Source organism: Superficieibacter sp. BNK-5 (genome assembly GCF_047456055.1).
Taxonomy (GTDB): domain Bacteria; phylum Pseudomonadota; class Gammaproteobacteria; order Enterobacterales; family Enterobacteriaceae; genus Superficieibacter.
The window spans coordinates 4,362,086-4,419,756 of the sequence record NZ_CP179893.1 but is presented as its reverse complement, the minus strand read 5'-3'; the positions used below and the strand labels follow the sequence as shown (position 1 = coordinate 4,419,756).

At 55.3% G+C, this 57,671-nt stretch carries 42 protein-coding genes (2 of these 42 running past the window's edge); 22 read left to right on the top strand and 20 right to left on the bottom strand.

Annotated elements, in window-relative coordinates:
* Positions 1 to 733, bottom strand: the 5' portion of a protein-coding gene (locus tag ACMGGS_RS21215) for a nucleoside permease (protein WP_414164258.1). The gene continues 551 nt to the left of window position 1, outside the view; only the first 733 of its 1,284 coding nucleotides appear in the window; it begins with the start codon at positions 731 to 733; its stop codon lies beyond the left edge, outside the window.
* Between the two features lie 253 nt (positions 734 to 986).
* Between ACMGGS_RS21215 and fbaB the strand changes: the two genes are divergently transcribed.
* Entirely contained in the window at positions 987 to 2,039 is a 1,053-nt protein-coding gene (gene fbaB / locus ACMGGS_RS21210) for a class I fructose-bisphosphate aldolase (RefSeq protein ID WP_414164257.1), read from the top strand.
* A 202-nt stretch (positions 2,040 to 2,241) separates the two neighbouring features.
* Here fbaB and ACMGGS_RS21205 read toward each other — a convergent pair whose 3' ends face one another.
* On the bottom strand, positions 2,242 to 3,852 hold the full coding sequence (locus tag ACMGGS_RS21205; RefSeq protein WP_414164256.1) for an FGGY-family carbohydrate kinase: 1,611 nt from the start codon (positions 3,850 to 3,852) through the stop codon (positions 2,242 to 2,244).
* 19 nt (positions 3,853 to 3,871) lie between these two features.
* Positions 3,872 to 4,621 (bottom strand): SDR family NAD(P)-dependent oxidoreductase, encoded by a 750-nt coding sequence (locus ACMGGS_RS21200; protein WP_176919102.1) that lies wholly within the window; start codon positions 4,619 to 4,621, stop codon positions 3,872 to 3,874.
* A 237-nt stretch (positions 4,622 to 4,858) separates the two neighbouring features.
* On the opposite strand from ACMGGS_RS21200, the gene ACMGGS_RS21195 reads away from it, so the two are divergent.
* Complete coding sequence (locus ACMGGS_RS21195; protein WP_414164255.1) at positions 4,859 to 5,872, top strand: LacI family DNA-binding transcriptional regulator; 1,014 nt, start codon at positions 4,859 to 4,861, stop codon at positions 5,870 to 5,872.
* Positions 5,873 to 5,881: 9 nt separating this feature from the next.
* On the opposite strand, the gene ACMGGS_RS21190 is transcribed toward ACMGGS_RS21195, so the two are convergent.
* Entirely contained in the window at positions 5,882 to 6,823 is a 942-nt protein-coding gene (locus ACMGGS_RS21190) for a sugar-binding transcriptional regulator (protein WP_414166332.1), read from the bottom strand.
* A gap of 212 nt (positions 6,824 to 7,035) precedes the next feature.
* On the opposite strand from ACMGGS_RS21190, the gene dalD reads away from it, so the two are divergent.
* The 4 genes from dalD to ACMGGS_RS21170 all read left to right on the top strand — a co-directional run bounded on the left by dalD (position 7,036) and on the right by ACMGGS_RS21170 (position 11,950).
* The gene (dalD, locus tag ACMGGS_RS21185) at positions 7,036 to 8,403 is read left to right on the top strand and encodes a D-arabinitol 4-dehydrogenase (protein ID WP_176919104.1); all 1,368 of its coding nucleotides are present in this window, start codon (positions 7,036 to 7,038) and stop codon (positions 8,401 to 8,403) included.
* Between the two features lie 9 nt (positions 8,404 to 8,412).
* On the top strand, positions 8,413 to 9,876 hold the full coding sequence (xylB, locus tag ACMGGS_RS21180) for a xylulokinase (RefSeq protein ID WP_414164254.1): 1,464 nt from the start codon (positions 8,413 to 8,415) through the stop codon (positions 9,874 to 9,876).
* A gap of 65 nt (positions 9,877 to 9,941) precedes the next feature.
* Complete coding sequence (locus ACMGGS_RS21175; RefSeq protein WP_414164253.1) at positions 9,942 to 11,222, top strand: MFS transporter; 1,281 nt, start codon at positions 9,942 to 9,944, stop codon at positions 11,220 to 11,222.
* A gap of 56 nt (positions 11,223 to 11,278) precedes the next feature.
* On the top strand, positions 11,279 to 11,950 hold the full coding sequence (locus ACMGGS_RS21170) for an HAD family hydrolase (protein ID WP_414166331.1): 672 nt from the start codon (positions 11,279 to 11,281) through the stop codon (positions 11,948 to 11,950).
* A gap of 299 nt (positions 11,951 to 12,249) precedes the next feature.
* On the opposite strand, the gene yegS is transcribed toward ACMGGS_RS21170, so the two are convergent.
* Positions 12,250 to 13,149, bottom strand: coding sequence for a lipid kinase YegS (gene yegS / locus ACMGGS_RS21165; RefSeq protein WP_194206428.1), 900 nt, complete (start codon positions 13,147 to 13,149; stop codon positions 12,250 to 12,252).
* A gap of 313 nt (positions 13,150 to 13,462) precedes the next feature.
* Positions 13,463 to 14,824 (bottom strand): tRNA 5-hydroxyuridine modification protein YegQ, encoded by a 1,362-nt coding sequence (gene yegQ, locus ACMGGS_RS21160; RefSeq protein ID WP_414164252.1) that lies wholly within the window; start codon positions 14,822 to 14,824, stop codon positions 13,463 to 13,465.
* A 283-nt stretch (positions 14,825 to 15,107) separates the two neighbouring features.
* Here yegQ and ACMGGS_RS21155 point away from each other — a divergent pair, with 283 nt between their 5' ends.
* Positions 15,108 to 17,777 (top strand): DUF2339 domain-containing protein, encoded by a 2,670-nt coding sequence (locus ACMGGS_RS21155; protein ID WP_414164251.1) that lies wholly within the window; start codon positions 15,108 to 15,110, stop codon positions 17,775 to 17,777.
* Positions 17,774 to 19,129 carry a DUF3999 family protein gene (locus ACMGGS_RS21150; RefSeq protein ID WP_414164250.1) on the top strand — a complete coding sequence of 452 codons (1,356 nt, stop codon included), beginning with the start codon at positions 17,774 to 17,776 and terminating at the stop codon, positions 19,127 to 19,129. The genes ACMGGS_RS21155 and ACMGGS_RS21150 overlap by 4 nt, the downstream gene beginning before the upstream one ends.
* A 30-nt stretch (positions 19,130 to 19,159) precedes the next feature.
* Here the strand turns inward: ACMGGS_RS21150 and ACMGGS_RS21145 are convergent, their stop codons facing one another.
* From ACMGGS_RS21145 to ACMGGS_RS21090, 12 genes are all read right to left on the bottom strand, one after another.
* Positions 19,160 to 19,873, bottom strand: a complete 714-nt coding sequence (locus tag ACMGGS_RS21145) for a tetratricopeptide repeat protein (protein WP_414164249.1) — start codon at positions 19,871 to 19,873, stop codon at positions 19,160 to 19,162.
* Between the two features lie 65 nt (positions 19,874 to 19,938).
* Positions 19,939 to 20,661, bottom strand: coding sequence for a two-component system response regulator BaeR (baeR, locus tag ACMGGS_RS21140; RefSeq protein WP_414164248.1), 723 nt, complete (start codon positions 20,659 to 20,661; stop codon positions 19,939 to 19,941).
* Complete coding sequence (gene baeS / locus ACMGGS_RS21135) at positions 20,658 to 22,091, bottom strand: two-component system sensor histidine kinase BaeS (RefSeq protein WP_414164247.1); 1,434 nt, start codon at positions 22,089 to 22,091, stop codon at positions 20,658 to 20,660. Before baeS ends, baeR begins: the two co-directional genes overlap by 4 nt.
* Positions 22,088 to 23,503: an MFS transporter gene (locus tag ACMGGS_RS21130; RefSeq protein ID WP_414164246.1), complete on the bottom strand. Its 1,416-nt coding sequence runs from the start codon at positions 23,501 to 23,503 to the stop codon at positions 22,088 to 22,090. Before ACMGGS_RS21130 ends, baeS begins: the two co-directional genes overlap by 4 nt.
* 1 nt (position 23,504) lies before the next feature.
* Entirely contained in the window at positions 23,505 to 26,582 is a 3,078-nt protein-coding gene (gene mdtC, locus ACMGGS_RS21125) for a multidrug efflux RND transporter permease subunit MdtC (RefSeq protein WP_414164245.1), read from the bottom strand.
* On the bottom strand, positions 26,583 to 29,705 hold the full coding sequence (locus ACMGGS_RS21120) for an MdtB/MuxB family multidrug efflux RND transporter permease subunit (RefSeq protein WP_414164244.1): 3,123 nt from the start codon (positions 29,703 to 29,705) through the stop codon (positions 26,583 to 26,585). It lies immediately after the preceding gene.
* Positions 29,705 to 30,943: an MdtA/MuxA family multidrug efflux RND transporter periplasmic adaptor subunit gene (locus tag ACMGGS_RS21115; RefSeq protein WP_414164243.1), complete on the bottom strand. Its 1,239-nt coding sequence runs from the start codon at positions 30,941 to 30,943 to the stop codon at positions 29,705 to 29,707. The genes ACMGGS_RS21120 and ACMGGS_RS21115 overlap by 1 nt, the downstream gene beginning before the upstream one ends.
* A gap of 572 nt (positions 30,944 to 31,515) precedes the next feature.
* Complete coding sequence (locus ACMGGS_RS21110; protein WP_414164242.1) at positions 31,516 to 31,977, bottom strand: YegJ family protein; 462 nt, start codon at positions 31,975 to 31,977, stop codon at positions 31,516 to 31,518.
* A 273-nt stretch (positions 31,978 to 32,250) separates the two neighbouring features.
* Complete coding sequence (gene yegD, locus ACMGGS_RS21105; protein WP_414164241.1) at positions 32,251 to 33,603, bottom strand: molecular chaperone; 1,353 nt, start codon at positions 33,601 to 33,603, stop codon at positions 32,251 to 32,253.
* An 87-nt stretch (positions 33,604 to 33,690) separates the two neighbouring features.
* Positions 33,691 to 34,908, bottom strand: a complete 1,218-nt coding sequence (locus ACMGGS_RS21100) for an SGNH/GDSL hydrolase family protein (RefSeq protein WP_414164240.1) — start codon at positions 34,906 to 34,908, stop codon at positions 33,691 to 33,693.
* Positions 34,895 to 35,923, bottom strand: a complete 1,029-nt coding sequence (locus ACMGGS_RS21095) for a DUF459 domain-containing protein (protein ID WP_414164239.1) — start codon at positions 35,921 to 35,923, stop codon at positions 34,895 to 34,897. Before ACMGGS_RS21095 ends, ACMGGS_RS21100 begins: the two co-directional genes overlap by 14 nt.
* Positions 35,910 to 37,082 (bottom strand): MBOAT family O-acyltransferase, encoded by a 1,173-nt coding sequence (locus tag ACMGGS_RS21090; RefSeq protein WP_414164238.1) that lies wholly within the window; start codon positions 37,080 to 37,082, stop codon positions 35,910 to 35,912. Before ACMGGS_RS21090 ends, ACMGGS_RS21095 begins: the two co-directional genes overlap by 14 nt.
* 402 nt (positions 37,083 to 37,484) lie before the next feature.
* Between ACMGGS_RS21090 and alkA the strand changes: the two genes are divergently transcribed.
* Complete coding sequence (alkA, locus tag ACMGGS_RS21085; protein WP_414164237.1) at positions 37,485 to 38,330, top strand: DNA-3-methyladenine glycosylase 2; 846 nt, start codon at positions 37,485 to 37,487, stop codon at positions 38,328 to 38,330.
* Here alkA and ACMGGS_RS21080 read toward each other — a convergent pair.
* A complete protein-coding gene (locus tag ACMGGS_RS21080) occupies positions 38,323 to 41,652 on the bottom strand; it encodes a diguanylate cyclase (RefSeq protein WP_414164236.1) in 3,330 nt (1,109 codons plus the stop codon). The two genes, alkA and ACMGGS_RS21080, sit on opposite strands and share 8 nt — an antisense overlap.
* A 339-nt stretch (positions 41,653 to 41,991) precedes the next feature.
* On the opposite strand from ACMGGS_RS21080, the gene udk reads away from it, so the two are divergent.
* The 3 genes from udk (at position 41,992) to asmA (ending at position 45,176) form a co-directional block, all read left to right on the top strand.
* Positions 41,992 to 42,633 (top strand): uridine kinase, encoded by a 642-nt coding sequence (gene udk, locus ACMGGS_RS21075; protein ID WP_194206444.1) that lies wholly within the window; start codon positions 41,992 to 41,994, stop codon positions 42,631 to 42,633.
* 90 nt (positions 42,634 to 42,723) lie between these two features.
* The gene (gene dcd, locus ACMGGS_RS21070) at positions 42,724 to 43,305 is read left to right on the top strand and encodes a dCTP deaminase (protein ID WP_176919127.1); all 582 of its coding nucleotides are present in this window, start codon (positions 42,724 to 42,726) and stop codon (positions 43,303 to 43,305) included.
* A 23-nt stretch (positions 43,306 to 43,328) separates the two neighbouring features.
* The gene (gene asmA, locus ACMGGS_RS21065; RefSeq protein WP_414164235.1) at positions 43,329 to 45,176 is read left to right on the top strand and encodes an outer membrane assembly protein AsmA; all 1,848 of its coding nucleotides are present in this window, start codon (positions 43,329 to 43,331) and stop codon (positions 45,174 to 45,176) included.
* A gap of 256 nt (positions 45,177 to 45,432) precedes the next feature.
* Here the strand turns inward: asmA and ACMGGS_RS21060 are convergent, their stop codons facing one another.
* Complete coding sequence (locus ACMGGS_RS21060) at positions 45,433 to 47,016, bottom strand: TerC family protein (protein ID WP_414164234.1); 1,584 nt, start codon at positions 47,014 to 47,016, stop codon at positions 45,433 to 45,435.
* A gap of 676 nt (positions 47,017 to 47,692) precedes the next feature.
* Between ACMGGS_RS21060 and ACMGGS_RS21055 the strand changes: the two genes are divergently transcribed.
* The 10 genes from ACMGGS_RS21055 to gmd form a co-directional block, all read left to right on the top strand.
* Positions 47,693 to 48,832 carry a polysaccharide export protein gene (locus ACMGGS_RS21055; RefSeq protein WP_103674195.1) on the top strand — a complete coding sequence of 380 codons (1,140 nt, stop codon included), beginning with the start codon at positions 47,693 to 47,695 and terminating at the stop codon, positions 48,830 to 48,832.
* 6 nt (positions 48,833 to 48,838) lie between these two features.
* A complete protein-coding gene (gene wzb / locus ACMGGS_RS21050; protein WP_414164233.1) occupies positions 48,839 to 49,282 on the top strand; it encodes a low molecular weight protein-tyrosine-phosphatase Wzb in 444 nt (147 codons plus the stop codon).
* Between the two features lie 2 nt (positions 49,283 to 49,284).
* Complete coding sequence (wzc, locus tag ACMGGS_RS21045) at positions 49,285 to 51,447, top strand: tyrosine-protein kinase Wzc (protein ID WP_414164232.1); 2,163 nt, start codon at positions 49,285 to 49,287, stop codon at positions 51,445 to 51,447.
* A gap of 57 nt (positions 51,448 to 51,504) precedes the next feature.
* Positions 51,505 to 52,350, top strand: a complete 846-nt coding sequence (wcaA, locus tag ACMGGS_RS21040; RefSeq protein ID WP_414164231.1) for a colanic acid biosynthesis glycosyltransferase WcaA — start codon at positions 51,505 to 51,507, stop codon at positions 52,348 to 52,350.
* Positions 52,351 to 52,352: 2 nt separating this feature from the next.
* Positions 52,353 to 52,841, top strand: a complete 489-nt coding sequence (wcaB, locus tag ACMGGS_RS21035; protein WP_414166330.1) for a colanic acid biosynthesis acetyltransferase WcaB — start codon at positions 52,353 to 52,355, stop codon at positions 52,839 to 52,841.
* Positions 52,838 to 54,052, top strand: a complete 1,215-nt coding sequence (gene wcaC / locus ACMGGS_RS21030) for a colanic acid biosynthesis glycosyltransferase WcaC (RefSeq protein ID WP_414164230.1) — start codon at positions 52,838 to 52,840, stop codon at positions 54,050 to 54,052. The genes wcaB and wcaC overlap by 4 nt, the downstream gene beginning before the upstream one ends.
* The gene (gene wcaD, locus ACMGGS_RS21025) at positions 54,027 to 55,250 is read left to right on the top strand and encodes a colanic acid polymerase WcaD (protein ID WP_414164229.1); all 1,224 of its coding nucleotides are present in this window, start codon (positions 54,027 to 54,029) and stop codon (positions 55,248 to 55,250) included. Before wcaC ends, wcaD begins: the two co-directional genes overlap by 26 nt.
* Before the next feature lie 10 nt (positions 55,251 to 55,260).
* On the top strand, positions 55,261 to 56,007 hold the full coding sequence (wcaE, locus tag ACMGGS_RS21020; protein WP_414164228.1) for a colanic acid biosynthesis glycosyltransferase WcaE: 747 nt from the start codon (positions 55,261 to 55,263) through the stop codon (positions 56,005 to 56,007).
* A gap of 16 nt (positions 56,008 to 56,023) precedes the next feature.
* On the top strand, positions 56,024 to 56,560 hold the full coding sequence (wcaF, locus tag ACMGGS_RS21015; protein WP_414164227.1) for a colanic acid biosynthesis acetyltransferase WcaF: 537 nt from the start codon (positions 56,024 to 56,026) through the stop codon (positions 56,558 to 56,560).
* 65 nt (positions 56,561 to 56,625) lie between these two features.
* Positions 56,626 to 57,671: the 5' portion of a GDP-mannose 4,6-dehydratase gene (gene gmd / locus ACMGGS_RS21010; RefSeq protein ID WP_176919136.1), read on the top strand. The gene runs 76 nt beyond the window's last position; the window shows 1,046 of its 1,122 coding nt (coding positions 1-1,046); the start codon lies at positions 56,626 to 56,628; the stop codon falls past the right edge of the window.

Here is a 57,671-nt window from a genome sequence, read left to right as displayed (position 1 = left end):
TCGCATTCTTCATGCCGACTTCGGTAAGGTAGCCGTTGGCAAAGATATAATAAAAGGCCAGCGGCATAGCGAACAGGAACGAGCAGACAAAGAATACGAGGAAGTTTCTGTCGCGCAGCAGGATCAGCGCGTCCAGCCCCAGCATCACCCGCAGGCTGAGTTTTCCGGTACTTTTCGGCGGTGTATTCGGCAGGAAAAACGCAAAAACGCCCAGCAGTGCTGAACTGGCGGCGGTGATCAACAGCGGAATATTGGTCGGTGAAATATCGCTGTAACCCATCATCTGCGGCAGGAATCCACATACCAGACCGGAGGCGATCCAGCCGATAGTGCCCATCACCCGGATGCGCGGGAAATCGCCCTCAACGTCCGCCACGTTAGCAAAGGCAATGCTGTTAGTTAGCGCAATGGTCGGCATATAGGTCAGCGAGTAGGCCAGCAGCAGCGGGAAGAAACCGGCGAAGGTGGTTTGCTGCGCGGCAAAGTAAATCAGCACCGCTCCGGCAAACATGAGCACCGCCAGCACTTTTTGTGCCGGGAAGAAACGATCGGTAAGCGAACCGACCAGGATTGGCGACAGGATAGCGGCGATAGCGGTGCAGGCGTAGGACCAGCCAATCTCCCCGGCGCTGAAGCCGCTTTTGCTCAGCCACAGCCACAGAGGAACAAACCATGCGCCCCAGATAAACCACTCAATGAACATCATGAACGACAGCTTAACTGTAGTTTTCATCTTTAAATCCTTCATGACAGGTAAGGTACATAATGAAGATACCATTCAATAATACCTTTTAAATACCTTTAAGATGAAAGTTTGACCGACTTAACACTTTTACTCTCTTTAAGATGTGCCAGATGATACGGGCAAAAATGGCCTTAAAGATGGAAAAATAGTCAACCCGGTACCAGACTTATTGCTGCCCGCATAAAGCGGGGCAGGAAAAATCAACATCCGACGCGATGTCGGAACAAACGGGAGCATAGCTATGACTGATATTGCGCAGTTGCTTGGCAAAGACGCCGACAGCCTGTTACAGCATCGTTGTATGACCATTCCATCCGACCAACTTCATCTACCGGGACACGATTATGTTGATCGCGTCATGGTGGATAATAACCGTCCGCCAGCGGTGCTGCGAAATATGCAGACGCTCTATAATACCGGACGTCTGGCAGGGACCGGGTATCTCTCTATTTTACCGGTCGATCAGGGCGTGGAGCACTCCGCCGGTGCCTCTTTTGCGGCGAATCCGCTGTATTTCGATCCAAAGAACATCGTTGAGCTGGCGCTGGAGGCAGGCTGTAACTGTGTGGCTTCGACCTATGGCGTACTGGCCTCAGTGTCGCGTCGCTACGCGCACCGCATCCCTTTTCTGGTAAAACTGAATCATAACGAAACGCTTAGCTATCCGACTGAATACGATCAGACGCTGTATGCCAGCGTTGAGCAGGCGTTCAATATGGGGGCTGTGGCAGTAGGGGTGACGATCTATTTTGGCTCTGAGCAGTCGCGCCGGCAGATAGAAGAGATCTCCGCCGCCTTTGAACGCGCGCATGAGCTGGGGCTGGTGACGGTGCTGTGGGCCTATCTGCGTAACTCTGCCTTTAAGAAAGACGGTGTGGATTATCACGTTTCCGCCGATCTGACCGGGCAGGCCAACCATCTGGCGGCGACCATTGGCGCGGATATTGTTAAGCAGAAAATGGCCGAGAATAATGGCGGCTATAAAGCAGTGAAGTTCGGCTATACCGACGATCGCGTTTACAGCAAGTTGACCAGCGATAATCCCATCGATCTGGTGCGCTACCAGCTGGCGAACTGCTATATGGGCCGCGCCGGGTTGATCAACTCCGGAGGCGCTGATGGCGGTGAAACCGACCTGACTGACGCCGTGCGTACCGCGGTGATTAATAAGCGCGCCGGGGGAATGGGGCTGATCCTTGGGCGTAAAGCGTTTAAGAAATCAATGGCGGACGGGGTGAAGTTGATTAATGCGGTGCAGGATGTGTATCTGGACAGCAAGGTCAGTATCGCCTGATGATATGGTCATAACTGACCCTGACCGCTTTTGACTTCCTGCCCGGTGGCGCTGCGCTTACCGGGCCTACGGAGGGATACCAGGCTGGATAAGAGGTAGGCCGGGTAAGGCGCAGCCGCCACCCGGCATTATCACGTACAAAGCCTGAGTTATGTATCTTATTACCCGGCAAACGCATGCGCCGCCGGGCACTCTTCACCGCTTAAAACTCCCGCAGCTTGCGTGCAGTTTGCTGCAGCAGCTTATAGGCTTCATAACGCTGCTGGTGGACGGCATCCTGTCCGGCATCGGGATCGTACTGCTTGTCGAGCACCGTGAAGCGCGCCATCGCATCGCGTACCGACGGCGACATTTTGCCTGCCACGGCCCCGAGGATCGCTGACCCCAACAGCACTGGCTCGCTGGACACGGTGGTTAAGATCGGCAGGCCGCAGGCATCAGCCAGTAGTTGACGCACCAGCGGATGTTGCCCGGCGCCGCCGCTAATGGCGATTTTCTCGGTCTTGATCCCGTTCTCACGCTGCGTTTCGAGGATCTGGCGTAAGCCGTAGCCGATCCCGCACAGTCCCGCGACGTACAGTGCGACCAGATTATCAAGATCGCGCTCCATGCCTAATCCGGCAATGGCCGCCCGCGCATGCGGATCGGCAAACGGTGCCCGGTTGCCTAAAAACTCAGGGACAACATGCAGCCCCTGGGCCAGCGTCACCGCTGCTGAAGGCGAACTGACGCTTTTCAGCGCCCGGTCGGCGAGGAAAACCGGCAGCGGCACGCCCGCGGCTTTAGCCAGCTCGCGGGCTTCCGTCGCCGCAGGGTGGAAGGCGACCAGTTGATCAATCGCCGCGCCCGCCGCGCTCTGGCCACCTTCATTCAGCCACAGACCCGGCACCATTGCCGAGTAATAGGGACCCCAGACGCCGGGAACAAATACCGGTTTTTCCGTCGACATCATGGTGCAGGCTGAGGTGCCGAACACCCAGGCCATATTATGTAGCGCGCCGCGATCGACGCCAGCAGTACCAATCCCGCCCGCATGGGCATCGATCATACCAATAGCGACTGGCGTGCCGACCTGCAAACCCATTTCGTCCGCCGCTTCCAGCGTCAGACCGTGACCGCACGGCGTACCCGGCTCCACAATACGCTGACCAATGCGTACAAAGTCCTCATCCGCCAGATCGCCTAAGCCGATAGTGCGAAAATAATCCGGATCCCAGCGTTTTTCATGCGCCAGATAGGTCCATTTACAGGTGACGGTACAGGTTGAACGTCCCGCATCGCCGGTGGCGCGCCATGTCAGGAAATCTGCCAGATCAAAAAATTGTCCGGCGCGATCGTAGATTTTGCGACGATGTTCTTTCAGCCACAGTAGCTTTGGTGTTTCCATCTCGGGGGAGATCTTACCGCCAACGTACTGCAACACCGGGTGCCCGGTCTGGTTAATACGCTCCGCTTGCTCCGTGGCGCGATGATCCATCCACACAATCACGTTGCGGTCCGGATCGTCAGACGGCCCTACTGGCAACGGCTTGCCTTCACCGTCAAGTACCACCAGTGAACAGGTGGCGTCGAAACCAATACCCGCTACGCTTGCCGGCGCAACGCCGGAACGGGCGACGGATTCTTTAATGCACTGGCAGACCGCCTGCCAGATTTCGCGGCTGGACTGCTCGACGATGTGTCCCGTTTCGCGCCACAGGGTGATAGGGCGGGTGGCGTGTGCGAGCAGGGTGCCGTTGAGATCGAAAATCCCCGCGCGCACGCTTCCCGAACCGACGTCAACGCCAATAATGGTTCTGCTATCGTGATTCATACAGGCTCCCGGTATGCCATCAGAGGTCGACGCTGTTAGGTAGGATCACCAGATCCCTGACGGTGACGTTCTTCGAGCGTGTCACCATAAACAGAATGGCTTCCGCCACTTCAATCGGCTGCATCAGGCTACCGTTTGCCAGCGCTTCATCCATTTTGGCTTTCGGCCAGTCGTCCAGCAGGGCAGTCACTACCGGCCCCGGTAAGACCGCGCCGACGCGCACGCCGTGCTGTGCGACCTGGCGGCGAGTGGTGTGAACAAATGCCTGTACCGCAAATTTCGACGCGGTGTAGATAGGCTCCCAGATCACCGGCACCACGCCTGCAATGGAACTGGTAAACAGAATGTCGCCGGACTTCTGGGCAATCATATGCGGCAGCACGGCGTGAACGCAGCGGAAAGCGGCGTTAATGTTAAGGTTCAGCACTCGATCCCAGACGTCAGGATCGCCTTCGGCCACCGGCCCGCCAATGTAAGCCCCGGCGTTAGCGTGGAAAATGTCCAGCCCGCCCGCCAGCTTAAGAATGCCGTCCAGCATGCCGGAAACTTCAGCGGGTTTGAGCAGATCGACCTGTAAGGCAAACGCATTCTCGCCAATTTCCGCAACCAGCTTCTTCAGCTTTTCACCATCGCGGTCAACCAGAACCACTTTTGCCCCTGCACGATGCAGCGTTTTTGCACACTCCAGACCAATACCGGAAGCAGCACCTGTAACGGCGGCGACTTTACCCGCCAGTGGACTATTCATAGAAACTACAGACGAATTCATTTTATAATCCTTCATAAATCTGATGAAAATTTCGGCCGCACGTAGGGTACAGTCGTGAGGGGTTTTTATCTTTCATTTAACTGAAAAATATAGCTTTTTAAGCAGGGTAAGGCTGGTTTTTCTTCGCCTCTGCCTGCATAATCCCAACGATTTGCGCAATCTGCTCAATCGATGAAGCTGATTTAGCACCTTTCAAAAAACAAGCGCAAGTTTCGCGATAAACGGAGAGAAATATTTGTGACCGGGATCGGAAAAAGCAGGAAAACGACTATCTACGATCTGGCCGAACTGTCGGGCGTTTCCGCCAGCGCGGTGAGTGCGATCCTTAATGGCAACTGGAAAAAACGGCGCATCAGCGCAAAGCTGGCGGAAAAGGTCACACGTATCGCGCAGGAGCAGGGCTACGCGGTCAATCGACAGGCCAGCCTGCTACGCAGCAACCGGTCGAAGATTATCGGCATGATCGTGCCGAAGTACGATAACCGCTACTTTGGCTCGATTGTCGAAACCTTTGAGGCGATGGCGCGTGAGCGCGGCCTGTTTCCGATTATTACCTGTACGCGCCGTGAACCGGTGCTGGAGCTGGAAGCGGCGCGCACGATGCTCTCCTGGCAGGTGGACTGGCTGATTGCCACCGGGGCGACCGATCCAGATAAAATCACCGAACTGTGCGCGCCGTCCGGCGTGCCGACGCTGAATCTCGATCTGCCGGGAACGCTTGCCCCCTCGGTGATTTCGGATAACTACGCGGGCGCGAAGGAACTGACCCGGCGCATCCTGGTGAACAGTGAAAAACGCTACGGCGAAAAACGGCCGCTGGTGTTCGTGGGGGGGCGCGGCTCCGATCACAACACCCGCGAGCGTTTGCGCGGCTTTCGCGACGCCCATCAGGATGTGGGGCTCGCCTTGCCGGAAGAGAATATGCTGGCCTGCGGCTATGCCCCGCATAAAGCAGAGCTGGCGCTACGCACGTTTTTCAGCGCGGGAGAGAAACACACCGGCGGTCTGTTTGTTAACTCCACTATTTCGCTGGAAGGCGTCGTAAGCTGGCTGACGCAGGCGGGATATCGCGGTCACGAGCAGCCGCCGATGGGCTGTTTTGACTGGGACCCGTTCGTCACCCTGCTGGGGCACGACATCGAAATGGTCAGACAGGATGTGCCCGCCATGCTGGAAGCGGTGTTTGAGATCATCGATGCGGGAGACGTGCAGAAACAGCAGCGGGAGATCCCGCCGATTTTCGTTTCCTGAATGCCAGCCTTAGTGGGTCAACAGCCAGCGGGCAGTGCCTTCATCCGTCACCAGGCCGTTGATCCAGCCGCCTTTTAACGCAGCCAGAATCACCGGACGCTTATCCTCACCACAGGCGACCGCAATGCGCGGATGGCTGTTACGGCGGATGTCATAACTGGTAATCAGCTGGTTACTTTCAGACTCCGCCACCTGACCTTCCGCATCAATAAAGCGCCCAAGGATCTCGCCGATAGCTCCGCGCTGGCGCAGATCGTCCAGTTGCTCAAGATTAATAAAGCCATCCTTAAAAATCGGACTTTGTGTGCCCAGCGCACCGATACCGACAAAAATGACATCTGCATGATCGGCCACCGACGTGACGTTTTCAAACAGGCGGTTCGAGGACCACATTTTGTGCTCCGGAATGGATTTCGCATAGCGCGGCGCGGGCCACTGAAAATAGTTCGCCTGGATCTTCCGCGCCAGCAGCAACGGCACGTCGTCGTAGTAATTACACTGACCGTTTTCATCCATCGCGCTAATCAGCGCCACGCATTTGCTATTTTTACTTTCGAAATCAATGCGTTTAATGGTTTTCTTTAGCGTCAAACCTGAGCCGATACCGATGACTTTGGCGCTGGTGTCTTTCAGATATTGTGACATCAACTGATAGCAGCCGTAAGAAACGCTATCCAGCGTGGATTCGCTGGCAAACGTGGGCACGATATTACAGTCGTGAAGTTTATATTTCTCTTTTAAGAGCAAGGCGTAGTTGAGGCAGGCGGCCACCGGATGATGAAGCCCGATCGAAACAATACCTTCTTCTTTGGCGGCGGCAATCAGACGCTGCACCACTGGCCGCGACGTGCCGAGCAGCGCCGCAATCTCACTCTGGTTTTGACCCGCAACATAATACATCCATGCGGCTCTGACTTTTTGGTCAAATCGGATGTCATCTTCTTTCATTATGATTTTCAGGTCCTTACCTTAACAATGTAGCAACATTTTCGGATGAAACTCTGTTTCGCATTGTGGCGTTTGCGCACAATACAGGCAATGTTTTGTTGGTGATTGGTCAAAAGTAATTTTGACGGTCATTTGCTCTTTTGTGATCTACGGCTCTATTTTCAATCTTTTGCTCATGTACATTCAGCTGCATAAACTCAATGGAGAGCAAAGCAATGAACAATCAATACACATGGTTACACATCGGTCTGGGTTCTTTTCATCGTGCACATCAAGCCTGGTATATGCACAAGCTCATTGAGTCCGGCGACAAAACCTGGCATATCGCCGCCGGCAATATTCGTAATGATGCTGAACATGTCGTGTCGGCATTAACCGCGCAAAACGGGCGCTATGTTCTGGAAACCGTCAGCCCGGAAGGCGAGCGTAAGTACGAAGAAATTACCTCTATTCAGAAGTTGCTGCCGTGGCAGGAAAACCTGCAACCGCTGATTAACGAAGGTGCTAACGCGGCGACCAAAGTCATCGCCTTTACCGTGACGGAAAGCGGTTATTACCTGAATACCAGTCATAAACTGGAGGTGAATAACCCGGATATCGTTAGCGACCTGAACGGCGGCAACAAAACTATTTACGGCACTATCACGAAAATCCTCGAAAAACGTATCGCCGATAATGCAGGTCCGCTGACCCTGCTGAACTGCGATAACGTGCGTCACAACGGCGAGCGTTTCCACGACGGCCTGGTTGAATTCCTCACCCTGACCGGCAAAACGGCGGTGATTGAGTGGCTGCATAACAACGCCACCTGCCCGAATACCATGGTAGACCGCATCACCCCGCGTCCGGCGGCAGACCTGCCAGCACGTATCAAAGCGCAAACCGGTATTGACGATAAAGCGCCGGTGATGGGCGAAACCTTTATCCAGTGGGTCATCGAAGATAATTTTAAAGCCGAACGCCCGGCCTTTGAGAAAGTGGGCGCAGAGCTGGTGGATTCCGTTATTCCTTACGAAGAAGCCAAAATTCGTATCCTGAACTCTTCCCATAGCTGCATCGCGTGGGCCGGTACGCTGATGGGCCAGCAGTACATTCATGAAAGCACGCTAACCGACGCCATCTACGCGATTGCCGATCGTTATGTGACTGAAGATGTGATCCCTTGCCTTGGCGATAACGGTATTGATTTGCCGAAATATCGCGATGTGGTATTGCAGCGCTTCACTAACCCGCATATTCAGGATACCAACCAGCGCGTTGCGGCTGACGGCTTCTCTAAAATCCCGGCGATGATCGCCCCGACGCTACAGGAATGCTATCAGCGCGGCGTGCGTCCGGCGGCCACCGCCATGCTGCCAGCATTGTTCTTCGTCTACATGGAGCAGTGGCATAAAGGCCAACTGCCGTATGAATATCAGGACGGCATTCTGGATGCGCAGGCCGTTCACGCGATGTTTAACGCCGCTGACCCGATCGGCGTCTACGCCAAAGATCGCGCGCTGTTTGGCGACCTGGCTAATAACGCCGATTTTGCCGCGCTGCTGCGTGAAAAAATCAACGCCGTCTACTCCCTGATCCATTGAGAGGTCGCTATGTACTTAGGCATCGATCTGGGCACCTCCGAAGTCAAAGGGCTGGTGATTGACGAGAATCATGACATCGTCGCCACCCATAGCGCGCCGCTGACCATTCAGCGGCCCCACCCGCACTGGTCGGAACAGGATCCGCAGGCGTGGTGGGACGCGACCAACTACGTCATTGCCACGCTGCGCGAGAAGTGCGCGCCGCACTGGAACGCGATTAAAGCGATTGGCCTTTCCGGGCAAATGCACGGCGCGGTACTGCTTGACGGCGACAACGCCGTCATCCGTCCGGCGATCCTGTGGAATGACACCCGCAGCGCGGCGGAGTGCGTCGAGCTGGAAGAAAGCGCGTCCGAGCTGCACGCCATTGCCGGTAATCTCGCCATGCCGGGCTTTACCGCACCAAAACTGCTGTGGGTACGCAAGCACGAGCCGGAAAACTTCCAGCGACTGCAAACCGTCCTGCTGCCGAAAGATTACCTGCGCTTCAAAATGACCGGCAAAAAAATTGCCGATATGTCGGACGCGGCAGGGACGCTGTGGCTGGATGTCGCCCGCCGCGACTGGTCAGATTATCTGCTGGAAAAATGCGGACTGGCGCGTTGCAACATGCCGAGCCTGGTAGAAGGCTGTGACGCTTCCGCCACGCTGGACCCGCACGTTGCCGAAAGCTGGGGCTTAAACCCTTCCGTGGTGGTGGCGGGCGGCGGTGGCGATAACGCGGTCAGCGCGATTGGCGTCGGCGCGGTTGCCCCTGGCGATGCCTTTATTTCTCTTGGCACCTCCGGCGTGATGTTTGTGGTAAACGAGGCTTATCGCCCCGCACCGCAGTCGGCTGTTCACGCCTTCTGCCACGTTCTGCCGAATCGCTGGCACCAAATGAGCGTGATGTTAAGCGCGGCCAGCTGTCTGCAATGGTTCTGCCGCCTGGTGGGGATCACCGAGGCGGAACTGCTGGAGGAAGTCGCTCAGCTTAGTGATGAGCAACGAGCCAGCGCACCGCAGTTCCTGCCATATCTGTCCGGCGAACGCACACCGCATAACGATCCGGATGCGAAAGGGATGTTCCACGGCATGACCCATTCCACCAACCGCGCGCTGCTGGGCTACGCGGTGATTGAAGGCGTGAGCTTCGGGATTGCCGATGGTTTACGGGTATTGCAGGAGAGCGGTACCCACATCGAACAATGTTCGCTGGTGGGCGGCGGGGCGCGGAGTCCTTACTGGGCGCAACTGCTGGCCGATATTCTCAACATGCCAATCGTCACCCATAAAGGCGGCGAAACGGGTGGGGCGCTGGGGGCTGCACGTCTGGCTTGTCTGGCGACCGGACAGCCTGTGGAAGCGGTCTGCAAAAAACCGGAAATATATAAAATCTATCAGGCAACGCCTGCACGTCAGGACATTCTGCAACAGCGCTATCAGGCGTTTAACGCGCTCTACCAGAACGATCTCAGGTTACGGAATAAATAATTTTTAAAAAGGCACCCCGTGTAAGCGTGGGTGCCAGAACCTTATACCCTACAAATGAGGCACTTATGACGAATACCAATAAACAGTGGCTGGGATTGCCGCTAAATCTGTTATGGGGCTATATCGCAATCGCGGTGTTTATGACCGGCGACGGATTTGAACTGGCCTTCCTCTCTCACTACATCACCGGTCTGGGCTTTACCCCGGCGGAAGCCTCGTTTGCCTTTACGCTCTATGGCCTGGCGGCGGCGCTCTCCGCGTGGATTTCCGGCGTGGTCGCCGAAATTATTACCCCGCAAAAAACCATGTTTATCGGTTTTGTGATGTGGGCCGTGTTCCACGTCCTGTTCCTGGTGTTTGGCCTGGGTCACGCTAACTACGCGCTGATCCTGCTGTTTTATGGCATCCGTGGCTTTGCTTATCCGCTGTTCCTCTATTCTTTTATCGTGATTATTATTCACAACGTGAAAAGTGACAGTTCCAGTTCTGCGCTGGGCTGGTACTGGGCGGTTTACTCTATCGGTATCGGCGTAGCGGGGAGCTATATTCCCAGCTTCACCATTCCGCTGATGGGCGAACTGGGCACACTGTGGACCGCGCTGGCCTTCTGCGTTGCTGGTGGGTTAATTGCGATGGTGTCTCTGCGTAACGTCAATACCCCAACCCGGATGCATAACCTCACTACGCGTGAAAAATTCAGCGAGCTGAGCCGTGCGGTTACGCTGCTGTACACCAACAAAAACATTCTCTGCTCCAGTATTGTCCGCATTATCAACACGCTGTCGCTGTTCGGCTTCGCGGTCATTATGCCGATGATGTTTGTCGATAAGCTCGGTTTCACTACCTCAGAATGGTTGCAGGTGTGGGCGGTGTTCTTTTTTACCACCATCTTCTCCAATATTTTCTGGGGCATTGTGTCAGAAAAAATGGGCTGGATGAAAGTGGTGCGCTGGTTTGGCTGCATCGGCATGGCGTTGTCCAGCCTGGCGTTTTACTACATCCCGCTGTGGGCGGGCCATAACTTTGCCATGGCGTTGATTCCGGCTATTTCTCTGGGTATTTTCGTCGCCGCATTCGTGCCGATGGCCGCCGTATTCCCGGCGCTGGAACCCCATCACACCGGGGCAGCGATTTCGGTTTATAACCTCTCTGCTGGCCTGTCTAACTTCCTTGCGCCAGCTATCGCGGTCGTGCTGCTGCCGTGGTTCGATACGCTTGGCGTGGTCATTGCCTATACCGCGCTGTATCTGATTGCCTTTGTGATTTGCCATTTCATTGATGTTGAACAACCGGGTTTTGAACGTAAAACGCGTTATGCCGAAGATGGTGCACTGAAGGTTTCCTGATTTAACGAAGCTGGCACGACCGGACGTTGTGCCAGCGTATTATGGATGTTGCTATGATGAACGCTAAAGCCGCAGTTTTTGATATGGATGGAGTGATTATTGACTCCGAGGCACTATGGCAGAGCGCTCAAATTACGTCGCTGGCTGAGTTTGGTATTGCCATCACCAATGAACAGTGTGAGCAGTTAACTACCGGCAGACGTTCAGATGAAATTGCCTGTATCTGGCAGGAAAAATTTAATCTCGATATTAATCCCTCTTTGCTCGAGGCCGATATTTTGACGCGGGTGGTCAGCCTGATCGAGCATTCCGGTGAGGCGATGGAAGGGCTGTATGATGCGCTTCACTATTTCCGTCGCGAAGGCTACAAAATCGCGCTGGCTACCTCGTCCAGCCATCGGGTGATTCAGGTTGTCTTTGATAAGCTCGGTTTGTGGAAATATTTCGATGTGATCAGCAGCGCGGCTGACGTCGAACGCGGTAAACCCGATCCAGCGGTCTATCTGGCAACGGCAAAGAAATTAGCCCTGACGCCTGCGCAATGCCTGGTGATCGAAGACAGCGGCAATGGCTTCCTCGCTGCACAACGCGCCGGAATGCACACATGGGTCGTCACGCCACAGTGCCATCATGAAAAGTTCAGTCATGCCGCCGGAAATTGCCGCACGCTCAGTGAACTGGTGGCGGCGCTTTCTTCGCAGAAAGTCGTGTCCTGCGAGAGCATGTAACGAATAAGTAAGCGTTGAGACACATTTCCTGGATGTAAACGGTCTCATTTTGGAGGTCTCAGCGCTTACTTCCCCCGATGCAGGTGGGATGAATGTTCTGGCGTGACACGAGCGTAGCCTGCCATGGTAGCGCTGCAATGCCGGGTGGCGGCTTCGCCTTACCCGGCCTACATCAGGCTGTACCGTCAGACTCCATATCGTAGGCCCGGTAAGCGCAGCGCCACCGGGCAAAACGAGCACCACTGATCATCACTGTAGGCCCGGTAAGCGCGGCGCCACCGGGCAAAACGGTGCAACCGTTAGCGTAGCAGCGGGCAATCGGGTGGCAGACGACAACGCAGTGCGTTGGGCAGGATCTCAATACGGAAGGACTCCCCGCGCAGCGGCTCGCCGTCGAGGTTAAAGGTGATTTCATGCGGGGCGCTGACTTCAAACCATGACGATGCCCCGTCGATAATATTTGGGCTGTCTTGTGGCTGGGTGAGGGTGGTAAAAATTGCCGGGAGCAGGCCGTCGCCGGTGAACACGCGCAGATGCAGCAAACCGTCATTAATCAGCGCATCCGGACAAAGCTGCTGCCCGCCGCCTGCCTGCCGACCATTGCCGATGCCAATGACCAGCGCGTCGCCGTGCCAGTGAAAATTCTCCCCGCGGATGTCACAGCGATCCGGCGTTAAGGTATCCATACGCATCAGACCGTGAATAAGATACGATACGCCGCCTAACGCGGCTTTCAGCTTTTCCGGCGTTTCGCTGGTGATCCGGGGACCAAAGCCGCCGGTCGCCATATTAATAAAACAGGTTTTATGGTTCACTCTGGCGATATCCACCGCCACGGCATTACCGGCAATGGCCAGCTTTAACGCTTTATCCAGCGTATCCGGTACGCCTGCGCTGGTGGCAAAATCATTCGCGGTCCCCAGCGGCAGAATGCCCATTGCCGGAACGTTTTCACCAGCAAGCTGAATCAGCGCCGTAGAAACCTCATTAATCGTGCCATCTCCGCCGCCAGCAATAACGGTTTCCACCCCCAGACGCCAGGCTTCCTCGACATATCGCTCCGCATCGCCTTTTTCCCAGGTGACGCGAACGTGGATCGTCACGCCTTCATTGCGCAGCATATAAACCGCTTCGCGTAACAGTTCGTCGCCAGCGTTTTTACCATTCAGAATGAGTAAACTGGCGGGAAAATTTGTCATCCTTTTTGCCTCTTGTCGCAACACGCTGACATACCGCTCATTTTTCAGGCGGGGACGAGTTAATCGTAACCCGAATTACAGGATATAAGTGTATCTCAGGAAAGGGCGGAACGTGTAAGAACACGCTGAATTATAAGAGGCTAAAAAAATGCGCCTGCGTAAGGGAGATTACGCAGGCTAAGGAGGTGGTTCCTGGTACAACTAGCATTTATGAGTTATGTTTTTCAGCGAGACGAATAATATCTCTATTAAACACAACGGTGTGTGATCGGATTCTAAGATTCCTTCACTGAGTAAAAATAACGTTAATAAACTAGTTTGCGTGCGGATTTCGGGTACTCTGCCCGTTAAAATTGCGCATTAACAGGGCGTAATCCAGCACCATCTCCTGCGGAACCGGCAACCATACAGTATAACCATCCCCCGGCGCGACCGGCATCGCTTCACCTTTCGCGTTTTCCATATGTTCCAGCGTAAAGTTAACGTTGCCCTGCGGTGTCATTAATTCCAGGCTATCGCCCACCGAAAACTTGTTTTTAACCGCCACCGCGACAAGGTCGCCTTTCCGCTCGCCGGTAAATTCGCCGACAAATTGCTGACGCTCGGAAACGGAATAGCCGTACTCGTAGTTCTGATAATCGTCGTGGGTATGACGACGCAGGAATCCTTCGGTATAACCCCGGTGAGCCAGACCTTCCAGCGTTTCCAGCAGGCTGGTATCAAACGGCCGGCCTGCAGCGGCATCATCAATCGCTTTACGGTAGACCTGGGCGGTACGCGCACAGTAGTAATACGATTTGGTGCGGCCCTCGATTTTCAGCGAATGCACGCCCATTTGAGTCAGACGCTCAACGTGGGCAATGGCACGCAGATCTTTGGAGTTCATAATATAGGTGCCGTGCTCGTCTTCGAAGGCGGTCATGTACTCGCCCGGACGTTTGGCTTCCTCAATCATAAACACCTGGTCGGTTGGTGCGCCGAGGCCCAGCGTCGGCTCAACGTTTTGTACCGGGATCGGCTCGTATTTATGAACAATATTCCCCACATCGTCCTCTTTGCCTTCCTGCACATTATATTCCCAGCGGCAGGCGTTGGTGCAGGTGCCCTGATTGGGATCGCGTTTGTTGATATAGCCGGAGAGCAGGCAGCGGCCGGAATAGGCCATGCACAGCGCGCCATGAACAAAGATTTCGATCTCCATTTCCGGCACCTGTTCACGGATTTCAGCAATCTCGTCCAGCGACAGTTCGCGAGAGAGGATGACGCGGGTCAGCCCCATTTGCTTCCAGAATTTCACCGTCGCCCAGTTAACGGCATTAGCCTGCACGGAGAGGTGAATTGCCATATGGGGAAAATGCTCGCGCACCAGCATGATCAGCCCCGGATCGGACATAATCAGCGCATCCGGTCCCATCTCCACTACCGGTTTTAAATCGCGGATGAAGGTTTTCAGCTTGGCGTTATGCGGCGCAATATTCACGACCACGTAGAATTTTTTACCGAGCGCGTGGGCTTCATTAATGCCGAGCTGCAAATTCTCGTGATTGAATTCGTTATTGCGCACGCGCAGCGAGTAACGCGGCTGGCCCGCATATACAGCATCCGCGCCATAGGCGAAGGCGTAACGCATATTTTTCAGCGTTCCCGCCGGGGAGAGGAGTTCCGGTTTAAACATGATGTTCTCGTTCTGATGACAGGTCAGATCCGCCTTACCTGATAAGGCGGTAGGGGAGTGCCCCCACATTAAGGGCGGGCATTGTAACGCTTTCGTGGGCAGGGAGTAAATATTTCGGGCGTCATCAACGCACCGCGCGGGCAAAACGCGAAAACCGATTTTTATAATAATTTCGCGCCGCTCACGGGATGGAAACACAGCGATATCACGTCCCGGCGCTTTTCAGCTATAGTGAAAATGATTCTTCATCAGCGAAGCGGACTGCGGGTTAAGGAAAAAAGACATGGATGAGATCGTCATTTTTGGCATTATTGTCGCGCTTTTTTACCTGCTAGTAGTGCCCGCGCTGGCGTTAAACGCGCTGGCAAAAGGGCGGCGTAACCAGTATCAAATCGACCGTCTGACGGCGCAGGTGGCAGAACTGCAAAACCAGCTCGCCCGCCATGAACCGCCGCTGACTGAAACGCCGACGATAGCGGAAAGCGCTGCGGCTATGGTGTCGCCCGAGATTCCGCTATCCAGGCCGCCTGAGCCTGCCGCGCCACCCGACATCCCCATTACCGAACCTGCGCCAGCGGTCGATATCTGGAAGGATTCCCCCGCACCGCCAGCGAAGGAGAAATATACTCTTCCGCAGCCGGTGCTGGGGCTGCTGAGCTGGTTTACCCAGGGCAACCCGCTGGCTAAAGTGGGCATCATACTGCTGTTTTTTGGCCTGGCATTTCTCGTCAAGTACAGCGTCGAACGCGATCTTTTTCCTGTCGAACTACGGCTGTCGGGCGCGGCGCTGGCGAGCATCGCGCTGCTCGTCGTCGGCTGGCGCTTGCGACATAAAAATTCTCGCTATGCGTTGATTCTTCAGGGCGGTGCGGTCGGTGCGCTGTATATCACTCTCTTCGGCGCCTTCCGGCTATATCATCTGCTACCGCATTTTATGGCCTTTGGCCTGATGCTGGTGGTCTGTGCCGCCAGTGTCGGTCTGGCTGTCATGCAACGCGCGTTGAGCCTTGCGATGCTCGCCAGCATTGGCGGCTATTTGTCGCCAGTCCTGCTCTCTACCGGCGGCGGTAGTCACGTCGCGCTGTTTTCCTATTATCTGCTGCTGTCGCTGGGTATTCTGGCCATTAGCCTCTGGCAACCCTGGCGGCCGCTAAATCTGCTTGGTTTTATCTTTACTTTCGGCGTCGGTGGGCTGTGGGGAGTTCAAGGCTACCAGCCTGAGTTCTGGTTTAGTTGTCAGCTCTTTCTGTTAGCCAATATGATCATTTTTGGCGTATTGAGCGTGGCGCTGGCATTACGTTCACGGCGACCAGGAGAGAAAATCGTCGACGGTGTACTGCTATTTGGTACGCCGCTGGTTGGCTTCGGCATGCAGTACGCAATAACCCGTCACTGGACGTTTGGTCCGGCATTCTCTGCGCTGTGCTTTGCCGCAGGCTATTTGCTGCTGGCGTGGGTGGCGCTGAAACGTTATCCGTCGCTCGGCAAACCACTCGTTATCGCGGCGTTGGCGCTGGGCGGCGTCTTTATCACCCTGGCGATCCCGCTGGCGCTGTCGGCACAATGGACGTCAATGGCCTGGGCGCTTGAAGGGGTAGGCGTGCTGTGGCTTGGGCATACGCAAAAACAGATCCGCATGAGCTACAGCGGAACGGCGCTACAGCTGCTGGCGCTGGGATCGGCGGTGTGGGCGTGGCAAAACGACATGGGTGCGCTGACATTTAGTCTTACGTTCGCTATTCTGGCGCTGAGCTGGTTGATCGCAGGTTATATCTGGCGCGCCGTGCGTATTCATGCTCTCTGGCGATTAATAAGTTTAGGGCTGCTCAGCGGTGGTATCGCGCTGTGGATGGCCTGCCTGATGGGAACGCTCTGGCTGCTGACATTCCCGTTGCCGCGGGAGATATTCCTTTTGCTGGCGCTGGTTGCCGCTTCCAGCCTGCTATGGCGCTGGGCGGGGATGCGTCTGCACTGGCGAGCGTTGCGCTATGCGGTCTGGCTGCTGTGGCCGGTAATGGCAGGCGTCGTCCTCTGGCAGGTATTGATTGATACCTCGCCGCTGCATGCGGGCTGGCTAAACCTTCTCTGGCTGCCCGTTCTGGCTATCGCTATCTTCCTGCTGCGTCGCGAAGTGGTGCCGCCGGTTAAATTCCCGCTCAAGCAGGGGCTGCATCTGGCGCTGTTCTGGACGATCCTGTTTGCGCTCGGCGGTGAAATCGTCTGGCAAACCGCACGGTTTGCATGGGGTATGGAGGAGTGGCGGGACGCAGCAAGAGTGACCGCCATCGCGCTGACGATCAAAATCGTGCTGATTGCGCTACGCCGGGGTATCTGGCCGGTGGCGCGTTACCGGCAACTGTACGCATTTTGGGGTGTACTGCCGCTGATCCCGCTGGCGGTGCTGTTCCTGCTGTTCGGGAATCTGATGGATGGCGTCATGCCGGACTGGCATTACCTTCCTCTGCTTAACCCGCTCGAAGAAAGCGCCATGCTTACTCTGCTGACGTTGATCCTCTGGTGGTGCAGAATAGGCCGCGTGCCGTATCCTGAGTCGGGACGAGCGGTCGCGATATTCAGCGCCGCGGTGATTTTCTGGTGGGGCAACGGCATCCTGCTGCGCGTGCTGGCGTACTACTCCGATACCGCATGGCGCATCGAAACGCTCTGGGATTCGCGCCTTATCCAGACAACGTTTGCTCTGTTGTGGGGGCTGACTGCATTAAGCGTCATGGCTATCGCCACGCGTCGCAATCACCGCATCGGCTGGTTTACCGGCGCAACGCTGTTAGCCGTAGTAGTGATTAAACTCTTCCTGGTCGACAGCGCGGGCGAGGGAGGGCTACTGCGTGCGGTGGCATTCATTGGCGTAGCGGTACTGATATTGATCATTGGTTATTTCTCACCATTGCCTCCGGGACGGGGAAAAATGACCCGCGAGAGGACAGATAAATGAGACGGATCGTATTGAACGCTATTCTGCTGGGCGGGATCGCGCTGACCGGCACGGCAATGGGTTTTGCAGCGGACAAGCCAGAGGATTTTGCCTATGGCACGTCGCTGACCTTTGATGGCAGCGAGCCGTATTATCAGATTGCGCTGCCTGACGACGTATACGCGCAAAGCGTCTGGCCAGATCTGCGTGACGTGCGCGTTTTCAACGGGCAGGGGCAGAATCTGCCGTTCGCCTGGGTCCCACCGCCCGCCCGCGCCGCGATGGAGAAAAATAGCCTTTTGCGGGTCTCCCGGATGAACCGGACGGTGTCGGTACCCGGCTCGCCGGGCGAGGTTTCTCTGCGTTCAGCGTCGGGACTGGAAGTGACCCTGCGATCGGACGATCGTCAAACCACGCAGCGAGGCTGGCTTCTTGAACTGGGCGACAAAATGCTTAACCAGCCTCGGGTCGATCAACTCCGGCTGGAGTGGGAGCGCTTGCCTGAGAACTGGCAAACCAGCGTGGACGTGCTTTCCAGTCACGATCTTAAAACGTGGTATTCGGTTGCTGAAGCCGTACCGCTGATGGATCTGACCTCCGGCAACGACCGTCTGCTGCTTAACTCGCTGGATATTGACGGAGCGAATAAATACTGGCTGGTGCTGGCGCGCGATCCGCAGGCGGTGCCAAAGCTGAACATCGTGGCGGCACAGGCGGTGATCCACGACCTGCCAACGACCCAGGAGATGCTGGCGCTTTCACCGCGCGCTCAAGCGATTTCTCCTGTGGAGGCGCACTATTTCTGGCAGCAGCCGCAGCCGTTAAATGCCGTGCGGATCGTGCCGTCGGTTAAAAACAGCGTGCTGCCACTGGAAATTGAATACCGCAGTTCTACGTCCGATCGCTGGCATCCGCTGGCGAAGCAAGTGGCTTATGCGGTCAACGGTTACGATCCTTTGCCGCTGGCACTGGATGGCAAGGTCATTCAGGGGATCCGCCTGAAAGGAATCAATCAACAATGGGGCAAAGATTTGCCGGGAGTGACGGGGCTGCGTGAAAAACGCACGCTGGCGTTTAATGCCCAGGGCAATCCGCCCTACCTGCTGGCGTGGGGGAATAAAGCTGCCGAACCGCAGGCGCTCAGTGCCGCCACGCTGCTCCCGCCTGACATGCACGATATTTCTGGCTTACCCTGGGCCTACGTCGGGGATCCGGTGACGCTGGGCGGCGAAGCGCGGCTGACCGCTACCGATCCGGCGGAGCAGGCGAGTCTGTTGAATAAAATCCTGCTCTGGGGCGTGCTACTGCTTGGCGTTGCCGGGCTGGTCATACTGATGCTGCGAGTGTGGCGGGAGTTTAAACGCCAGGGGTAACGCCCTCTTTGCACAAGAGGGCGGTGCGGCTCAATCTACCCGCACGAATTCACCGTTAGCATCGACGTTATGCCCGAAGCCGCACTCCTGCGGTTCATCAGTCTTTAACTCCGCCGTGTCAGGCGTCACGGTAAGGGCGATGTCGCAATGGGCTATATTGCCATCACGCACGGCAATCATGCCCTTGCCCTGTTTTAACCGCACCGGTGCGGAGAATTCGCCGGTGTTCGGCCCCATCCACGCGCCCATGATGCCGAAGTAATAGCCCATATAATCGGCCTGATATTCGTCCGCTGATTTACCCGCTTTTAGCGTCAGCGTATTCCAGGCGGAACCGCCGGCATACTGCCAGTATTCGCCAGCGGGAGACGTGGGTGTCGGCAGCGCTGCCAGCTTATCTTTAATCAGACTCAGGTTATAAACCGACTTCGGATCGTGGGGCTTTAGCATTAACCATGCCTGCGCTTTACGATACTCTTTTTGCCGAATGTAGGTCAGGGCGACATTGTTATAGGCCGTAGCAATGGCGCTGTCTCCCAGGTCGCAGCTTTCGCTCCAGATAACTTGTTCAGCGAAAGCATCATAGGCTTTGGCATAATTTTTCGCTTTATAAGCCTGTTCGCCGTTGCGAGCATGCTCAGGTACTTTCGCACAGGCTTCCTTGACTTCCTGATCGCTAATTTCAGCCTGCGCAGCGAATGACAGCATGACCAGCGCGCAAATCCCGGCACGTACTGCAAACATGGTTAAATCCTTACTGTAGTTTCATGATTTTTTAACCTTATACAGCAAGAATAATAACGAGGTAACTACCCTAATCTGCACGCATCGGCTTCCCAGCGATACCCAACGCCGTAAACGGCGCGAATAAATGACTGTTCGGCATCCAGCGCTTCCAGCTTGCGGCGCAGGTTTTTAATATGGCTGTCGATAGTGCGGTCGGTCACTACCCGGTAGTCATCATACAAATGGTTCAGCAATTGTTCGCGGGAGAACACTTTTCCCGGCTCCTGCGACAGCGTTTTTAGCAAACGGAATTCGGCAGGCGTCAGGTCTAAAAGCTTATCGTGCCACGAAGCCTGAAAGCGGCTTTCATCAACGATTAACGGGCTTTCAGCATCCAGCGCCAGCAATTCGCGCTGCGGTTTACAGCGACGGAGAATGGTTTTCACCCGCGCGACGACTTCTCGTGGGCTGTAGGGTTTACAGATATAGTCGTCAGCGCCAATTTCCAGCCCCAGCAGGCGGTCGATCTCCTCGATTTTCGCCGTCACCATCACAATGGGGACCTCGGAAAAACGGCGGATTTCGCGGCACAGCGTCAGGCCGTCGGTGCCGGGAAGCATCAGATCCAGCAGGATCAAATCTGGCGGCGTCTGACGAACATAAGGAAGCACTTTGTCGCCGTGGCTGATAAGCGTCGGCGCATAGTTCGCCGCCAGCAAATAATCGACCAGCAACTGCCCCAGTTTAGGCTCATCTTCCACGATTAAAATGCGTGGGGTTTTATCATTGATAGGTAATTCAGTCATACGTCTCTCTGTACGTCGCGATCCAGCGGTAATTCTACTTTAATACTAACGCCGCCATACGGCGAGTGCGTTGCGCGCAGCGTGCCACCGTGGGCAGCGACAATATTCTGACAAATAGCCAGCCCCAGCCCGGAACCGCCGCTGGCGCGGTTGCGTGAACCTTCCGCCCGGTAGAAACGCTCAAGCAATCTGGCAAGCTGCTCGTCGGTCACGCCCGGCGCGCTGTCGGCAAAATCCAGCGTCACGCTGGTGGGGCTGAGCGCCGCGGTGATTAACAGGTGGCCGCCGCTATCGGTATAGCGCAGGCTGTTTTCCAGCAGGTTATTGAATAGCTGCATCAGGCGGTCGCCGTCGCCAAAGACCGTCGCGCTTTCCGGCAGCATGACCCGAAGCGTAAGACCCCGGCTGGCAAAACGCTCGCGGAACGCGCCAGCGGCCATATCGACCAGCGGAATAAGATTGAGAGGCGCTTTCTGGTAGGCCAGCGCCCCTTCGTCTGACATCGAAAGCTGATGCAAATCGTCAACCAGCTTGGTCAGCGTGCCAACCTCCGCCTGGAGCGAGATCACCGACTCGGGGGTAAATTGGCGAACGCCGTCCTGAATCGCTTCCAGTTCACCGCGCAACACTGCCAGCGGCGTGCGCAGTTCGTGTGAAATATCGGCCATCAGGTCGCGACGCATCTGCTGGTTACGCTCCAGCGTGCTGGCGAGCTGGTTAAAATCCTGCGCCAGCTTGCCCAGTTCATCCTGGCTGCTGGCCGCCACGCGGGTGGAGAAATCGCCCGCGGCCAGTTTATGTGTGCCTTCAACCAGCCGTTTTACCGGTGCCAGCAGGCCGCGCGCCAGCGGGAAGGTGGCGAGAGCGGCAAGCAGCGTGGCGAGGGCAACGATCATCCAGCTGGTACGCCGCTGCTGGCGGTCAAAGTTGATATCGGTATTCCGCGTCAGTCGCTCTACCGGAGAGGCGATGACTTCCCCGACGCGCTGCCCGTTCACCATGATCGCCCGGCGCGTACCGTCCGGCGGCACGGGCGCGCGTGGGCCAACCAGCACCTGCTGTTGTTGATCCACTACCCAGAACTGCGTTCGCCAGCCGTGTGGCGGCATTCCTGGTCCCGGATCTGCTCCAGGACCCGGACCGCCAGGGTGCGGATGATCTTCATCGTCACGCTCAAAGGAGCGCAGGATCTGGAAAATAAACCGGTCGTTATTACGCAAAAAGCGCCAGTTGCCGTGCTGTTCGTACTGGTCGCTCAGCGCGTCGCTGAGCATTTGCAGGCGCTGCTCATTGCCGCGCTTAATGTAGTCAATAAAACCGTGTTCGAAGCTGATGCGCACGGCCCAGTGCATCGTGACCAGCAGCAAAATGCAGGTGGCGAAAATGGCCAGGAACAGTTTACCGGTAATGCCGGGTCGCCATAATTTCACGAATGTCTCCTTTTGCGCCGGGCGATCACCGCGTTTTTGCTGGTGTCATCCGGGACGCGGACAAAAATCAGCGCGGGCAGGGCAATAATCACCGCCATGCTGAAATAGGTGTACATAAAGACGCTGTGTGATGTACCGCTATCCACGGCGACGTGCTGATGGCCATACATTCCCAGCAGCAGGCCAGCGACGGTGACGCCGATACTCATTGAAAGCTGCATAATCATCGACAGCAGGCTGTTGCCGCCGCTGGCGAGGTCGTCCGGCAGATCTTTAAGCGTCAGGGTATTCATCGACGAGAAGCGGGTGGAGTTCACCATCCCCTGTAAAAACAGCACCACCGGCAGCAGCCAGTACCAGCCGAGCAGGGCAACGCTCATAAACAGCAGGCTGACCAGCGCCAGGCCAATGGTGGTGGCGACCAGGACGCGGCGGTAGCCAAAGCGGTTTACCACCTGTACCACGATACGTTTCATCCCCATGCTGCCAAGCACCATCGGGATCATCATCAGCCCGGCGTGGAAGGGGGAGAAGCCGAGGCCGATTTGCAGGAACACCGGCGTCATAAAGGGCAGCATCCCGCTCCCCAGCCGTCCGGCGAAGCTGCCCGCCAGCCCGAGGGAGAAGGTTGATGTCTTAAACAGGTTGAGATTAAACAGCGCGGCGTCGTTGCCTTTCGCATGGCGCAAATAAAGCAGGATCGCCACGATGCCGGTTGCCACCAGCCCCAGCAGTGCCAGCGTCGAAATGCCCAGCCCTTTCTGCCCGTCAAGCGCCAGCGTCAGGGTTGCCATCCCCAGCGCCAGCAGAATAAACCCGGACATATCAAAGCGCCGGGTCTGCATTTTATAGTTGGGCATCAGCATCAGGGTGGCGATAGCGCCGATAATGCCGACCGGAATGTTAATCAAAAAGATCCAGTGCCAGGAGGCGTACTCCACCAGCACACCGCCCAGCGCCGGGCCGAGCAGCGGGCCGACCTGTCCCGGCAGGGTGACAAAGGTCATCGCCGCCATATACTGCTCGCGCGGGACAATCTTCATCACCGTCAGCCGCCCGACCGGCACCATCATCGCGCCGCCCACGCCCTGAAGCACGCGGGCCATCACCAGCTCATTGAGATTTCCCGCCTGGGCGCAGAAGAACGAGCCGAGGGTAAAAAGCACGATGGCGGTACAGAAAATATTGCGCACGCCGACCCGGTCCGCCAGCCAGCCGCTGGCAGGTAGCATCACCGCCACCGTCAGCACATAGGAAACGATCACCATATGCATATGCAGCGGACTCTCCCCGAGGCTTTGCGCCATCGAGGGAAGGGCAGTATTCACAATGGTGGTATCCAGCGCCTGCATAAAAAAGCCAAACGCCACAATCCATAGTTGCCAGCGCACGCTGGCGGGCAGTTCTGTCATATCACTCGCTTACCGGTTGTCTGGTTTTTCGCGAAAAACGCAGCCGCAGGCGGTCAAAGAACAGATACACCACCGGGGTGGTATACAGCGTCAATAGCTGACTCATCGCCAGACCGCCGACAATCGTAATGCCCAGCGGCTGACGCAGTTCTGAACCATCTCCGCCGGACAATACCAGCGGAAGCGCGCCAAACAGCGCCGCCAGCGTGGTCATCATGATGGGACGGAAACGCAGCAGGCAGGCCTGGAATATTGCCTCTTCCGGCGATAAATTCCCGTTGCGCTGCGCCTCAAGGGCAAAGTCCACCATCATGATGGCGTTTTTCTTCACAATGCCAATTAATAGCATAATCCCTATCAGGGCGATTAGGCTGAACGGGGCATCGAATGCTTCCAGCGCCAGCAGCGCACCCACGCCTGCCGAGGGCAGGGTGGAAAGAATGGTCAGCGGATGGACGTAGCTCTCGTACAAAATCCCCAGCACGATATAGACCGTGGCGATGGCCGCCAGAATCAGGATCACCTGCGAATTCATCGTTTCCTGAAACACCTGGGCGGTGCCGGCAAAGCTGCCACGCACGGTGGAAGGGACGCCGAGCTGGGTCATGGCGCGATCGATAGCCGCGCTGGCTTCTGAAAGCGATTTCCCGGTCGGCAGGTTAAAAGAGACGGTAGAGGCCGCCGACAGCCCCTGATGGTTCACCGACAGCGGCGCGTTAGCGGGCTGCCATTTCGCAAAGAAGGAGAGCGGGATCGCTTTACCGTCGCTATTGATCACATACATCTTATCCAGCGCACTGATGTCCTGGGTGTACACCTGATCGACTTCCATCACCACCTTGTACTGGTTTAGCGGCTGATAAATGGTGGAAATCTGCCGCTGACCGAAGGCGTTATTCAGCAGACTGTTGGCTGCCTGCACGCTGATGCCGAGTCGTGACATACTTTCACGGTCGTAGATGAGGTTCATCTCCGCGCCGTTATCCTGCTGGTCAGAGTTCACGTCGGCCAGTTCCGGCAGGGCGGCAAGCGCTTTGCGGATTTTCGGTTCCCATTCACGCAGCGCGCTGAGATCGTCCGACAGGAGCGTGTACTGATAGCTGGCGTTGGCCTGTCGTCCGCCGACGCGAATATCCTGCACCGCCATCAAAAACAGGTTAGCCCCCGGCTCGTTGGCCAGTTTTTTGCGCAGACGGTCAATGATTTGCTGCGCCGTCTCCGTACGTTCGCTGCGATCTTTAAGGGCAATAAACATCATCCCGCTGTTGACCCGCGAACCGCCGGTAAAGCCGGTGACGTTATCCACGGCCGGATCGTCGCGGATAATCTTCATAAAGTCCTGAAGCTTGCCGCGCATTGCCTGGAAGGAGATGCTCTGATCCGCCTGAATCCCGCCCATCAACGCCCCGGTATCCTGCTCCGGGAAGAAGGTTTTCGGGATCGCAATATACAGCCAGACGTTAAGCACAATGGTGGCGAGCAGCACCAGACCGGTGAGACGGGCGTGATTAAGCACCCATTTCAGCGATTTGCCGTAGCCCTGCTGGAGAGAGACCAGCAGCCGGCCAAACCCTTTCGCGCGCGTCGGCTGATGGGCCTTACTGCGTTTGAGCATCAGACCGCACATCATCGGCGTCAGGGTCAGGGAGATCACCAGTGAAATACCGATAGCCACCGACAGCGTGACCGCAAATTCCCGCAGCAGCCGTCCGGGCAGACCGCTCATCAGCAGCAAGGGGAGGAATACCGCCACCAGCGACAGGCTCATCGATAAGACGGTAAAGCCCACTTCTCGGGTGCCCTGAAGTGCAGCCTGCAACGGTTTCATTCCCGCTTCAAGGTGACGGGAAATGTTCTCCAGCACCACAATGGCGTCATCGACCACAAACCCGGTGGCGATGGTCAGTGCCATCAGCGACAGATTATTGAGGCTAAAACCGCACAGATACATGGCGGCAAAGGTGCCGATCAGCGACACCGGTACCGCGACCGCCGGGATCAGCGTCGCGCGCCCGGATCGCAGGAACAGGAACACCACCAGGATCACCAGCGCCACCGAAATCACCAGCGTTTGCTCCACTTCTTCCAGCGAAGCGCGGATAGTCGGAGAGCGGTCCTGGGCGATTTGCAGGTCAATCGCCGCCGGAATGGTTTGCTGTAGCTCCGGCAGGCGGGCGCGAATGCTGTCCACGGTCTGAATGATGTTGGCTTCCGGCAGCTTGCGGATCATCAGCAGGATCGCCGGTTTGGCGTTGGTCATCCCGGCGTTGCGCACGTCCTGCACGGAGTCCGTGACCGTAGCGACATCGCCGAGGCGTACCGCCGCGCCGTTGTTGTAGTGGACGATCAGCGGCTGATACTCAGCGGCGGTTTTCAGTTCGTCATTGGTCTGGATCTGCCAGCGATGCGTGCCGTCCTCCACCGCACCCTGCGGCTTGCGCACGTTGGCGCTGCTAATCGCGCTACTGACGTCATCCAGCGAGACGCCCTGATTAAACAGCGCCTGCGGATTTAACCCTACCCGCACCGCGGGCAGGGAGCTGCCGCCGACGTCCACGTCGCCGACGCCTTCTATCTGCGCGATGGTCTGCGCCAGCTGGGTGGACGCGAAATCGTACAGTTCGCCCTGCGAATAGGTATCCGAGGTCAGCGTCAGGATCATAATCGGCGCGTCGGACGGGTTGGCTTTACGATAGGTCGGACGGCTCGGCATGCCGCTCGGCAGCAAGCTTTGCGCGGCGTTGATTGCCGCCTGCACGTCCCGCGCCGCGCCGTTGATATCGCGGTCGAAATTAAATTCCAGAATGATGCGCGTACTGCCGAGCGAGCTGCTGGAGGTCATTTCGCTGACGCCGGCAATCCGCCCGAGCGAGCGCTCCAGCGGCGTCGCCACCGAGGACGCCATGGTCTCCGGCGACGCGCCCGGCAGCGAGGCGCTGATCATAATGACCGGGAAATCCACCTGCGGCAGGGGGGCGACCGGCAGTAGACGAAAGCCCAGTATGCCGCACAACGTTATCGCCAGCGAAATTAAAAACGTCGCCACCGGACGGTGAATGAAGAGCGCGAAAAACTTCACTTACGCCTCCTCGTTATGCTGCGGAAAACGGCTACGCAGCCAGAGCGAGAGACGGTCGAACAACAAATAGATAACCGGTGTAGTAAATAGCGTCAGCACCTGGCTGACCAGCAGGCCGCCAACCATGCCGATACCCAGCGGACGGCGCAATTCCGCGCCGACACCGGTACTCAGCATCAGCGGCAGCGCGCCGAGCAGCGCCGCCAGCGTGGTCATCAGAATCGGCCGGAAACGCAGCAGGCACGCCTGATAAATCGCCTCGCGCGGCGGCATGCCCTGTTCGCGTTCGGCGGCCAGCGCAAAGTCGATCATCATGATGGCGTTTTTCTTCACGATGCCGATCAGCAGGATAATGCCGATTATCGCAATCACATCCAGTTCACTTCCCGCCAGCCACAGCGCCAGTAGTGCGCCAACCCCCGCGGTGGGTAACGTCGAAAGGATGGTGATCGGATGGATAAAGCTTTCATACAGCACGCCGAGCACGATATACATCGCCACCACCGCCGCGACAATCAGCCAGACCGTACTGCCGAGCGCCGACTGGAAGGCGAGGGTGCTGCCCTGGAACTGGGTGGTGATATCGGTGGGCAGGCTCAGATCTTTCTCGGCAGTGGTGATGGCCTCCACTGCGTCGCCCAGCGAATGACCGGATGCGACGTTGAACGAAATGGTGGTTACCGGGAACTGATCGAGATGGTTAATCGACAGCGGCGCAAACCGCTGCTCCACTTTGGCAATGGCGTTCAGCGGCACCACGCCGCCGTCGCTGCTGGTGAGGCGCACGGTATCCAGCGACGCCAGACCTGGCGTGTTCCCGGTATCATGCTCCAGCACCACCCGGTACTGGTTTGCCTGGGTATAAATGGTCGAAATCAGCCGCTGGCCGAAGGCGTTGTACAGCGCGTTATCCACGTCGGACATACTAATCCCGAGGCGGCTGGCGCTGTCACGATCGACGTTGACATATGCCACCAGACCCTTGTCCTGCCAGTCGCTGCTGACATCCGCCAGCGCCGTTTGCGACTGAAGGCGTGTCATGAGCAGCGGCACCCAGTGGCTCAGCGCGTCCAGCGAAGTGGCCTGGAGGGTGAACTGATATTGAGTGCGGCTGACGGTGGTATCAATGGTTAAATCCTGCGTTGGCTGAAGGTACAGCTCTGCGCCTGGCACCCTGCTCGCCGCCTGTTGCAACCGGCTAATCACCGTTTGCACGCGATCGTCACGGTCATCCAGCGGCTTGAGGTTAATTTGCAGGCGCGCGCTGTTGAGCGACGGATTGGTGCCGTCCACGCCAACAAACGCCGTCAGGCTTTCCACCGCCGGATCTTTCAAAATTTGATCGGCGACCTGTCGCTGTCGCTGCGCCATGCTGGCGAACGAGGCCGACTGTGGAGCCTGAAGCGTCCCTTGAATAATGCCGTTATCCTGGATCGGGAAGAAGCCTTTCGGGATGAAGATCCACAGCATCACCGACAGGATCAGCGTCGCCAGCGCCACGCTGAGCGTCAGCCACGGATGATTGAGCACTTTCGCCAGTCCGCGTCCGTAGGCGGCAATCACCCGTTCAAAAAAGCGCTCGCTGGCGCGGGAGAAGCGGTTTTGCTTGCGCAGGGACTCAACGCTGAGCATGCGCGCGCACATCATTGGGGTCAGGGTCAGCGACACCACCGCGGAGATGAGGATTGCCACCGCGAGGGTGACGGCAAACTCGCGGAACAGGCGGCCAACAATATCGCCCATAAACAGCAGCGGGATCAACACCGCAATCAGCGAGAAGGTCAGGGAGATAATCGTAAAGCCGATCTCGCCCGCGCCTTTCAGCGCCGCGGCCATGGGCTTCTCACCCTTCTCGATATAGCGGGAGATGTTTTCAATCACCACGATAGCGTCATCGACCACAAAGCCGGTGGCGATGGTCAGCGCCATTAGCGTCAGGTTATTAATGGAGAAGTCGAGGAACACCATCACCGCAAAAGTGCCGACCAGCGACAGCGGTACCGCGACGCCGGGAATAATGGTCGCCGGGACGTTGCGCAGGAACAGATAGATAATCATTACCACCAGCGCAATCGCCAGCATCAGCTCAAACTGGGTATCGCTGACCGAGGCGCTGATATTGGTGGTGCGATCCGACAGCACTTTCACCTGCACCGACTTCGGCAAGCTTTCCGTCAGCTGCGGCAGCAACTGGCGAATGCTCTCGGCGGTATCAATGATATTGGCCCCCGGCTGACGCTGGACGTTCATCACAATCGCCTGCTCTTTATTCGCCCATGCGCCGAGCCAGCTATTTTCCGCGCCCTGCTCAATGGTGGCCACATCGCCGAGGCGGATCGCCGCGCCGTTCTGATAAGCAATGATTAAGCGGCGATAATCTTCTGCCGTCTGCATCTGATCGTTGGCGGAAAGGGTAATCGCGCGCGTTGGGCCGTCGAGGCTACCTTTCGCCGAGTTAACGTTGGCGCTGGTGATCGCGGTGCGCACGGTTTCGCTGGTCAGCCCCAGCGCGGCAATAGCCTGCGCATTAAGTTTGACGCGCACCGCCGGACGCTGACCGCCCGCCAGCGTGACCAGCCCGACACCGGAGACCTGGGAGATTTTTTGCGCCACCCGCGTCTCGACCATATCTTCGACCTGAGTCATCGGCAGGGCGGAAGAGGTGACGGCGAGGGTCATGATCGGCGGGTCCGCCGGGTTGACTTTGCTGTAGACCGGCGGGTTAGGCAGATCGTCAGGCAGCAGGTTAGTGGCGGCGTTGATCGCGGCCTGCACCTCCTGCTCGGCGACGTCCAGCGGTAGCGTAAGCTGGAACTGGAGGGTGACCACCGACGCGCCGCCGGAGCTTTGCGACGACATCTGCTTCAGGCCCGACATCTGCCCGAACTGACGTTCAAGCGGCGCGGTGATGGCGGAGGTGGTTACGTCCGGGCTGGCACCGGGATACAGCGTCACCACCTGAATGGTGGGATAATCCACTTCCGGCAGCGCCGAAATCGGCAAAAAACGATAGCCGATAATCCCGGCTATCATGATCGCCACCATTAACAGCGTGGTAGCGACCGGGCGCATAATAAACAGGCGGGACGGGCCGCCGGTAGCGCGGGGAGGTAACACCTGCATCAGGAGCGTGCTCCTTTTTTACCGTATTCGCGGTTGGTGGGCGTTTCTGCGGCGGTGGCAGAGGCGCTTTGTGCTTCTACCACTTCGACTTTCGCCCCTTCGGTCAGGCGATCGATACCGTCAGTCACCACGCGGTCACCCGCGGAAAGCCCATCGGTAATCACTACTTTCAGGCTATCCTGTATGCCGGGTACAACGGTATGCTTGCTGACTTTGTTTTCCGCGTTAACCACCCAGACGAAATTACCTTCATTACCCATTTGCAGCGCGGCGGTAGGGATCACGACTGCATTTTGTTGGGTATCGACCAGCAGACGGGCGTTAACGAACTGGTTAGGAAACAGCAAATCATCCTGATTATCAAAGCGCGCCTTGAGTTTGATGGTGCCGGTGGTAGCGTCAATCTGGTTATCGAGACTCAGCAGCGTACCGGCGCTGAGCTTCTGTTTATTGGTCCGATCCCAGGCTTCTACCGGCAGCGTTTTTCCGGCTTTCTGCGCCTGTACGATAGTCGCGATATCCCCTTCCGGCAGAGTAAACACCAGATCGATAGGATGCGTCTGCGTCAGCACCACAATGCCGGTGGTATCGCCGCTGGAGATTTGATTGCCAATATCCACCTGTTTTAAGCCAATGCGGCCGTCAACCGGCGCGGTGATGCGGCTCCAGTCGAGCTGCAACTGCGCGCTGGCGACGCTGGCCTCATCGGCCTTAATCGTGCCCTGCGTCTCGCTGACCAGCGCCTGCTGGGCGTCCAGCTCCTGACGAGAGACCAGATTGGTTTTAACCAGTTGCTGATAGCGCGCCAGATCGCGCTGGGCATTCGCCAGCGTCGCCCGGTCTTTCGCCAGCTGTCCCTGCGCCTGGGCCAACGCTACCTTAAACTCGCTGGGATCGATTTCCGCCAGTACATCGCCCGCTTTCACCTGCTGCCCTTCCTGAAAATGGATCGCCATCAGCTGACCATCCACCCGGCTGCGCACCGTGACGGTATTCGCCGCCGTAATGGTACCCAGCCCGGAAAGGTAGCGCGGCACCGATTCGCTGCTGGCCGTCGCCGCCTGCACCGGCGCCAGTTGTGCATTACGCTGCGCGTGGCGTCCACCGCCGGATGGTGCTGCGGTCGTCGCCGAAGGACTTTCTGAGGCGCTGCGGCTGTGCCAGAACCAGAGGGCGGCAAGGGCCGCAATAATCACTATCAGCGCTGTTGCCCAGCGGGCTTTGTTACTGCCTTTCATTGTTTTACGTGTCTCTTCCTGAAGCCGGTCGCGGAATAATACTAGTTTAGTCAGCTAACTCATTACAAAAATGAAGGAAGTATGGAAGATGAGGGGAGAATAGTCTGAATACGGGGCGTAGCACGGCGGGCAGCGTCAGAAGCAGGTTTGCGAGACGTCTCGTAGAACGCGCGTCACATTCAGGGCGTCAGCGAAACGGGAAAGTTCCTTCCGAAGAAGGGGCCTGAACCAGGAGAGGGTTGTAACACACCAGGAGCGGTTGCTTTGCTGACAGGTATGGACCCCTGTTTCCTTCATGGGTAAGTCCTGACCTAGACAATACAGAATGTAGCATCATGGAGTTAGCTATTAGCCTCAGATTTTGCAGCCCTCAAATTATATTGAGACTTTATTTACCCACCATTCATTAATATTACATAGAATAATTTACAGGGCCGGAGAAAAACTTCCCAGGCCCTTATTTATAGAAGCGATTTACACCGTTTATAATAGTAAACTCTCGCCTTGATAGATCCAAAACGGCTTTTTCTTGATCGCAGTAAAACCCCCGTTAAAGCAAATACTCATTCAACTCAGCGAACCAGTCGCGCTCTCATTGCCGATGCCTCTTCTTCGGGGTAAGTGCTTAGCAAAGGATCGATAGTATAGCCACCGTAGATTTTTTCCCCACGGGTATACATCCAGTCAGAGATATCCGCTTTCTTGATTTTCCATTCCTGACCGTACTGCACATTTTGAACGATGCCGGGTTCATTGCCGATTTTGCCGGTGAAAACGCCGTCAGCATAGGTGATATCCGTTAGCCAGAAATGTTCGGTATCGCCGTGATCGGTAATCGGTGCTTTTACCGCGTATGAATCGGCATCATGTTTATTCAGCATTTCAATGAATTTGTCGGTCTCCCGGCGTGCATGTGCGATTGCTGCCGACATCTCTTGCTGATCATAACCTTCTGTCACCAGGGTATCGGGTTTTTCGCAATAACCTGCGGTGGTAAAAAATAACAAACTTAACGCCAGCATTATAAATTTCATATCTTCTCCACAATCCGTGTATTATAAAAACATCAATATAACCTGATGATTATCGTCAGGTCGTCGATTCAGTATAGGTTATTATGATTTTAACGGGAATTAGAATTTCACAGGGGGCACCCCCGTGAATAATAGTTTTTAAAAGGACAGGGAATACTATTACGGGAAGTTAATAACAAAACGGGGTTACATATTGTATGCGCCGTTTTGCCGGGTGGCGGCTTCGCCTTACCCGGCCTAAAATATTACTAATATCAATGCCTTACTCTTAAATCAACCAAACATCACCTGCGCCCAGCGTGCCAGCCCCGCCGTTACCGAGCCGAAATCATCGCCGCCAGCGATCGGGATGCCCGGCAGACGTTCGGCGAGGGCTTTTTTAATCAGCGGGGAGCGGGCGCTGCCGCCGGTCAGATAGATAACGTCCGGCGTTTCCTGAGCATTTTCCAGCGCCAGCTGTACCTGTTCCAGAATACGCGTCAGCGGCTGGCTCAATGCCGCGTCCAGGCCCTGCTGAGTGAACGCCGCCGCCAGTTCGTCGCTGATAAACGGCAGGGCAGTAACCACTTCCGGACGATCGGAAAGGGCGATTTTACTTTCTTCGGTGCTGCGTACCAGGCGATAGCTCAGGCGCTGCTTCCAGACCTTCAGCAGCAGGGCCACCGTATCGCCATCGCGGGCGTCGCGCACCAAATCGTTTAACAGGCGTCCGTTGGCGCTGCTGTAAAAATCGCTCTGGGCCGGGACGTCATTGATGGCGACCGCGTTCCACCAGGGCAAAATCGGCAGGGCGATGCCTTTTTCCGTTTCGCCGCCCAGTCCCAGAAGCGGCATCAGACTTTTAAATGCCAGCGCGATATCCAGATCGTTACCGCCGATGCGACAGCCGCTGTGGCCCAGCAGGCTGGCGTCACGATCGCGACGATGACGCCACTGTGGACCCATCAGCAGCAGGGAGCAGTCGGTGGTCCCGCCGCCGATATCCACTACCAGTACGCGTTTCTCATCCTGCAAGGTGGCTTCAAAATCCAGACCTGCCGCCACCGGCTCATACTGGAATATCACATCCTGAAAACCGGCACGTCGGGCAGCACGCTCAAGAATGCCCTGCGCCTGCGCGTTGGCCTCGTCACCGCCTAATCCCTGAAAGTTAATGGGGCGGCCAATCACCGCCTGGGTGATGCTTTCCGGGAGCTGACTTTCCGCCTGCTGGCGAATATGCAGCATCATGGAGCAGACCAGATCTTCAAACAGCGCGATTTGTTGCGGCTTCAGGCCGCTGGCACCGAGAAAGGATTTCGGCGATTTAACGAAGTAGACTTCCTCGGGATCGTCAACATACTGCTGGAGCGACGCAAGACCAAACTGGACGCTGCCTGGCAGAACGTCAATATCTTCATCACGGTTATAGTTAATAGCACGACGCAATAGCGCCTGTGTTTCCCCCGGCGTCGCCGGAACATCGTGGTGGCGGTACAGCCATTCGCTGACCGCTTCGCGCGTCGGCGCGCTCAGCATGGAGGGTAAAAGTGTGCTGCCGTTTTCCATCGTCAACAGCTGTGGCGCACCATCGCGCATCACAGCAACCGAACAGTTTGCCGTGCCGTAGTCAAATCCGATAAACACTGGTGAATCCCCATGCCGGTGAAGAAGGGGGGCGACTTTAGCGAAATGTCTGCATTGCTGCAAGCCCGGTAGCGCCGGGCCTGGATTTTAATGCCCTTGTGCCATCAGGGCCATAAGTTGATCGAAAAGGGCATCGGCGCTTTTTTTATAGCCATCAGCGGAGAGGTGTACCAGATCGGGACGCGCATCGCCGGCCGCGGACCAGCGTTCCATCGAGCAGGCTCCGCCCATAAAGGCGCGCCAGTCCCAGAACAGGAGCTGCTGCGCTTCGGCGACCTGTTTTTGCACCTGCATGACTTTTGCCAGGCTCACGGGTTCACGGGCGCTGCAGCTGGCTTGCCCTTTGTTTTTAATACTGTCTGGCGGTCCGATCAGCAGGATCGCCGCATCGGGCAGAGCTTCCCGGATCTGCACGATACGCGCTTCAAGCTGACGACGATAAAGCGCGGGGTCGAGATCGTCGTTAAACGCTTCGTTGGTGCCGTACTCGAGGATCACCATATCGGGTTTCAGCGCGGCCAGGGGCGCTAACCCGTCGGACTGCCATTTTTTCCAGGCAGAGAGCGTCGCACCGTTGATGCCCACGGCAGAGAGAATGACGCCCGAACGCGGCGCAGAGATAAACCAGCCGCCCAGTTGAATATGCTCCTGGCCGCTCAGGGTGGCGTTTAACGGAAACGTCGCCTGTTGAGCGTCGGAGAGTTGCCAGTGATTCTGGCTATCGGGCAGCGTCTGCCTGCCGGCGCTGCCCATGGTGAGCGTCGCGTCTGTGGAAGACTTATACAACGCGCTGACCTGATAACGGCCACGGTTGCCGTTGGTCAGCGTTAATGTCACATTCGCGTTAGCCTGCAACGGCTGGGCAATCAGCCCGGTAAAAGGAAAGTCCTCATGCGGATCTTTGCGCGTTGACCAGAGCTGCCAGCTCTGGCCGGGCTTACTGAAATTCACCACGGCGCTACGCTGCCCGGAAACCTGTACCGGGCTGACCATGCCGGGGCCGCCGTCGCCAAAGCGTTGCTGAAAACGCATCCGTAGCTGGCCAGTAAAAAGGTCCGCTGCGGTGTGGGAATCCCCCAGTTGCAGGATATGCACGCGCTGATTGCCCGCCTGTAGCTTTGCCGCCAGCCGGTCCAGTCCGGCATCACCGAAGCGGGTCAGTTGATTGTGGCTGACCGTCTCCTGCGGTTGGTTCGCCGATAAGGTCGGTGCTTTTTGCTCCTCGTCGTGACATGAGATCATCAGCAGCAGACTGAGCAGCAGCGCCAGCGGCTTACAGACGGGTAAGCGTTTATTGTAATTCATCAGGTTTCTCCTGTTGTGCGCCTTCAACGACGATCATTGAAAGCACCCTGTTCGCAATCAGTTTTTGCGCATAGGGAGTAAAGTGAATACCGTCACCGCTGCGAAGTTTAAATTTTCGGCCCTCTTTTTCCTGATAGTCAGAATAGGTATCGCCCTGGAAACCCAGGATATCATTCGCGGAGAGGTAATATTGACCCGCCCCGGTGACGGCAGAAGAATAGAGGGTATCAAGCCAGGCAACGCCTTCGGAGAGCGCTTTTTTGCGCATATTCGGTGGGCCTATCCATACCACCGGAATGTGCTTTTGCTGCGCGCTTTGCAAAATGCTGTCGATGCGGCTGCGGTAAAGCTGTTCCCATTCCGGGCTTTTAAATTTCAGATACTGACCGCCGCCGTCAGGCTTCATTGACCACGGATCGTTAGGCCCAAGGAATACCACCATCATTTCGATATCTGGCTCGCTCTGTAGCGTTTCGCTGATGGTGCGCGGCCAGTCAAAAAAAACTGGCGACGTCAGGCCGGTACTCTGCTTACTTTTGTTGATACTTTGAATGCCGTAGCGCTTATTCAGTGCCAGCATGATATGCGGTGCGATGCCCTGCATCATTGAATCTCCGGCAAAAAAGACTTTGCCGTGCGCCGTTAATGTAATGTGGTCTTTATCATGCTGGACTGCGTGCAGTACGGGGGCTGTTGGTTGCTGCGACACGGACGCAGGAACAGGCTGTAACAGCGCGATCAGGGGAGCAGGCGGCGTGATGGTTGCACAGGGCGTGTCATCCAGCGCTTCAGTAAATGCCTCTCTACTGGCATAAAAGGCGGCTAAAATTTTGCCCCCTTCCAGCCACAGCGGTTGTCTGACTACGCTCCAGGGAGAATCCTGGTGAAATTCCTGCTGCCAGTAAAACGTCAGCGAGCGCTGGTTGAGCCAGAACACGAACAACGTGCTGAGCAACAGGATATAGAGAAATTTATAGACTCTGCCAAACAGTGAGACGTTATCAAAAGTTTGCATAAATAAACCCCGGCAGGCCAGCAGGCGAAAAGAAAAAGACCACGGTTAAAAAAAGCGCCAGCGGAACCGGAAACAGGAACCATGGAATGCGACAGGCCAGCGCGCCGAGTTTTATTCTCAACGAATCCAACTGGGGATAAATAATAAAGAAGATCAAAAAAACAATGAGGCTCGGTGTTTCCGCTGCCGTCAGCAGGGAGGATGCGGAAAGTTGGCTGATGCTGGTGATAATCGCCCAGGCCGTTGATAAATCGGTCGCGCGGAAAAATATCCACGCGAAACAAATAAAGTGAAAGGTCAACAGGCGAGACAATAACGTGATTATCGGCCCGCAATGGCGCACCGGGAAAAGATGATTTTTATAATTTAACAGCACCAGTCCGGCACCGTGAATGGCTCCCCAGATAAGGAAGTTGAACCCGGTTCCATGCCAGATGCCGGAGAGGATCATCGCGATCAGCAAATTAACATTTTTGCGCAAAAATCCCCGCCGGTTACCGCCCAGCGGGATGTAAATATAATCACGAATAAACAGGGATAAGCTGATATGCCAGCGTCCCCAGAACGCCTGTAAATTCTGCGCCCGATACGGCGCGTTAAAGTTCACCGGCAGCGTAAAACCGAGCAGCGCGGCCAGCGCGGTGACCAGATTGGTATAGCCGGAGAAGTTAAAGTAAATTTGCCAGGCGTAAGCGTACACCGCCACCAGCAGTTGCAGCGGGGTGGCGTTTTCGGGTGTGTCAAACACCGGATTAACGAACTGATCGGCAAGCCAGGTACTGCACAGGAATAATTTGGCGATAGCCAGTGCCAGCAGGCAGAGCGGCTTCTGTACATTGCCCAGCGTGCGGGGAACTGACGTAGCGATTTGCGGCAGAAAATGGCTTGCGCGGTTGATCGGTCCTGAGACCACACTGGGAAAGAAGCTGATGTACAGCAACGCATTCAGCGCCGTCGCGGGCGGTAATTCTTTTTTGGCAATCGAAACGATATAGCTGACAGAATGAAAAATGTAAAAAGAAAGCCCGAGAGGAACAATGATATCCATCAACGGCAAATTAATCGCCATGTTAGCCTGGCTCAGGCTTAGCTGAAGACTTTCCCGGCTGGCAGGGTAGTATTTAAAGGCAATAAAAAAGGTCAGAATGAGCAGAATCAATACCGCATAGCCAGTTCTGGTATGATTCGTTCTGTGAATGAATACACCTAAAATATATATCAATAAACTATACGTTAATAAAATGATGGCAGAGCTGATTGAAAAGCTGGCAATAAATGCATAGCTGGCCAGTAATAAAACCCCATTCTGGATATTAACCCACGGATTCAACAGCCAGTAGAGTAAGAAAAAAAGCAAGAAAAAATAACTGAAGGTGAGCGACAACATATTCATTATTTAGCCATCCCTGCTAAATCATCCCGAGAAGGCAGGAATATACGCTGACAGGCTGGCAAGGTGCAACGGCTGACAAGGTTAAATTTTATGATATTTGTATTGGGAATATTTCTTATAAAAATATATATTTTAATGATGAGTAATGGGCGTTATTGAGGAGAAAAAATGTTCACGCTGCACTGGCAACCCCCCTACGACTGGCCGTGGATGCTGGCTTTTTTACGCGCCCGTGCCGTTGAAGGCATTGAGACCTTTAACGGGGATATTTATACCCGCAGCGTGTTGCTGGACGGACATCGCGGTTTGATGACGTTAACGCCGGAGCGGGAAACGCATACGCTGAGGGTTCATCTGACCGAAGGGCTGCTGCCGGTGGCGGAGCCGTGTTTACAGCGCATTGAGCGGCTACTGGATTTGCGCTGCGATCCGCGGGTGATCGCCGCCGCGCTGGGCGATCTCGCCAGTGCCAGGCCGGGCCTGCGTCTGCCAGGGTCGATTGATGCTTTCGAGCAGGGCGTGCGCGCGATTCTCGGGCAACTGGTCAGCGTCGCCATGGCTGCGAAACTGACCGGCAAAGTGGTGGCGGCCTGCGGTGAACCGCTGGCCGATGCGCCGGGTTATTATACCTTTCCGACGCCTGAAGCGCTGGCGGCGACAGATCCACTGTTGTTGAAATCGCTGGGAATGCCGTTAAAACGCGCGCTGGCGCTTATCCATCTGGCGCAGGCGACGCATGACGGTCGCTTTCCGCTCCATGCACCGGAAGATGTGGAGGAGGGCGTAAAACGGCTGCAAACCTTTCCCGGTATCGGTCGCTGGACGGCTAACTACTTTGCCCTGCGCGGCTGGCAGGCGCAGGATATTTTTTTACCGGATGATTATGCCATCAAGCAGCGTTTCAACGGCATGACCCCTGCGCAAATCCGGCGTTACGCCGAACGCTGGCAGCCGTGGCGTTCTTACGCGCTACTGCATATCTGGTTTACCGCAGACTGGCAGCCGGTTAATTGATGGCAAAGTAGCTGGTCTTCAGTAGCAGATCCAGCGGCTGATTTTGGGCAATGGTATCGCCATAAATCAGGTCGATACCGATGCCAGAGAGCGCATCCATCATCAGCGGCGTATTGGTCGGCCCGGCGATACTCTTCATTCCCAGGCGATGGGTATGGCCCTGAATAATGGTCACCATCATTTCATCCAACAGGTTAGTCTGGACGTTGGCGACCAGTTCAGGATCGAGCAAAATATAATCTGCCATCTGTGGCGTCAGGCGATTAAACAGTTCCAGGTCCTGATTAATATGGTTGAGGATTATTTTGCAGCCGGCCTGGCGCAGTTTTCTCATCCCGTTTTCAATCTGATGGCCGTTGCGCATAATCGCTTCCGAGTCGATCACCAGGTGCAGCAGGCGTGGCGGCAGGGCGCTATGGCTGAGTTTTGTCAGCAATTCATCGACCAGCGTCATGCTGGTTAATCCGGCGGTTGACAGTGGCAGAGTAATGCTCAGTCCTTTCGCGGCGACGGCCTGCGCGTGATGGGCGAAAAATTCAGTGAAGATCCGGCGGTCCAGTGCGTGCAGTAATTCCGGGTCGGACAGCCCGGCGCGGAACGCCTGTTCTTCAATTACTTCGCCTTCGCTGGTCCATAAACGCAGCGAAAGCAGCCAGAAATAGCTGGTTTCCGGAATGCGCGGGGAGGCGACGCCGCGTGCCATCATCAACAGCGCGTTGTCTTTGATCATTTGCCACTGTTCTTCCAGCGGCATCATGCTGCGCGAACCGTGTATCTGTTCCTGCTGTGGTTCGTAAACGGTGACGATACCGCGGCCATTATTCTTCGAGGCGTAACAGGCAATATCGGCTTGCGACATCACTTCTGAGGCCTGATGATTGGTCTCATCAATTAACGTTATGCCCGCGCTGGCTCCGATGCGGTGCAGACGACCTTCCCACATAAAATGATAGTCATTGATGGCTTCGATAATGCGCCCGGCAATATAGCGGGCGCTTTCAATATTGCAGTCGGGCAAAAGCAGGCCAAACTCATCGCCGCCCAGACGAGCGAGGATATCGCTGGTGCGCAGCATACTGAGCATCAGGGAGGACAGTTCGCGCAGTAGCGCATCCCCGGCGGCGTGTCCGGCGGTGTCATTAACCGCTTTAAAGCGGTCGAGGTCGACAAACACCAGTACGTGACGCTGGTGCGTTTCCTGTACCGTTTGCAGCAGGCGTTTCAGATGGCTTTCAAAACTGGCCCGATTTCCCAGATGGGTCAGCGCATCGTGCGAGGCGCTGTAGCTGAGCTGGCGCAGCATTTTTCGCGATTCCGTTACGTCCTGGATGACCAGCACCGAGCCAATAGTATGTCCGTCAAGTGTGCTGAGAGGGGTAATACTGTAGTGAATATCATAACTGCCGCCGTTACGGCATTTTAAAACCAGATCCTGCTCAATGGCCGAGCGTGACATATCGCCGCTGTGAATATTCTCCATCAGCGGACCGTCCTCACCAAAGGTGATCTGCAGCACCTGAAGCAGCAACTGGCCTATCGCCTGTTGCTGTGTCCAGCCGCTCATCTTCTCGGCGACCGGGTTCATAAACGTCACCCGCATATTATCATCTGTACACACCACCGCTTCACCGATGGAATCCAGGGTGATATGCAGACGTTCTTTCTCCTGAAACAGTGCTTCATTGAGCTGTTTGACTTCGGTCATGTCCATATTGACCCCCAGCAGCCGTTCCACTTCGCCCTGTTTATTCAGCACCCGGCTTGCCAGAGAGCGGATATGGCGCACGCCTTCTTTCACCTGAATACGGAATTCGAGTTTAAACGGTGCGCGGTTATGAAGTGCGTCACGAACCGTTGTAGAGGCACTGTCGCGATCCTCGGGAAGTAAGCTCTGATACCACAGTTGCCAGGTCGGTTTGGTATTGGGTGGGATCTCATACAGTTCAAACATCCGCTGATCCCAGCTAATGACATCAGCCTTCAGCTCCCACTCCCAGATGCCGATGCCACCCGCTTCGTTGGCGAGGGTAATGCGTTCCATCAGCCGCTTGTTGACCCATTCGGTATTTTTAAGGTCGGTGATATCTTCGATCTGCGAAATAAAATAAAGCGGCGTACCGTCAGCGTGGCGCACCAGCGAGACGGCCAGCAGTGCCCAGACTACGTCGCCTTTGCGGGTGTAATAACGTTTTTCCAGCGAGTAACTGTTAATTTCACCGCGTACCAGCATATTGAGCTGGTCGAGGTCAGAATGAAGATCTTCCGGCCAGGTCAGTTGCTGAAAGGTGAGGCTGCGCAGTTCCTCCTGGCTATAGCCGAGGAAATGGCATAGCGCTTTATTGACCTGTAACCACTGTCCCTCCGTTCCCACCAGCGCCATGCCGATGGCGGAATATTCCATCGCATTACGAAAACGCTCTTCGCTTTCGGTAATGTGCTTACGCTCGGCGCGAAACGCATACATCACCATCGTCATGATATTGGCGGGCAGGATCATCATCAGGAAGGGGAGCCAGGGGGCGTTGGTCATGGCAGCGATGTGCGTGGCGGTCAAATCACGTGGATTGGTGGCCAGCATCAATGAAACCAGCATCACCGTCAGCAGGAAAATAAGAAATGCTTCCATGCGTGGTAAGCGTACCGCGCTCCACATCAGCAGCACGATGATACAGGTAAAGGGCCACGGCAGATACAGCATGGCGCCCGCGCTGAGCGCCAGCGTTACGGCGAGGGTGATTAGCGTCTCAATCAACAGGCGCGGTTCCCGATGGCGCAACAAATAATGCGGCTTATACAGCAGTCCCAGCGGCACCAGCGCCAGCGCGGCGATGGTTTCGGACAGCACCCAGACGAGGAAAATTTGCAGCGTATCACCGCCGTTCGCCAGTGGCAGGATCAGCAGACCGCCTACCAGTGGTGGGATAATCGCGCTGCCAATCGCCAGCCGAACCCAGTCGGCGAGGCCCTTTAGCGGGTTATATTGCGGCAACAGTTTGCGCAGCAGCAACGCGCCGACAACGGCTTCAATAATATTAATGCAGGTATACCACAGGTTGATTGCATGTAGCGGGTTGACGATAAGCGAGGCGCTAATACTGCCAAGCGAACAGGCTACTGCAATCCCCGGCCAGACTTTACCGGCGTGGCGGTAAAAGGCGACCATCATAATCGCCGTCGGGAACCACAGCGGGGCGATAAGCGTGCCAAAACGGGTCAGTTCAAGCGAAAAGAGGGTAAAGATGAAGGTCAACAGCCCCAGGCTGATAAAACGCATGAGTGGATGCGTGGGTGTGATCAATACTCGCTGGTACGGTTTCTTCATTACCATTCTATCCGCCAGGCTCTGCGCCAGGAGCAAGCCCGGACGTTAAGATGTCAAATTGGGATTATGCTAGTACAAACAATTTACAATTCCTATGGTGACTGGTCATAATTTGACATCATAAAGATATTAATTAATGAGTCTGGTTAAAAAAAGACGAAACTGCATCAAAATTAAGCATAAAAATTTTACTAAAGGGACGTTATCCGTCCTTGAGTAGAGTCTGAAACCATTACGCGCATTCGACTGGTATCATCACGCACAAATCCCTATAATTGCCGCGTTTGGCGCTTCGGCGTCGCCCTCCCTTACATCCAGGTTAATCAGGTCGCTAAATTTATGACTGATAAGTCTCATCAGTGCGTCATCATAGGCATCGCAGGCGCATCGGCTTCAGGTAAAAGTCTTATCGCCAGCACGCTGTACCGCGAGTTACGTGAACAGGTTGGTGATGAGCATATCGGCGTTATTCCGGAAGACAGCTACTACAAAGACCAAAGCCATCTGCTGATGGAAGAGCGCGTAAAAACCAACTACGACCATCCCAGCGCGATGGATCACAGTTTACTGTTTCAGCATTTACAATCCTTAAAACGCGGCATTCCGATTGAGCTGCCGGTATATAGCTACGTTGAACATACCCGCACCCCGGAAACGATCCGCGTCGAGCCGAAGAAAGTGATCATTCTGGAGGGCATTCTGTTATTAACCGACGCCCGCCTGCGCGAAGCGATGAACTTCTCGATTTTTGTCGACACGCCGCTGGATATCTGTCTGATGCGCCGCATTAAGCGCGACGTTAACGAACGTGGCCGTTCTATGGATTCAGTCATGGCGCAGTATCAGAAAACCGTGCGTCCGATGTTTCTGCAATTTATCGAACCGTCGAAACAGTACGCTGACATTATTGTGCCGCGTGGCGGCAAAAACCGGATTGCTATTGATATCCTGAAAGCCAAAATTAGTCAGTTTTTTGAATAAATCACGCGAATTGTGTAACGTGCAGAGAGAATCTGTTAACCCTTTATGCCCGCTGGCATAAAGGGCACGCGCCACGAAAGGAGAAAGCGCATGCGTCTGTGTGACCGAGATATTGAAGCCTGGCTGGATGAAGGCCGCCTGTCGATTAATCCTCGTCCTCCTGTGGAGCGAATTAACGGCGCGACGGTGGACGTTCGCCTCGGCAATAAATTCCGTACCTTTAGCGGGCACACTGCCGCATTTATCGACCTCAGCGGCCCAAAAGCGGAAGTGAGCGCGGCTCTCGATCGCGTCATGAGCGATGAAATCGTGCTGGCTGAAGGCGATGCGTTTTATTTGCATCCAGGCGAGCTGGCGCTGGCAGTCACGCTGGAATCCGTCACGTTGCCCGCCGATCTGGTGGGCTGGCTGGACGGGCGTTCTTCGTTGGCGCGCCTCGGGCTGATGGTCCACGTGACCGCACATCGCATCGATCCGGGCTGGTCGGGCTGTATCGTGCTGGAGTTCTATAATTCCGGTAAGCTGCCGCTGGCGCTGCGTCCTGGTATGTTGATCGGCGCCCTGAGCTTTGAGCCGCTTTCCGGCCCGGCAGCACGTCCTTACAACCGCCGTGAAGATGCGAAATATCGCGATCAGCAGGGCGCTGTCGCCAGCCGTATTGATAAAGACTGAGTTGCGTTGTTACTGAGGAAGCCATGAGACGAATTCTGACGACGCTGATGATCCTGCTGGTGGTGCTGGTCGCCGGCCTTTCCGCGTTGGTGATGTTGGTTAATCCGAACGACTTCCGCGCCTATATGGTGCGTCAGGTTGCTGAGCGTAGCGGCTATCAGCTTAAGCTGGACGGCCCGTTACGCTGGCACGTCTGGCCGCAACTGAGCATTATCTCCGGAAGAATGACCCTGACCGCGCCGGGGGCAAGCCAGCCGCTGATCGTTGCTGATAACATGCGCCTCGACGTCTCGCTGCTGCCGTTGCTTTCTCATCAGTTGCAGGTGAAGCAGGTGATGCTGAAAGGCTCGGTGATCCAGCTCACGCCGCAAACCGAGGCGGTGCGCGAAAATGACGCCCCCGTAGCGCCGAAAGAGAATACCCTGCCACAGGTGGCGGAAGATCGCGGCTGGTCATTTGACATCGCTGGTCTGCAGGTTGCAGATAGCGTGCTGGTGTTCCAGCACGATAGCGATGAGCAGGTCACCGTGCGTAATATCCGCCTGAAGATGCAGCAGAATAAACAACATCAGGCCGATGTGGATTTCTCTGGCAACATCACGCGTAACCAGCGTGAGTTGGCGCTGTCGCTGAAAGCGCAGGTGGATGCGGGGGATTATCCCCATTTGTTAACCGCGACCATCAATCAACTGGACTGGCAGCTTCAGGGGGCGGATCTGCCTGCTCAGGGCATCGGTGGGCAAGCGAGCCTGCGCGCGCAGTGGCAGGAAGAGCAGAAAAAAATCGCCTTTAGCCAGCTTAACCTTACGGCCAGCGATAGCGTGCTGAAAGGGGAAGGGAGCGTGGTACTGGCCGACCGGCCACAATGGTCGCTTAATCTCCAGTTCGACAAACTCAACCTTGATAACCTGCTGCTCCGCGACGACTCCGCCGCCGGGACTTCCGTGAGCCAGCAGGGACAAAGTCAGAAGAGTCAGCCGCGTCCGGTGATTGCTGCTGATGGCGATGTCGCTGATTATCGCGATCTGGCCGGGTTTGATGCTCAACTGGTGCTCAAAGCCAAACAGCTTCAGTGGCGCGGTATGCCGTTTTCTCAGGTAAGTACCCAGGTGACAAATCAGGGCGGGCTGCTTAAGTTCAATGAATTGCAGGGGAATCTGGGTAGCGGCCATATTTCGCTTCCCGGCTCGCTGGACGCGCGAACGGCCAACCCGGTCGCCATGTTCAGGCCGCAGCTTGAGAATATTGAAATTGGCACCATTCTGAAAGCGTTCGATTACCCTATTGCGCTGACCGGGAAAACGAATCTTAGCGGCGAGTTCTCCGGCCATAAAGTTGACGCTCAGGCGTTCCGTGAAGACTGGCAGGGCGAGGCGCAAATCCGCATCGCCGACGTGCGCTCTGAAGGGCTTAACTTCCAGCAGCTTGTGCAGCAGGCGGTGGAACGCAGTACCAACGTCAGGGCGCAGGAAAGTTATGAAAATGCCACGCGGCTGGATTTGCTGACCAGTAATATGTCACTTAAGAATGGTAAGGTGACCCTGGAAAATATCTCCGGCAGTTCGCCGTTGCTGGCGCTTGACGGTAAAGGCGCACTGGATCTGGCCCGCCAGCAGGGGGATATGCTGTTTAATGTGCGCGTCCTTGACGGCTGGAAGGGCGATGCTGAGCTGATCGCCATGCTGAAAAATACCGCCATTCCGCTACGCGTCTACGGCAAATGGCAGGCGCTTAATTACAGCCTGCAACTGGATCAGACGTTGCGTAAATATCTTCAGGATGAAGCCAAACGGCGGATTAACGACTGGGTTGAGCGTAACAAAGACAGCCGCGACGCGCAGGACGTGAAAAAGCTGATGGACAAGAAGTAGGGCCGGGCGCGGCGCTTTACCGGTAATGCCCGGTGGCGCTGCGCTTACCGGGCCTACAGGGATGGGGCTGTGGTGTAATGCCCGGTGGCGCTGCGCTTACCGGGCCTACGATGTGGCTGGTTGGAGGGATACGGCTTGCTTTGGTGGTTTGCCGATTTGTAGGCCGGATAAGGCGAAGCCGCCATCCGGCATTGGAGGCAGAGCGCTTCTCCCGACACCAGCCGCAGCGCCATTACCCCCACGTTATCCCAACGTCTCACACCTCGTAATCTGATAAATCCTCATCCACTGGCGGAATAATTTTTACCTTCTGCACGCGGTGGCTCTCGACCTGAAGCGTCTTCAACGTATAGCCGCCGACAACCACTTCTTCACCAGCCTCAGGCACGCGCTGCAAGTACTCCATCAACAAACCGGCAATGGTGTGGTACTCCCGACGCTCGTCCAGCGGCAATGGCACATACTGGACCAAATCTTCCAGCGGCATATGACCGTTTGCCGTCCAGCCGCCGTCGGCGTCTTTCTGAATATCATGACGGGCGTCGATCTCTTCCACTTCATTGGGCAAATTCCCGGCGATGGTCTCCATCACGTCGCTGAGCGTGACCACACCTTCAACCGAACCAAACTCATCCACCACAAAGGCAAAATGGGTACGCGCATTACGGAACTGCTCCAGCGCGGAAAGCAGCGGCAACCCTTCAGGGAACACCAGCGGCTGACGCACCAGCACGCGCAGATTTAACGCTTCGCCGTTCAACGACTGCTGAAGTAAATCCAGAATATGCACCACCCCCAGCAAATCTTCCTCCGCATCGCCACCGGTGATCACCAGTCGGGTATGCTGATTCTTATCCAGCAGGGCGCGGACCTCCTCTTCGGGAGCGCTAAGATCGATATGCTCAATATCATGGCGGGAGGTCATAATGCTGCTGACCGTGCGCTGATTCAGATTCAGCACCCGCTCAATCATCAGCCGCTCCTGCGGATTAAAAATCTGTCGGTTATCATGATCGGCAAGCATCGATGCCGTTTGCGCGTCCAGCTCGGCATCCTCTTTTCGACCGCTCAACAAACGCATTACCGCCTCGGTGGTGCGCTGGCGCAGCGTCTGATTGGCCGACAGAAAGCGACGGCGGTTGAAGTTCGCCAGTTGATTGAGCGATTCAATGATCACCGAGAAGCCAATCGCGGCGTACAGATACCCCTTCGGAATATGGTAGCCAAAGCCATCGGCAATCAGGCTAAAGCCGATCATCAGCAGGAAGCTCAGACAGAGGATCACAATCGTCGGATGATTGTTCACAAAGCGGGTCAGCGCCTTACTGGCCAGCAGCATCACGCTAATGGCGATAATCACGGCGGCCATCATCACCGCCAGATGGTCAACCATCCCGACTGCGGTGATCACCGAATCCAGCGAGAACACCGCATCCAGAATGACAATCTGCGCCACGACCGCCCAGAATTTCGCCCCGCGGCGCTGGGTCGGGTTTTCACTGTCTTTACCTTCCAGCCGTTCGTTTAACTCAACGGTGGCTTTAAACAGCAAAAACAGACCGCCCACCAGCATAATCAGATCGCGGGCGCTGAAACTAAAGCTGCGAATGCTGAAAAGGGGTTGCGTCAATGTGACCAGCCAGGAGATAGAGGCGAGCAGCACCAGACGCATCACCATTGCCATCAACAAACCGGTGACTCTGGCGCGGTCACGCTCTGCGGGGGGCAATTTGTCAGCCAGAATAGCGATAAACACCAGGTTATCGATGCCAAGAACCAGTTCGATGACCACCAGCGTCACCAGACCGGCCCAGATTGAAGGATCGGCAATCCATTCCATATTGAAGCAATACCTTAAGTAGCATGACATTTGTCAGTAATTGATCATGGATAAAGCGACGACAAAATGCAATAAATTGCTGAGATTTATCCTGGCAGTAACGCATTAACTGTACGAAATAGCACTTTATTTTTATTTGCAATAGCTTAATTTGTTTTCAGACTTTATCTTAATTGTGATTTCGCATTCAAGTTTGCAGCTTAATGTCAATATCAATAAATTCCTAAAACGTTAAAAGTTTGCGCTTAATATTATTCTTAAAAGTCTGGATGGTCAGTATTAGCGCCTTGCCAGCATTTAGCTTAGCTGCAACAATTCTTCCTGCATAAACGAGGAGATTCATTTTTGGTCATCTGAAAAGGTTATTCCCCCTGGGGAGTAATCGTTTCTCTTTCTGCATCTTAAATAATTTCCGTGATAGCCGTTTATGCGGAGTGGTGCCTGTAACTGAATGATTCGATAGTGAATTGGTAACTGAAAGCCAGGGGCGGTAGCGTGCCGGAAAGCCAGCCAATTAACCTCGACAATTCTGTCAATAGCCTGCGGATGAATAAACTTTTTTTTCGGATATATGCCAGTTAACTTTTTTATGTTTCCCGGCATTCTTTTAGCTCTCTCAGTCCCTGTTTATTTAAATCGCACAGGATAATTACTCTGCCAAAGTGATAATTAATCAATGATGAAATCCAAACTAAAATTGATGCCATTATTGGTGTCTGCAATTCTGCTTAGCGGTTGTACCGTCTTTCCCGGCAGTAATATGTCGACCATGGGCAAGGATGTGGTGAAACAACAGGACGCTGATTTCGATCTCGATCGAATGGTGAATGTTTATCCGCTGACGCCCCGACTGATTGAGCAATTACGCCCACGTCCTAATGTGGCGCAGCCCAATATGTCGCTGGATCAGGAGCTAAGCAATTATCAGTACCGCATCGGGCCGGGCGACGTGCTTAACGTCACCGTCTGGGATCATCCTGAACTGACTACCCCGGCGGGCCAGTACCGCAGCTCCAGCGATTCCGGGAACTGGGTACAACCTGATGGCACCATTTTTTACCCTTATGTCGGCAGAATCAAAGTGGGCGGTAAAACGCTGGCCGAAATTCGCGCAGATATCTCTAACCGGCTGGCGAGCTATATTACCGACCCACAGGTGGACGTGAATATTGCCGCCTTCCGCTCGCAAAAAGCCTATATCTCCGGACAGGTTAATAAATCCGGCCAGCAGGCGATTACCAACGTTCCACTGACCATTCTTGACGCCATTAACACCGCCGGTGGCCTGACGGACTCCGCAGACTGGCGCAACGTGATCCTGACCCACAATGGCAAAGAGCAGCGCATTTCTTTGCAGGCACTCATGCAGAATGGCGATCTGAGCCAGAACCGCCTGCTGTATCCTGGCGATATTCTGTTTGTACCGCGCAATGACGATCTGAAAGTGTTCGTCATGGGTGAAGTGAAAAAACAGAGCACGCTCAAAATGGACTTCAGCGGCATGACCCTGACCGAAGCGCTGGGACAGGCGGAAGGTATCGACCTGACCACCTCCAACGCCAGCGGCATCTTCGTGATCCGTCCGCTGAAAGGCGAAGGCACCGCGCGTGGCAAAATTGCCAATATTTATCAGCTCAATATGTCGGATGCCACCTCACTGGTCATGGCGACCAACTTCCGCCTCCAGCCGTATGACGTGGTGTACGTCACGACCGCACCGGTAGCCCGCTGGAACCGTCTGGTGAGCCAGTTGCTGCCAACGATCAGTGGCGTGCGCTACATGACCGATACGGCGACCGACCTTCATAACTGGTAACGCGTGATGTTTAACAAAATCTTAGTGGTTTGTGTGGGGAACATTTGCCGTTCCCCCACGGCTGAGCGCCTGCTCCGGCACTATTCCCCCCAGCTTACCGTGACCTCCGCCGGTCTCGGCGCGCTGGTGGGGAAGGGGGCCGATGACAGTGCGGTCAGCGCAGCCGGGACACATCAGCTTTCGCTGGACGGGCATATCGCCCGGCAGATCACCCGGCGCATGTGCCAGGGGCACGACCTGATCCTCGTGATGGAGAAAAAGCATATCGCCGCACTGTGTGAAATCGTTCCGGAAATGCGCGGCAAAGTGATGCTGTTTGGTCACTGGGATAGCGAGCGTGAAATCCCCGACCCGTACCGCAAAAGCCGCGATGCGTTTGATGCGGTGTATGCCTTACTCGATCAATCTGCCCGCCAGTGGGCGCAGGCACTGAACGTTCAGCAGGGATAACAATGACTGATAAAGTACAACCTTCTGCCGCCTCCGGTGCGGGCAGCGATGAAATCGATATTGGCCGCCTCGTTGGCACTGTCATTGAGGCGAAATGGTGGGTGCTCGGCGTTACGGCGCTGTTTGCGCTGATCGCCATTATTTACACCTTATTTGCCACGCCGATTTACAGTGCCGATGCGCTGGTGCGTATTGAGCAAAACCAGGGTAGCGCGCTGGTGCAGGATATTAACAGCGCGTTGACCAACAAGCCGCCCGCCTCAGAAGCGGAAATTAAGCTGGTGCAGTCGCGTCTGGTACTGGGGCAGACGGTGGACGATCTGGACCTCGATATTGCCGTTACCAAAAATACCCTGCCGCTGATCGGCGATGGCTGGGAACGCCTGATGGGCCGCCAGAATGAGACGGTTAACGTCACGACCTTTACCTTGCCGAAGGGAATGGGGCAGGACGTCTTTACGCTGGAAGTGCTGGACAAGCAGCACTATCGCCTGACCAGCGACGGTGGCGTCAGTGCTGACGGCCAGGTGGGGAAACTGCTGGAGCAGGATGGCGTGAAACTGATGGTCGACGCCATTCATGCGCGTCCTGATACCGAATTTACGGTCACCAAATTTTCCACGCTCGGCATGATCAATACGCTGCAAAATAACCTGACCGTGACCGAAGACGGAAAGGATACCGGCGTACTCACCCTGACCTATACCGGTGAAGACCGCGAGCAGATCCGCAACATCCTGAACAGCATTACCCAGAATTACGTAAAACAAAACGTGGCGCGCAAATCGGAAGAAGCGTCGAAAAGCCTTGCCTTCCTTAAGAAACAGCTACCGGAAGTGCGTGCCAACCTGGACGTGGCGGAGAATAAACTCAACGCTTTCCGCCAGACGAAAGATTCGGTCGATTTGCCGCTGGAGGCGAAATCGGTGCTGGATTCGATGGTTAACATTGATGCCCAGCTTAACGAACTGACCTTCAAAGAAGCCGAAATCTCCAAGCTCTACACCAAACGTCACCCGGCTTACCGCACGCTGATGGAAAAACGTCAGGCGCTTGAGCAGGAAAAGGCGCAGCTTAACAAACGCGTGACGGCGATGCCGAAAACTCAGCAGGAGATCCTGCGACTGACCCGTGATGTGGAATCCGGTCAGCAGGTCTACATGCAACTGCTGAACAAGCAACAGGAACTGAAAATCAACGAAGCCAGTACCGTTGGCGATGTGCGGATCGTCGATGACGCCATCACTCAACCTGGCGTGCTGAAACCGAAGAAAGGGCTGATTATCCTCGGCAGTATCCTGTTCGGGCTGATCGCCTCTATTGTCGGCGTACTGCTGTTCTCCCTGCTGCGACGCGGTGTGGAAAGTCCTCAGGTCCTGGAAGAACGTGGCATTAGCGTTTACGCCAGCATCCCGCTCTCGGAATGGCAGAAAACGCGCGACCGTGTGACCACCTCCAAAGGCGTGAAGCGCTATAAGCAGAGTCAGCTTCTGGCCGTAGGCAACCCGACCGACCTGGCAATCGAAGCCATTCGTAGCCTGCGCACCAGCCTGCACTTTGCCATGATGCAGGCCAGCAATAACGTGGTGATGATGACCGGCGTCAGCCCGTCAATTGGTAAAACCTTTGTCTGTGCCAACCTGGCGGCGGTGATCAGCCAGACCAATAAACGCGTGCTGCTGATCGACTGTGATATGCGTAAGGGTTATACCCATGAACTGATGGGCACCACCAATGTTAACGGCCTGTCGGACATCCTGATCGAAAAAGGCGAGATTGCTTCCTGCGCCCGACCCACCTCGATCACCAATTTTGACCTCGTCCCGCGCGGTCAGGTGCCGCCAAACCCGTCAGAGCTGCTGATGAGCGATCGTTTTGGTGAATTGATTAGCTGGGCCAGCAAAAACTATGACCTGGTGTTAATTGATACTCCGCCAATTCTCGCCGTCACCGATGCCGCCGTGGTAGCACGCTATGCCGGTACCACGCTGATGGTGGTGCGTTATGCGGTGAATACTCTGCGCGAAGTTGAAACCAGTATCAGCCGCTTTGAACAAAACGGTATTCCGGTGAAAGGCGTGGTCCTGAACTCCATCTTCCGCCGGGCGACGGGCTATCAGGATTACGGCTACTACGAGTACGAATACAAATCTGATGCTAAGTAACGCCTTACTGCGATCCTCTCCCGCCGGGAGAGGAAAAAATCCTTCGGAGAATGGAAAATGAGCACAACAAATCCCCCCCTGATCTCCATCTATATGCCAACCTGGAATCGGCAGCAACTGGCGATCCGCGCGATAAAATCGGTGCTGCGTCAGGATTATCCGCACTGGGAAATGTTTATTGTTGACGACTGTTCCGCCAGCTTCGAACAACTACAACAATTTGTCGCTGAACTGAACGATCCGCGCGTGAAGTATATTCATAACGAGTTTAACTCCGGAGCCTGCGCGGTGCGCAATCAGGCCATTCGGCAGGCAACAGGGCGTTTTCTTACCGGTATTGATGACGACGACGAATGGACGCCGAATCGCCTCTCTTTGTTTCTTGAACATCAGCATCAACTGGTCACCCACGCGTTTCTGTACGCCAATGACTACGTGTGCGAAGGCGAGGTTTACTCTCAACCTGCCAGCCTGCCGCTGTATCCAAAGTCGCCCTATACGCGCAAGCGCTTCTATAAGCGCAATATTATTGGCAATCAGGTGTTCAGCTACGCTCAGCGCTTTAAAGAGAGCCTGTTTGATATCAATCTGAAGGCAGCGCAGGACCACGATATGTTCCTGCGTATGGTGGTGGAATACGGCGAGCCGTGGAAAGTGGAAGAGGCGACGCAAATTCTGCACGTTAATCACGGCGAAATGCGCATCACCTCATCGCCGAAAAAATTCTCCGGCTATTTCCAGTTTTACCGCAAGCACAAAGACAAATTCGACCGCGCCAGCAAAAAATATCAGCTCTTTACGCTCTATCAGATCCGTAATAAACGCATGAACTGGCGCACGCTGCTGACGCTGATTTCCGTGCGCAACGGTAAACGTCTGGCCGACGGCCTGCGGGGGAAGTAATGCTGCTGGAAGATTTACGCGCGAATAGCTGGAGCCTGCGTCCGTGCTGCATGGTGGTGGCCTACCGCATCGCCCATTTCTGCTCGGTGTGGCGCAAAAAAAACGTGCTCAACAATCTGTGGGCCGCGCCGGTGCTGGTGCTTTATCGTTTCCTGACCGAATGTCTGTTCGGCTATGAAATTCAGGCGGGGGCGACGATTGGCCGGCGCTTCACTATTCATCATGGCTACGCGGTGGTGATAAACAAAAACGTCATTGCCGGTGATGATTTCACCCTGCGCCACGGCGTGACTATTGGCAATCGTGGCGCGGAAAATCTCGCCTGTCCGGTGATTGGCAATGGTGTTGAGCTGGGCGCGAACGTCATCATTACCGGCGATATCACCATCGGCAATAACGTCAAAGTGGGCGCGGGTAGCGTGGTGCTTGACAGCGTACCGGATAATGCCCTGGTTGTCGGTGAGAAAGCGCGCATAAAGGTGAGCCAATGAATATTCTGCAATTTAACGTTCGCCTCGCTGAGGGCGGGGCGGCAGGGGTCGCGCTGGATCTCCATCAGCGTGCGCTGCAACAGGGGCTGTATTCGCGTTTCGTCTATGGCTACGGCAAGGGCGGCAAAAAGAGCGTCAGTCACGATGCTTACCCGAATGTCATTCGCCATACGCCACGCCTGACCTCTATGGCGAATCTGGCGCTGTTTCGCCTGTTCAATCGTGATGTGTTTGGCAATCTGGATAATTTGTATCGCACCGTCACCCGTACTGAGGGGCCAGTGGTGCTGCATTTTCACGTGGTACACAGCTACTGGCTGAACTTTGATCGGCTGGTGGATTTTTGCCAGCGGGTAAAAGCGCACAAGCATGACGTCAGACTGGTCTGGACGCTGCACGATCACTGGAGCGTCACCGGACGCTGCGCGTTTCTTGACGGTTGCGATGGCTGGAAATCCGGCTGCAAACAGTGCCCAACGCTTGCCAATTACCCGCCGGTCAAGGTCGATCGTGCTCATCAACTGGTGGATAAAAAGCGTCTGCTGATCCACGAAATGCTGGCCCTCGGCTGCCAGTTTATTTCGCCGAGTCAGCACGTTGCCGACGCGTTTAACACCCTGTATGGCAAAGGACGCTGCCTGATCATAAATAATGGTATTGACGTTGCCACCGAAACCATTCTGGCGGGTCTGGCGCCGGTCGCCCCGGCCGGAACACCCAAAATTGCGGTGGTGGCGCACGACCTGCGCTACGACGGTAAAACGAATCAACAACTGGTGCGCGATGTGATCGCCCTGGGCGAGGCGGTTGAAGTGCATACTTTCGGTAAATTCTCTCCTTTCGAGGGAAATAACGTGGTGAATCACGGCTTTCTGACCGACAAGCGCCAGCTCATGACCGACCTGAATCAGATGGATGCGCTGCTGTTTACCTCCAGGGTGGATAACTATCCGCTGATCCTCTGCGAGGCGTTGTCGATTGGCGTACCGGTCATCGCCACCCACAGTGAGGCGGCGCAGGAAGTGCTGCATAAATCCGGCGGCGTGACGCTTGATGATGATGACATTTTAACGCTGGTACAGCAGGGAAGAGAGGCAATCGCCCGGGCGGTTTTCAATACCACCCACGCGGCGTTTCATCAACGCAGCCGCGTGGCCTATAGCGGACAACAGATGCTGGAGGAATATGTCTCGTTCTATCAGAATCTGTAGCTATCTGCTGCTGCCGCTGATCTACCTGCTGGTCAACGTCAAAATTGTCCAGTTGGGAGAAAGCTTTCCGGTCACTATCGTGACCTTTCTGCCGCTGCTGTTGCTGCTCTTTATTGACAAAATCAGCCTCAAAAAACTGATGATTGCGCTGGGGGCTGGAGCCGGGTTGACGCTCTACAACTTTCTGTTTGGTCAGTCGCTTGACGCCAGCAAATATGTCACCTCGACCATGCTGTTCGTTTATATCGTGATTATCATTGGAATGGTGTGGAGTATCCGCTTTAAAACCATTTCTCCGCATAACCATCGCAAGATCCTGCGCTTCTTCTACATAGTCGTTACGCTGGTGGTAATGCTGGCGGCCATCGAAATGGCGCAGATTATTCTCAGCGGTGGCAGTAGTTTAATTGAAATAATTTCGAAATATCTTATTTACAGTAACAGCTATGTATTGAATTTTATCAAATATGGCGGAAAACGTACTACCGCACTTTATTTTGAACCGGCGTTTTTCGCTCTGGCACTAATCTCAATTTGGCTCAGCATCAAACAGTTTGGTATCAAAACACCAAAGACCGATGGTATGATCCTCGCAGGGATAGTGCTTTCAGGTTCGTTTTCGGGGGTAATGACCTTTATTCTTTTCTATCTGCTGGAATGGGCCTTTCAGTATTTGAATAAAGAGGCAATCAGAAAACGGCTACCGCTGGCGATTATCTCGCTGGCCTTTTTCCTGGTTGGCGTATTTTTCGCGATGCCGTATATCGCTGAGCGTCTGGGAGAACTGGGAACCGAAGGAACGTCATCCTATTATCGTATCGTAGGACCGCTGGTAATGGTTGGCCATTCATTAACCAGTATTGACGGTGTTGTCAGATTCGGCTCACTTTATGAATATGTCGCATCATTCGGAATCTTTAACGGTGCGGACGTCGGAAAAACAATAGACAATGGCCTGTATCTGTTAATTATTTATTTTTCATGGATCGCCGTATTTCTGACGTTATGGTATTTATTCAAAGTTGCAAAAATGGCGATGCAGGCGTTTGGTAATAACCAAAACTATGGCGTTCAATTGTATCTTTTTACGCCAGTATCATTGTTTTTCACCGGTTCAATATTTAGCCCGGAATATGCGTTTTTAATTGTTTGTCCGTTTATTTTGCGCAAGGCGCTAAATATCGTGCAGGCCAGATGAGGAAAGTCAGATGCTGTTAAGTGTCATTACTGTTGCCTTTCGTAATTACGATGGAGTGGTAAAAACGTGGCGGTCGCTGGCGTACCTGGCGCGCGAAAAGAACATTGAGTTTGAATGGATAGTGGTGGATGGCGGCTCCGCAGACGGCACCGCAGAGTTTCTGGAAAACCTTAACGGGGAGTACCACTTACGCTACGTCAGCGAGAGAGATAACGGTCTGTATGATGCCATGAATAAAGGCATTGATATGGCGCAGGGCAAGTTTGCCATTTTCCTTAACTCCGGTGATATTTTTCACCCGGATGTGGCGCAGTTTGTTCGCCAGCTGGCGGATAAAAAAGACAACGCCATGTATATCGGCGATGCGCTACTGGATTTTGGCGACGGGACGAAAACTCGGCGTAGCGCCAAACGCGGCTGGTATATTTATCACAGCCTGCCGGCCAGCCATCAGGCGATCTTTTTCCCGCTGATGGGATTAAAAAATTATCCCTATGATCTGCAATATCGCGTCTCATCCGATTATGCCTTAGCCGCTAAGCTCTATAAGAAAGGCTATAAATTTGAGCGGATTAACGGTCTGGTTTCAGAGTTTTCAATGGGCGGCGTGTCAACGTCTAATAATCTGGAACTGTGCCGCGATGCTAAAAAAGTCCAGCGCACCATTTTGCGGGTGCCGGGCGTGCTGGCGGAATTGTCTTATTTATTACGCCTGCGCACAACAGGCAAAACCAAAGCCTTATATAACAAGTCTTAAAATATAAGGAAAACCAATGCAGGAATTAAACGGCTTCTCGGTGCCGCGGGGTTTTCGCGGCGGTAACGCGCTGAAAGTACAATTATGGTGGGCCGTTCAGGCAACGTTGTTTGCCTGGTCGCCGCAGGTCTTATATCGCTGGCGCGCGTTTTTATTGCGCTTATTTGGCGCAAAGATTGGTAAAGGTGTCGTAATTCGACCCTCGGTAAAAATTACCTATCCGTGGAAATTAACCATTGGGGATTACGCCTGGGTAGGCGATGACGCGGTGTTATATACCCTGGGCGAGATCACCCTTGGCGCCAATTCCGTGGTGTCGCAGAAATGTTATTTATGCACCGGCAGTCACGATTATATGAGCACGTATTTTGATATTAACGCCACGCCAATTGTGGTTGGTGAAAAATGCTGGCTGGCGACGGATGTCTTTGTCGCGCCTGGCGTCACGATTGGTGACGGTACGGTTGTCGGCGCGCGCAGCAGCGTTTTTACCTCGCTGCCCGCCGGCATGATTTGCCGGGGAAATCCGGCGACGGTGGTGCGCGAGCGATAACCACGCTCTTTTTAACAAAGCTGTATGAATCAAGCGGTCAACACGTTTAACAAAGGAAACTGATTATGTCTAAAGTTGCTCTCATTACCGGTGTTACCGGGCAGGACGGGTCTTATCTGGCGGAGCTGCTGCTGGAGAAAGGTTATGAGGTTCACGGTATTAAACGTCGCGCCTCGTCATTCAACACCGAGCGCGTGGATCACATTTATCAGGACCCGCACGCCACTAACCCTAAATTCCATCTGCACTATGGCGATCTGACCGATACCTCCAACCTGACGCGTATCCTGCAGGAAGTGCAGCCGGATGAAGTCTATAACCTCGGCGCGATGAGCCACGTAGCGGTCTCGTTCGAATCGCCGGAATACACCGCCGACGTGGATGCGATGGGCACCCTGCGCCTGCTGGAGGCGATCCGCTTCCTCGGCCTGGAAAAGAAAACCCGTTTCTATCAGGCGTCCACCTCAGAGCTTTACGGTCTGGTGCAGGAAATTCCGCAGAAAGAAACCACCCCATTTTACCCGCGTTCGCCGTATGCGGTCGCCAAACTGTACGCCTACTGGATCACCGTTAACTACCGTGAATCCTACGGTATGTACGCCTGCAACGGCATTCTGTTCAACCATGAATCCCCGCGCCGTGGCGAAACATTCGTTACCCGCAAAATCACCCGCGCGATTGCCAACATTGCTCAGGGCCTGGAGTCCTGCCTATACCTCGGCAACATGGATTCCCTGCGCGACTGGGGTCACGCCAAAGACTACGTGAAAATGCAGTGGATGATGCTGCAGCAGGAAAAACCGGAAGATTTCGTCATCGCCACCGGCGTGCAGTACTCCGTGCGCGAGTTCGTTGAAATGGCGGCGGCTCAACTGGGCATCAAACTGCGCTTTGAAGGCAAAGGCGTGGACGAGAAAGGCATCGTGGTTTCGGTCACCGGTCACGATGCACCGGGCGTCAAGCCGGGCGATGTGATTATTGCCGTCGATCCGCGCTACTTCCGTCCGGCGGAAGTGGAAACCCTGCTCGGCGATCCGACCAAAGCACATCAGACGCTGGGCTGGAAACCGGAAACCACCCTGCAGGAGATGGTCTCTGAAATGGTTGCCAA

Bases quoted from the DNA above. Each gene is read 5' to 3' on its own strand.
- ACMGGS_RS21205 (WP_414164256.1), bottom strand. From the start codon at position 3,852: ATGAATCACGATAGCAGAACCATTATTGGCGTTGACGTCGGTTCGGGA.
- ACMGGS_RS21095 (WP_414164239.1), bottom strand. From the start codon at position 35,923: ATGCAAACTTTTGATAACGTCTCACTGTTTGGCAGAGTCTATAAATTT.
- ACMGGS_RS21145 (WP_414164249.1), bottom strand. From the start codon at position 19,873: ATGTTTGCAGTACGTGCCGGGATTTGCGCGCTGGTCATGCTGTCATTC.
- yegS (WP_194206428.1), bottom strand. From the start codon at position 13,149: ATGACAAATTTTCCCGCCAGTTTACTCATTCTGAATGGTAAAAACGCT.
- ACMGGS_RS21120 (WP_414164244.1), bottom strand. From the start codon at position 29,705: ATGCAGGTGTTACCTCCCCGCGCTACCGGCGGCCCGTCCCGCCTGTTT.
- wcaA (WP_414164231.1), top strand. From the start codon at position 51,505: ATGAGCACAACAAATCCCCCCCTGATCTCCATCTATATGCCAACCTGG.
- dcd (WP_176919127.1), top strand. From the start codon at position 42,724: ATGCGTCTGTGTGACCGAGATATTGAAGCCTGGCTGGATGAAGGCCGC.
- ACMGGS_RS21150 (WP_414164250.1), top strand. From the start codon at position 17,774: ATGAGACGGATCGTATTGAACGCTATTCTGCTGGGCGGGATCGCGCTG.
- wzc (WP_414164232.1), top strand. From the start codon at position 49,285: ATGACTGATAAAGTACAACCTTCTGCCGCCTCCGGTGCGGGCAGCGAT.
- ACMGGS_RS21110 (WP_414164242.1), bottom strand. From the start codon at position 31,977: ATGAAATTTATAATGCTGGCGTTAAGTTTGTTATTTTTTACCACCGCA.
- yegQ (WP_414164252.1), bottom strand. From the start codon at position 14,824: ATGTTTAAACCGGAACTCCTCTCCCCGGCGGGAACGCTGAAAAATATG.
- ACMGGS_RS21200 (WP_176919102.1), bottom strand. From the start codon at position 4,621: ATGAATTCGTCTGTAGTTTCTATGAATAGTCCACTGGCGGGTAAAGTC.
- xylB (WP_414164254.1), top strand. From the start codon at position 8,413: ATGTACTTAGGCATCGATCTGGGCACCTCCGAAGTCAAAGGGCTGGTG.
- wcaF (WP_414164227.1), top strand. From the start codon at position 56,024: ATGCAGGAATTAAACGGCTTCTCGGTGCCGCGGGGTTTTCGCGGCGGT.
- wzb (WP_414164233.1), top strand. From the start codon at position 48,839: ATGTTTAACAAAATCTTAGTGGTTTGTGTGGGGAACATTTGCCGTTCC.
- alkA (WP_414164237.1), top strand. From the start codon at position 37,485: ATGTTCACGCTGCACTGGCAACCCCCCTACGACTGGCCGTGGATGCTG.
- ACMGGS_RS21060 (WP_414164234.1), bottom strand. From the start codon at position 47,016: ATGGAATGGATTGCCGATCCTTCAATCTGGGCCGGTCTGGTGACGCTG.
- ACMGGS_RS21170 (WP_414166331.1), top strand. From the start codon at position 11,279: ATGAACGCTAAAGCCGCAGTTTTTGATATGGATGGAGTGATTATTGAC.
- udk (WP_194206444.1), top strand. From the start codon at position 41,992: ATGACTGATAAGTCTCATCAGTGCGTCATCATAGGCATCGCAGGCGCA.
- wcaD (WP_414164229.1), top strand. From the start codon at position 54,027: ATGTCTCGTTCTATCAGAATCTGTAGCTATCTGCTGCTGCCGCTGATC.
- baeR (WP_414164248.1), bottom strand. From the start codon at position 20,661: ATGACTGAATTACCTATCAATGATAAAACCCCACGCATTTTAATCGTG.
- ACMGGS_RS21115 (WP_414164243.1), bottom strand. From the start codon at position 30,943: ATGAAAGGCAGTAACAAAGCCCGCTGGGCAACAGCGCTGATAGTGATT.
- ACMGGS_RS21130 (WP_414164246.1), bottom strand. From the start codon at position 23,503: ATGACAGAACTGCCCGCCAGCGTGCGCTGGCAACTATGGATTGTGGCG.
- wcaE (WP_414164228.1), top strand. From the start codon at position 55,261: ATGCTGTTAAGTGTCATTACTGTTGCCTTTCGTAATTACGATGGAGTG.
- ACMGGS_RS21175 (WP_414164253.1), top strand. From the start codon at position 9,942: ATGACGAATACCAATAAACAGTGGCTGGGATTGCCGCTAAATCTGTTA.
- ACMGGS_RS21055 (WP_103674195.1), top strand. From the start codon at position 47,693: ATGATGAAATCCAAACTAAAATTGATGCCATTATTGGTGTCTGCAATT.
- asmA (WP_414164235.1), top strand. From the start codon at position 43,329: ATGAGACGAATTCTGACGACGCTGATGATCCTGCTGGTGGTGCTGGTC.
- dalD (WP_176919104.1), top strand. From the start codon at position 7,036: ATGAACAATCAATACACATGGTTACACATCGGTCTGGGTTCTTTTCAT.
- ACMGGS_RS21155 (WP_414164251.1), top strand. From the start codon at position 15,108: ATGGATGAGATCGTCATTTTTGGCATTATTGTCGCGCTTTTTTACCTG.
- ACMGGS_RS21100 (WP_414164240.1), bottom strand. From the start codon at position 34,908: ATGAATTACAATAAACGCTTACCCGTCTGTAAGCCGCTGGCGCTGCTG.
- fbaB (WP_414164257.1), top strand. From the start codon at position 987: ATGACTGATATTGCGCAGTTGCTTGGCAAAGACGCCGACAGCCTGTTA.
- ACMGGS_RS21080 (WP_414164236.1), bottom strand. From the start codon at position 41,652: ATGAAGAAACCGTACCAGCGAGTATTGATCACACCCACGCATCCACTC.
- wcaC (WP_414164230.1), top strand. From the start codon at position 52,838: ATGAATATTCTGCAATTTAACGTTCGCCTCGCTGAGGGCGGGGCGGCA.